This is a genomic window from Nonomuraea sp. NPDC050394 (assembly GCF_044459065.1).
In the GTDB taxonomy this organism is placed as follows: domain Bacteria; phylum Actinomycetota; class Actinomycetes; order Streptosporangiales; family Streptosporangiaceae; genus Nonomuraea.
On sequence record NZ_JBITIO010000008.1, the window covers coordinates 210,828 to 267,989 of the forward strand.

At 71.4% G+C, this 57,162-nt stretch carries 53 protein-coding genes (2 of these 53 running past the window's edge); 39 read left to right on the forward strand and 14 right to left on the reverse strand.

What is annotated here, in order from left to right; genetic code table 11:
* Window positions 1–940, reverse strand: partial view of a UDP-N-acetylglucosamine 1-carboxyvinyltransferase gene (gene murA / locus ACIBKY_RS29900; protein WP_184960780.1) — the 5' portion only. Its footprint begins 371 nt before the window's first position; only the first 940 of its 1,311 coding nucleotides appear in the window; it begins with the start codon at window positions 938–940; its stop codon lies off the left edge, out of view.
* A gap of 140 nt (window positions 941–1,080) precedes the next feature.
* Here murA and ACIBKY_RS29905 point away from each other — a divergent pair, with 140 nt between their 5' ends.
* Entirely contained in the window at window positions 1,081–1,557 is a 477-nt protein-coding gene (locus ACIBKY_RS29905) for a hypothetical protein (RefSeq protein WP_397101661.1), read from the forward strand.
* A gap of 44 nt (window positions 1,558–1,601) precedes the next feature.
* Here the strand turns inward: ACIBKY_RS29905 and ACIBKY_RS29910 are convergent, their stop codons facing one another.
* The 3 genes from ACIBKY_RS29910 to ACIBKY_RS29920 all read right to left on the reverse strand — a co-directional run bounded on the left by ACIBKY_RS29910 (window position 1,602) and on the right by ACIBKY_RS29920 (window position 4,387).
* Window positions 1,602–2,972, reverse strand: coding sequence for an amidase (locus ACIBKY_RS29910; protein WP_397101663.1), 1,371 nt, complete (start codon window positions 2,970–2,972; stop codon window positions 1,602–1,604).
* A gap of 165 nt (window positions 2,973–3,137) precedes the next feature.
* Window positions 3,138–3,638: a Cys-tRNA(Pro) deacylase gene (ybaK, locus tag ACIBKY_RS29915; RefSeq protein ID WP_397101665.1), complete on the reverse strand. Its 501-nt coding sequence runs from the start codon at window positions 3,636–3,638 to the stop codon at window positions 3,138–3,140.
* Between the two features lie 38 nt (window positions 3,639–3,676).
* Window positions 3,677–4,387: an AraC family transcriptional regulator gene (locus ACIBKY_RS29920; protein ID WP_397101667.1), complete on the reverse strand. Its 711-nt coding sequence runs from the start codon at window positions 4,385–4,387 to the stop codon at window positions 3,677–3,679.
* A gap of 104 nt (window positions 4,388–4,491) precedes the next feature.
* Between ACIBKY_RS29920 and ACIBKY_RS29925 the strand changes: the two genes are divergently transcribed.
* Complete coding sequence (locus ACIBKY_RS29925; RefSeq protein WP_397101669.1) at window positions 4,492–5,613, forward strand: MFS transporter; 1,122 nt, start codon at window positions 4,492–4,494, stop codon at window positions 5,611–5,613.
* A 19-nt stretch (window positions 5,614–5,632) separates the two neighbouring features.
* Window positions 5,633–6,505: an alpha/beta fold hydrolase gene (locus ACIBKY_RS29930; protein WP_397101671.1), complete on the forward strand. Its 873-nt coding sequence runs from the start codon at window positions 5,633–5,635 to the stop codon at window positions 6,503–6,505.
* 29 nt (window positions 6,506–6,534) lie between these two features.
* Here the strand turns inward: ACIBKY_RS29930 and ACIBKY_RS29935 are convergent, their stop codons facing one another.
* Together ACIBKY_RS29935 and ACIBKY_RS29940 are read right to left on the reverse strand one after the other, a co-directional pair.
* On the reverse strand, window positions 6,535–8,004 hold the full coding sequence (locus ACIBKY_RS29935) for an amidohydrolase family protein (protein WP_397101673.1): 1,470 nt from the start codon (window positions 8,002–8,004) through the stop codon (window positions 6,535–6,537).
* Entirely contained in the window at window positions 8,001–9,254 is a 1,254-nt protein-coding gene (locus tag ACIBKY_RS29940) for an MFS transporter (RefSeq protein ID WP_397101675.1), read from the reverse strand. The genes ACIBKY_RS29935 and ACIBKY_RS29940 overlap by 4 nt, the downstream gene beginning before the upstream one ends.
* Before the next feature lie 174 nt (window positions 9,255–9,428).
* Here ACIBKY_RS29940 and hisD point away from each other — a divergent pair, with 174 nt between their 5' ends.
* Genes hisD through ACIBKY_RS29990 form a run of 10 tightly spaced genes read left to right on the forward strand, consistent with a single transcriptional unit; the run spans window position 9,429 to window position 15,742 of the window.
* Entirely contained in the window at window positions 9,429–10,739 is a 1,311-nt protein-coding gene (hisD, locus tag ACIBKY_RS29945; RefSeq protein ID WP_397101677.1) for a histidinol dehydrogenase, read from the forward strand.
* Window positions 10,736–11,806 (forward strand): histidinol-phosphate transaminase, encoded by a 1,071-nt coding sequence (locus tag ACIBKY_RS29950; RefSeq protein ID WP_397101679.1) that lies wholly within the window; start codon window positions 10,736–10,738, stop codon window positions 11,804–11,806. The genes hisD and ACIBKY_RS29950 overlap by 4 nt, the downstream gene beginning before the upstream one ends.
* Window positions 11,803–12,396 carry an imidazoleglycerol-phosphate dehydratase HisB gene (hisB, locus tag ACIBKY_RS29955; protein ID WP_397101681.1) on the forward strand — a complete coding sequence of 198 codons (594 nt, stop codon included), beginning with the start codon at window positions 11,803–11,805 and terminating at the stop codon, window positions 12,394–12,396. Before ACIBKY_RS29950 ends, hisB begins: the two co-directional genes overlap by 4 nt.
* Window positions 12,393–12,548: a hypothetical protein gene (locus tag ACIBKY_RS29960; RefSeq protein ID WP_379624051.1), complete on the forward strand. Its 156-nt coding sequence runs from the start codon at window positions 12,393–12,395 to the stop codon at window positions 12,546–12,548. The genes hisB and ACIBKY_RS29960 overlap by 4 nt, the downstream gene beginning before the upstream one ends.
* The gene (hisH, locus tag ACIBKY_RS29965; protein WP_397101683.1) at window positions 12,545–13,174 is read left to right on the forward strand and encodes an imidazole glycerol phosphate synthase subunit HisH; all 630 of its coding nucleotides are present in this window, start codon (window positions 12,545–12,547) and stop codon (window positions 13,172–13,174) included. Before ACIBKY_RS29960 ends, hisH begins: the two co-directional genes overlap by 4 nt.
* Window positions 13,175–13,181: 7 nt before the next feature.
* A complete protein-coding gene (locus tag ACIBKY_RS29970) occupies window positions 13,182–13,511 on the forward strand; it encodes a hypothetical protein (protein WP_397101685.1) in 330 nt (109 codons plus the stop codon).
* Window positions 13,512–14,234 carry a bifunctional 1-(5-phosphoribosyl)-5-((5-phosphoribosylamino)methylideneamino)imidazole-4-carboxamide isomerase/phosphoribosylanthranilate isomerase PriA gene (priA, locus tag ACIBKY_RS29975; protein ID WP_379624057.1) on the forward strand — a complete coding sequence of 241 codons (723 nt, stop codon included), beginning with the start codon at window positions 13,512–13,514 and terminating at the stop codon, window positions 14,232–14,234.
* Window positions 14,235–14,268: 34 nt separating this feature from the next.
* Window positions 14,269–14,658, forward strand: a complete 390-nt coding sequence (locus ACIBKY_RS29980; protein ID WP_397102152.1) for a Rid family hydrolase — start codon at window positions 14,269–14,271, stop codon at window positions 14,656–14,658.
* On the forward strand, window positions 14,655–15,419 hold the full coding sequence (gene hisF, locus ACIBKY_RS29985) for an imidazole glycerol phosphate synthase subunit HisF (RefSeq protein WP_397101688.1): 765 nt from the start codon (window positions 14,655–14,657) through the stop codon (window positions 15,417–15,419). The genes ACIBKY_RS29980 and hisF overlap by 4 nt, the downstream gene beginning before the upstream one ends.
* An 8-nt stretch (window positions 15,420–15,427) precedes the next feature.
* Window positions 15,428–15,742: a nuclear transport factor 2 family protein gene (locus ACIBKY_RS29990; RefSeq protein WP_397101690.1), complete on the forward strand. Its 315-nt coding sequence runs from the start codon at window positions 15,428–15,430 to the stop codon at window positions 15,740–15,742.
* Between the two features lie 56 nt (window positions 15,743–15,798).
* Here the strand turns inward: ACIBKY_RS29990 and ACIBKY_RS29995 are convergent, their stop codons facing one another.
* Together ACIBKY_RS29995 and ACIBKY_RS30000 are read right to left on the reverse strand one after the other, a co-directional pair.
* On the reverse strand, window positions 15,799–17,157 hold the full coding sequence (locus ACIBKY_RS29995; protein ID WP_397101692.1) for a glutamine synthetase family protein: 1,359 nt from the start codon (window positions 17,155–17,157) through the stop codon (window positions 15,799–15,801).
* 61 nt (window positions 17,158–17,218) lie between these two features.
* The gene (locus ACIBKY_RS30000; RefSeq protein ID WP_184960810.1) at window positions 17,219–17,380 is read right to left on the reverse strand and encodes a hypothetical protein; all 162 of its coding nucleotides are present in this window, start codon (window positions 17,378–17,380) and stop codon (window positions 17,219–17,221) included.
* 411 nt (window positions 17,381–17,791) lie between these two features.
* Between ACIBKY_RS30000 and ACIBKY_RS30005 the strand changes: the two genes are divergently transcribed.
* Window positions 17,792–18,430 (forward strand): MerR family transcriptional regulator, encoded by a 639-nt coding sequence (locus ACIBKY_RS30005; RefSeq protein WP_397102154.1) that lies wholly within the window; start codon window positions 17,792–17,794, stop codon window positions 18,428–18,430.
* Window positions 18,431–18,499: 69 nt separating this feature from the next.
* Here the strand turns inward: ACIBKY_RS30005 and ACIBKY_RS30010 are convergent, their stop codons facing one another.
* Window positions 18,500–19,129: a TIGR03085 family metal-binding protein gene (locus tag ACIBKY_RS30010; protein ID WP_397101694.1), complete on the reverse strand. Its 630-nt coding sequence runs from the start codon at window positions 19,127–19,129 to the stop codon at window positions 18,500–18,502.
* A gap of 116 nt (window positions 19,130–19,245) precedes the next feature.
* Between ACIBKY_RS30010 and ACIBKY_RS30015 the strand changes: the two genes are divergently transcribed.
* The 21 genes from ACIBKY_RS30015 (at window position 19,246) to ACIBKY_RS30115 (ending at window position 48,669) form a co-directional block, all read left to right on the forward strand.
* Window positions 19,246–21,027: an ABC transporter ATP-binding protein gene (locus ACIBKY_RS30015; RefSeq protein WP_397102156.1), complete on the forward strand. Its 1,782-nt coding sequence runs from the start codon at window positions 19,246–19,248 to the stop codon at window positions 21,025–21,027.
* Window positions 21,027–22,796 carry an ABC transporter ATP-binding protein gene (locus ACIBKY_RS30020; RefSeq protein ID WP_397101696.1) on the forward strand — a complete coding sequence of 590 codons (1,770 nt, stop codon included), beginning with the start codon at window positions 21,027–21,029 and terminating at the stop codon, window positions 22,794–22,796. The genes ACIBKY_RS30015 and ACIBKY_RS30020 overlap by 1 nt, the downstream gene beginning before the upstream one ends.
* A gap of 74 nt (window positions 22,797–22,870) precedes the next feature.
* Window positions 22,871–23,209, forward strand: coding sequence for a phosphoribosyl-AMP cyclohydrolase (gene hisI, locus ACIBKY_RS30025; protein WP_397101698.1), 339 nt, complete (start codon window positions 22,871–22,873; stop codon window positions 23,207–23,209).
* Window positions 23,206–23,763, forward strand: a complete 558-nt coding sequence (locus ACIBKY_RS30030) for a Trp biosynthesis-associated membrane protein (RefSeq protein WP_397101700.1) — start codon at window positions 23,206–23,208, stop codon at window positions 23,761–23,763. The genes hisI and ACIBKY_RS30030 overlap by 4 nt, the downstream gene beginning before the upstream one ends.
* 90 nt (window positions 23,764–23,853) lie before the next feature.
* Window positions 23,854–24,606 carry a DUF4190 domain-containing protein gene (locus ACIBKY_RS30035; protein WP_397101702.1) on the forward strand — a complete coding sequence of 251 codons (753 nt, stop codon included), beginning with the start codon at window positions 23,854–23,856 and terminating at the stop codon, window positions 24,604–24,606.
* A gap of 123 nt (window positions 24,607–24,729) precedes the next feature.
* Window positions 24,730–25,245 (forward strand): CD225/dispanin family protein, encoded by a 516-nt coding sequence (locus ACIBKY_RS30040; RefSeq protein ID WP_379624081.1) that lies wholly within the window; start codon window positions 24,730–24,732, stop codon window positions 25,243–25,245.
* Window positions 25,246–25,262: 17 nt separating this feature from the next.
* Window positions 25,263–25,712, forward strand: a complete 450-nt coding sequence (locus tag ACIBKY_RS30045) for a DUF2752 domain-containing protein (protein WP_184960825.1) — start codon at window positions 25,263–25,265, stop codon at window positions 25,710–25,712.
* Between the two features lie 121 nt (window positions 25,713–25,833).
* Window positions 25,834–26,652 (forward strand): indole-3-glycerol phosphate synthase TrpC, encoded by an 819-nt coding sequence (gene trpC, locus ACIBKY_RS30050; protein WP_397101704.1) that lies wholly within the window; start codon window positions 25,834–25,836, stop codon window positions 26,650–26,652.
* 38 nt (window positions 26,653–26,690) lie between these two features.
* Window positions 26,691–27,896, forward strand: coding sequence for a tryptophan synthase subunit beta (gene trpB / locus ACIBKY_RS30055; RefSeq protein WP_379624113.1), 1,206 nt, complete (start codon window positions 26,691–26,693; stop codon window positions 27,894–27,896).
* Between the two features lie 11 nt (window positions 27,897–27,907).
* Window positions 27,908–28,708 carry a tryptophan synthase subunit alpha gene (gene trpA, locus ACIBKY_RS30060; protein WP_397101706.1) on the forward strand — a complete coding sequence of 267 codons (801 nt, stop codon included), beginning with the start codon at window positions 27,908–27,910 and terminating at the stop codon, window positions 28,706–28,708.
* Between the two features lie 178 nt (window positions 28,709–28,886).
* Entirely contained in the window at window positions 28,887–32,753 is a 3,867-nt protein-coding gene (locus ACIBKY_RS30065) for an endo-alpha-N-acetylgalactosaminidase family protein (protein WP_397101708.1), read from the forward strand.
* Between the two features lie 40 nt (window positions 32,754–32,793).
* Window positions 32,794–33,609 (forward strand): AraC family transcriptional regulator, encoded by an 816-nt coding sequence (locus ACIBKY_RS30070; protein ID WP_397102158.1) that lies wholly within the window; start codon window positions 32,794–32,796, stop codon window positions 33,607–33,609.
* 56 nt (window positions 33,610–33,665) lie between these two features.
* Window positions 33,666–37,514, forward strand: coding sequence for an endo-alpha-N-acetylgalactosaminidase family protein (locus tag ACIBKY_RS30075; RefSeq protein ID WP_397101710.1), 3,849 nt, complete (start codon window positions 33,666–33,668; stop codon window positions 37,512–37,514).
* Window positions 37,515–37,596: 82 nt separating this feature from the next.
* Window positions 37,597–38,127, forward strand: coding sequence for a MauE/DoxX family redox-associated membrane protein (locus ACIBKY_RS30080; RefSeq protein WP_397101712.1), 531 nt, complete (start codon window positions 37,597–37,599; stop codon window positions 38,125–38,127).
* Window positions 38,127–38,879, forward strand: coding sequence for a thioredoxin domain-containing protein (locus tag ACIBKY_RS30085; RefSeq protein WP_397101714.1), 753 nt, complete (start codon window positions 38,127–38,129; stop codon window positions 38,877–38,879). The genes ACIBKY_RS30080 and ACIBKY_RS30085 overlap by 1 nt, the downstream gene beginning before the upstream one ends.
* A 27-nt stretch (window positions 38,880–38,906) precedes the next feature.
* On the forward strand, window positions 38,907–40,181 hold the full coding sequence (gene lgt, locus ACIBKY_RS30090) for a prolipoprotein diacylglyceryl transferase (protein WP_397101716.1): 1,275 nt from the start codon (window positions 38,907–38,909) through the stop codon (window positions 40,179–40,181).
* Window positions 40,178–40,882: a VIT1/CCC1 transporter family protein gene (locus ACIBKY_RS30095; RefSeq protein ID WP_397101718.1), complete on the forward strand. Its 705-nt coding sequence runs from the start codon at window positions 40,178–40,180 to the stop codon at window positions 40,880–40,882. The genes lgt and ACIBKY_RS30095 overlap by 4 nt, the downstream gene beginning before the upstream one ends.
* Window positions 40,879–41,703: a hypothetical protein gene (locus ACIBKY_RS30100; protein WP_397101720.1), complete on the forward strand. Its 825-nt coding sequence runs from the start codon at window positions 40,879–40,881 to the stop codon at window positions 41,701–41,703. The genes ACIBKY_RS30095 and ACIBKY_RS30100 overlap by 4 nt, the downstream gene beginning before the upstream one ends.
* A gap of 25 nt (window positions 41,704–41,728) precedes the next feature.
* A complete protein-coding gene (locus ACIBKY_RS30105) occupies window positions 41,729–42,325 on the forward strand; it encodes a hypothetical protein (RefSeq protein WP_397101722.1) in 597 nt (198 codons plus the stop codon).
* A 312-nt stretch (window positions 42,326–42,637) separates the two neighbouring features.
* Window positions 42,638–47,137, forward strand: coding sequence for a glutamate synthase large subunit (gene gltB, locus ACIBKY_RS30110; RefSeq protein ID WP_397101724.1), 4,500 nt, complete (start codon window positions 42,638–42,640; stop codon window positions 47,135–47,137).
* A gap of 71 nt (window positions 47,138–47,208) precedes the next feature.
* On the forward strand, window positions 47,209–48,669 hold the full coding sequence (locus ACIBKY_RS30115; RefSeq protein ID WP_397101726.1) for a glutamate synthase subunit beta: 1,461 nt from the start codon (window positions 47,209–47,211) through the stop codon (window positions 48,667–48,669).
* 400 nt (window positions 48,670–49,069) lie between these two features.
* On the opposite strand, the gene ACIBKY_RS30120 is transcribed toward ACIBKY_RS30115, so the two are convergent.
* Entirely contained in the window at window positions 49,070–49,861 is a 792-nt protein-coding gene (locus ACIBKY_RS30120; RefSeq protein WP_397101728.1) for a neutral zinc metallopeptidase, read from the reverse strand.
* A gap of 183 nt (window positions 49,862–50,044) precedes the next feature.
* On the opposite strand from ACIBKY_RS30120, the gene ACIBKY_RS30125 reads away from it, so the two are divergent.
* From ACIBKY_RS30125 to pyk, 3 genes are all read left to right on the forward strand, one after another.
* Window positions 50,045–51,655 (forward strand): S8 family peptidase, encoded by a 1,611-nt coding sequence (locus ACIBKY_RS30125; protein ID WP_397101730.1) that lies wholly within the window; start codon window positions 50,045–50,047, stop codon window positions 51,653–51,655.
* 15 nt (window positions 51,656–51,670) lie between these two features.
* Window positions 51,671–52,021 carry a DUF2784 domain-containing protein gene (locus ACIBKY_RS30130; RefSeq protein ID WP_397101731.1) on the forward strand — a complete coding sequence of 117 codons (351 nt, stop codon included), beginning with the start codon at window positions 51,671–51,673 and terminating at the stop codon, window positions 52,019–52,021.
* An 81-nt stretch (window positions 52,022–52,102) separates the two neighbouring features.
* A complete protein-coding gene (gene pyk, locus ACIBKY_RS30135; protein ID WP_397101733.1) occupies window positions 52,103–53,533 on the forward strand; it encodes a pyruvate kinase in 1,431 nt (476 codons plus the stop codon).
* Between the two features lie 65 nt (window positions 53,534–53,598).
* Here pyk and dapD read toward each other — a convergent pair whose 3' ends face one another.
* Genes dapD through ACIBKY_RS30155 form a run of 4 tightly spaced genes read right to left on the reverse strand, consistent with a single transcriptional unit; the run spans window position 53,599 to window position 56,812 of the window.
* A complete protein-coding gene (gene dapD / locus ACIBKY_RS30140) occupies window positions 53,599–54,561 on the reverse strand; it encodes a 2,3,4,5-tetrahydropyridine-2,6-dicarboxylate N-succinyltransferase (protein WP_397101735.1) in 963 nt (320 codons plus the stop codon).
* 17 nt (window positions 54,562–54,578) lie between these two features.
* Window positions 54,579–54,998 carry a pyridoxamine 5'-phosphate oxidase family protein gene (locus ACIBKY_RS30145; protein WP_379612981.1) on the reverse strand — a complete coding sequence of 140 codons (420 nt, stop codon included), beginning with the start codon at window positions 54,996–54,998 and terminating at the stop codon, window positions 54,579–54,581.
* A 39-nt stretch (window positions 54,999–55,037) separates the two neighbouring features.
* Window positions 55,038–56,156 carry an ATP-binding protein gene (locus tag ACIBKY_RS30150; protein WP_397101738.1) on the reverse strand — a complete coding sequence of 373 codons (1,119 nt, stop codon included), beginning with the start codon at window positions 56,154–56,156 and terminating at the stop codon, window positions 55,038–55,040.
* On the reverse strand, window positions 56,153–56,812 hold the full coding sequence (locus ACIBKY_RS30155; protein ID WP_397101740.1) for a response regulator transcription factor: 660 nt from the start codon (window positions 56,810–56,812) through the stop codon (window positions 56,153–56,155). Before ACIBKY_RS30155 ends, ACIBKY_RS30150 begins: the two co-directional genes overlap by 4 nt.
* Window positions 56,813–56,900: 88 nt before the next feature.
* Between ACIBKY_RS30155 and ACIBKY_RS30160 the strand changes: the two genes are divergently transcribed.
* Window positions 56,901–57,162 carry the 5' portion of a hypothetical protein gene (locus ACIBKY_RS30160; protein ID WP_397101742.1) on the forward strand. 170 nt of this gene lie beyond the right edge of the window, so 262 of the gene's 432 nt are visible here — the first part of the coding sequence; its start codon is at window positions 56,901–56,903; the stop codon falls past the right edge of the window.

The following is a 57,162-nucleotide window of genomic DNA, read 5'->3' on the forward strand; positions in this document are numbered from 1 at the left end:
TGAGCGGCGTCTGCCAGTCGGTCATGAACCCCGGGTGGGTGTCGGTCTGCACCGCCGCCGAGCGCAGGCCCTCGGGCGGGGCGGTCGCGCACAGGTACTCGTCGTTGATCTGGAACTGGGCGCCCATCCTGGCCAGCGTGGTGATCGCGGTGACCAGGCGATCCTGCGGGCAGCCGTGCACGCGTACCTCGCCGCCGGTCACCAGCCCGGCCGCCAGGTAGGAGAAGGCCTCGATGCGGTCGCCGGCCAGCCACGTCTGGGCGCCGTGCAGGCGCTCGACGCCCTCGATGACGATCCTGCGGTCGGGCGAGAGCTCGATCCTGGCGCCCATCCGCTGCAGGAACAGCGCCAGCTCCACGACCTCCGGCTCCATGGCCGCGTTCTTCAGGACGGTCTTGCCCTCGGCCAGCACCGCCGACATCAGCACCGTCTCGGTGGCGCCGACGCTCGGGTAGGGCAGCACGAGGCGGGTGCCGTTGAGCCGCTTGGCCTTGGCGTAGACGCCGCCCTCCTGGATGTCGACCTCGGCGCCCATCTGGCGCAGCGCGTCGACGTGGAAGTCGATGGGCCGCCGGCCGATCGGGTCGCCGCCGACCAGCGGCACGAACGCCTCGCCCGCCAGGTGCAGCAGCGGGCCGAGCATCAGGATGGGGATGCGGTTGAGCCCGGTGTACTCCTCCGGCACCCTCGGCCGGATCTCCGGACCCTGCTCGATGCGGATCTCGCCGTCGTCGATCTCCACGTTGATGCCGAGGGCGCGCAGCATGGCGGCGGTGATGCCGACCTCGCCGACCTCGGGCGCGTTGCCGATCGTGCTCTCCCCGGTGCCCAGCATGGCGGCCACCATGTGCTTGGAGACGCCGTTCTTGGATCCCCTGACGACGACGTCCCCCCGCAGCGGCCCGGAGGGATCGATCAGCCAGACCTCTTCATCGCTCATCCGGACATTGTCCCGCGTTACCGGACGCGCTGGTGCGATGTCCGCCTCGGCGTGTTCGGGTAGGTCCCGGGATACCATCGAGCGGTTCGGGCATAGTTGCGAGGGAGAGTGGCGTGGTACGGCATGTGCGATCTTTCGCGGTGACCGTGCTTGTCATGGCGGTCCTGGGGGTTCTGGCCGGTCTTGCCTGGTCGTACGCGGCTCCGCGCGCGGCCATGGCGGTCACCGAGAAGGGCCCCATCCTGGCCGACCCGTCCACGCAGGCGCTCATCGCCGCCGACGGATGGTTCGCGGCGATCACCGGCGGACTCGGCCTGCTGTGCGGGGCCGTGGCGTGGTGGCGCCACCGGCGCGAGCAGCTGCCCGTGCTCGCCGGGCTCTGCGTCGGCGGCGTGCTGGCCTCCTTCCTCACGCTGTGGGTCGGCTCCGCCGTCACCATCGGCGTGGTCACCGTGGAGGCGGCGGCGCCCGGCCTGAAGGTGGTGCCGGGGTCGCTGGAGCTCACCGCGCGCGGGGTGCTGGTGGCCTGGCCGCTGCTGGCCGTGGCGTTGTTCGGCCTGCTCGAAGGCATGCACGGCTACCGTGACTCGGCGTTGCGCAAGCCGTACGGGATCTAGCCGCGCAGGCCGTACGGGATCTCGTCGCGCGGGCCGTACGGGATCTAGAGTGCGGGGTGGCGGGAGCCGTACCCGGTGGCCTGCTCGAAGGCGCGCGCCACGCGCAGGACGCGCGCGTCGGCGAAGGGGCGGCCGACGATCTGCACGCCGACCGGCAGCCCGTCCGGCGTGAAGCCCGCCGGGACGCTGGCGGCGGGCGCGTGCAGGACGCTGATCCAGTACGCCGAGCGCATCCACGACAGGTAGTCGGGCAGCCGGACCCCGTTGATCTCGCTGACGTACGGATCCTCGACCGGGAAGGGCGGCACCTGGCTGACCGGGGCGAGCAGGACGTCGTAGCGGTCCCAGAACGCGGTCATCCGGTGGTAGAGCCCGGTGCGCAGGCGTTCGGCGCGGGCCAGGTCGGCGCCGGTGAGCAGGCGGCCCTGCTCGGCGTTCCAGCGGGTGTTGGGGCCGAGGATGTCCAGGTCGGGGAAGGCCAGCGCGTAGTACCAGGCCCGGTAGACGCGGAAGGCGTCGTCGGCGTCGGACAGGTCGAGGTCGACCCGCTCGACGCGGGCGCCGAGTTCTTCCAGGACCCGCGGCGCGTTCGCGGTGACCTCGGCGGTACGCGGGTCGACGGGCAACCCGCCCAGGTCGGGGCTCCAGGCGACCCTCATGTGTTCCACGGACTCGATGGGATCGGTCCTGAACGGCTCGGTGACCGCGAACGGCGAGCCCGGGTGGAACCCGGAGACGACCTGCAGCATCAGCACGAGATCGTCGACGGTCCTGGCCATGGGGCCGGGGACGGCGAGGGTGTACCAGGCGGCCTTGTCGGAGATCGCCGGCACCCGGCCGGGCGTCGGCCGCAGCCCCACCACGTTGCAGAACGAGGCCGGATTGCGCAGCGAACCGCCCATGTCCGAGCCGTCGGCCAGCGGGACCATCCCCGCGGCCAGCGCCGCGGCCGCGCCGCCGCTGGAGCCGCCCGCCGACCTGGTCAGGTCGTAGGGGTTGCGGGTGGCGCCGAACACCTCGTTGACGGTGTGGGAGCCGGTGCCGTACTCGGGCGTGTTGGTCTTGCCGACCGTGATCGCGCCGGCCGCCTTGAGCCGCTGCACGATCAGGTCGTCCTTCTCCGGCACGTGCTCGGCGAAGGCGGGCGAGCCGTACGTGGTGCGCAGGCCCGCGGTGTCCACGAGGTCCTTGTGCGCGACGGGCAGCCCGTGCAGCGGACCGGCGGGCGCGACGGAGTCCAGCGCCCGCGCGGTGTCCATGGCCTGCTCGGCGGCGAGCGTCACGATCGCGTTGACGCGGGGATTGACCTGTTCGATGCGGTCGAGGTGGGCCTGGAGCAGCTCCACGGCGCTGATGTCGCGGGCGCGCAGCAGCCGGGACATCTCGGTGGCCGTCAGATAGTGCAGATCCGTCACAGGGCGATCCTACGAATCCTCCCCCCGGGGGAGGCGCACCCGCCCGCTGACATGGTCAAGGCGCCCTTGAAACCCCGCCTCGTCGCGCTGGCCTCGACCACCTCGTCATCCTGGGCCGGCCGGTGGTCCTCCGGATGATCAACACGCCGGGCGGGATGAGCGTGGTCAGCCGGTCTTGGCGATCGGGGCCGTCGTGGCCCGTGTCAGCCCGACGAGGTGGCCCGGCGCCGTCTCGATCTGCAGCCCGCGCCGCCCGGCCGAGAAGTAGATCGTCTCGAAGCCGAGCGCCGACTCGTCCACCACGGTCGGCAACTGCCTGCGCTGCCCGAGCGGGCTGATGCCGCCCACCACGTAGCCGGTGACCCGCTCGACCTTGGCCGCGTCGGCCATCGCCGCCCGCTTGCTCTGGAGCGCCGCCGCGAACGCCTTCAGGTCCAGCTTGCCCGCCACCGGCACCACCGCCACCGCCAGCCCGCTCTCCACCTCGGCCACGAGCGTCTTGAAGATCTGCTCGTACGGCAGGCCGAGCGCGTCGGCCGCCTCCTCGCCATAGGCCTGCGCGTTCGCGTCGTGCTCGTACGGATGGAGGGTGAAGTCCGCCCCCGCCTTGACCAGCGCCACGGTGGCCGGGGTGCCCTGACCGCCGCCTTTGCTCTTCTTGCTCACAGCACTTCATCGTACTCGGGATCTACAATGTAAAGGCGTCAGGAACGGAACGCGCGGCCTGGGGTGTGGCCGAAAGCGTGCCGGAAGGCGTCGATGAAGGCACTGGCCGACGACCAGCCGCACCGGTGGGCCACGGTGGTGACCTGGAGGCCCTCCGCCAGCAGGATCAGGGCGTGGTGCAGGCGGGCCTGGGTACGCCACTGCGGGAAGGTCATCCCGAGTTCCGCGCGGCAGAGCCTGGCCAGGGTGCGGTCGCTGGTGCCCGCCGCCGCGGCCAGTTCCGGCAGCGTACGGTCGCCGGCCGGATCGGCGCGGACCATCGCGCAGACCGCGGCCAGGCGGGGGTCGCGCGGCGCGGGCAGGTGCACCGGGTGCTCGGGGGCGGGGGAGCGGCGCAGCCGGTCGAGCAGGACGGCGCGGAGCAGCGGGTCCCCCGGCTCCTCTGAGCAGGCCACGATCAGCTCGCGCAGCAGCGGCGTCACGGCCAGGACGGCGGGTCGCTCCAGGCGCAGCGGGTTCTCGGTGAAGCCGATCAGGCGCAGGTCGGTACGCCCGTAGGCACGGTGCTCGTGGACGGTGCCCGCCGGGATCCACAGCGCCCTGTTGCCCGGCGCCACCCAGGTGCCCGCGCCGGTGCTGATGGAGATGACGCCCTCATAGGGGTAGGCGATCTGGTGGTCGTCGTGGCGGTGCGCGTCGATCTCGCCGCCGCCGGGCAGGGGGCGTGTCCCGGTGGGGGCCGCCGGCATGTGGCGCACCATCCGGCCACCTCCTCCGGCGTCTGGCGATTTTCCGGCATATGTTGGCACTTTATCGGAAGCGCGCCACACACTCCGGCGGCGACGATCGAGGGGTGCGGATCAACAGGATGGGCGTGCTGGCCGCCGGCCACGCCAGCGTCGACTTCTACCAGGGCGTCGTCCCGGCCATGGTGCCGTTCCTGGTGGCCGAGCGGCACTACGGCTACGTGGCCGCCTCCGGGATCGTGCTGGCCGCCACCCTCCTGTCCTCGGTCGTGCAGCCGGTGTTCGGCGCGATCGCCGACCGGTGGCGGCTGGGCTGGCTGATCCCGGTGAGCATGCTGGCGACCGGGCTCGGGGCGGGGCTGGCGGGTCCCGCCGGTTCGTACCCGCTGACGTGGCTGGCGATCGCCCTGTCCGGGCTGGGCGTGGCGGCCTACCATCCCGAGTCGGCGCGGCTGGCCAGGGCGGCCAGCCAGGGCAGCCATGTGGCTATGAGCTGGTTCTCGCTGGGTGGCAACCTCGGGTTCGCGGTGGCGCCGCTGATGGTCACGCCGATACTGGCCTGGGGCGGGCTGGCCGCCTCGCCGCTGCTGGTGGTGCCGGCGGTGCTGGGGTGCCTGGTCACGGTGGTGGCCATGCGGTCGGTCGGGCGGGGTGGCGGCGGGAGCCGTACCCGGGAGGGGGCGCGCGACGACTGGGCGGCCTTCGTGCGGCTGGCGCTGGTGATGGGGCTGCGTTCGGTGGGCTACATCGGGCTGAGCACGTTCGTGGCGTTGTACGCGGGCGGGGGAGCGGCGGGCGCGTTCGCGTTGTTCGTGCTGTTCGCGGGCGGTGCGGCGGGGACGATTCTGGGTGGCCGCCTGGCCACCCGCCATGGGCGGGTGCGGACGCTGCGGCTGGCCTACGCCGCCGCGGTGCCCGCCGTGGCCGGGGTGGTGCTGGTGCCGGGCCCGGCCGTGTTCCTGTTCCTGGCGGCGACGGGCCTCGCCCTGTACGTCCCGTTCTCGCTGCACGTCACGCTCGGGCAGGACTACCTGCCCCGCCACGCCGGTACGGCCAGCGGCGTCACCCTGGGCCTGGCGGTCAGCGTGGGCGGCGTCGCCAGCCCGCTGATCGGCGCTCTGGCCGAGGCCACCTCGTTGCGCCTGGCGCTGGCCACGCTCATCGCGATGCCGTTGCTGGCCTGGTTCCTGTCGCGCCCGCTGAAGGAACCGGCGATCGTCCTGCCGTGAAGGTTCGTATGCTGACGTGATGTCTTTTGTGACCATGGACGACGGTGTCCGGCTGTGGACCGGGACCACCGGGCGGGGCGCGCCCGTCGTCCTGCTGCACGGCGGTCCCGGCCTGTGGGACTATCTCGGCCCGCTGGCCCGCCTGTTCGGTGCCGGCGTCGCCGTGCACCGCTTCGACCAGCGCGGCTGCGGCCGTTCTTCGCCCTCCGCCGAGCAGCGCGTGGACCGCCTGGTCACCGATCTGGAGATCCTGCGCCGCCACTGGGGGTACGAGCGCTGGTCGGTGGCCGGCCACTCCTTCGGCGCCACGCTCGCCCTCGCCTACGCCAGGGCGCACCCGGACCGGCTCGCGTGGGTGGGCTACCTCAGCGGGACGGGGCTGGGTGACTGGCGGACGGCCTACCGGGCCGAGCGTGACCGGCGGATGACGGCCGGGCAGAGCGCGCGGCTGGCCGGACTGGGCGCGCTGCCGGTGCGGAGTCCGGAGCAGGAGCGGGAGTTCCGCACGCTGGCGTGGTTCACCGACCACGCCGACCGGGAGCGGGCCTGGGAATGGGCGGCGCAGGACGCCGCCGCGCCGTACGAGATCAACTGGGTGGCCAACCGGCGGCTGAGCGCCGAGGCGGCGGCCTGGGCGGAGGCGGACGTCCGGCGGATCGCCGTGCCGGTCTCGGTCGTCCACGGCGCGGGCGACCCGCGGCCGGTCGGTTCCGTGGCGGCGCTGGCCGGGGCGCTGCCGGAGGGCCGCCTGCGCGTGCTGGAGGGGGCCGGTCACCATCCCTGGCGGGAACGGCCCGGCGAGCTCGGCGAGGTTCTGCGGGAGGTTGGGATCCCAGCCCAGGGGAAAAGCTGGGATCCCAGGCCCCCGAGAGGTCCCAGCCCCGGAGGGTGACGGGCTGGGGCCCCGGGTTCGGCGGGGCGTCAGGCTCTGACCGGGCGGCCGGGGAAGGCCGTGGTGACGATCTCCGAGTCCCTGACCACGAAGTCGCCGGCGACGACGACGTGGACGAAGCCGGATGAGCCCCGGGCGGTGTCGGTGTAGGTGGCGCGGTCGGTGACGGTCTCCGGGTCGAAGACGGTGAGGTCGGCGTCGCAGCCCACCTGCACGCGCCCCTTGCGGCGCATCGCCGGCACACCGGAGCCGACGACGTCGGCGGGCACCAGTGTGCAACGCCTGATGGCCTCCTGCAGGCCGAGGACGGCGTTCTCGCGCACGAGGCGGCGCAGCGTGCGCCCGTAGGTGCCGGCCGTACGCGGGTGGGTGACGGCGTCGGGGGCCGGCGGCCAGGCGAGGGGGTCGGGCGTGCCCGAGCGCCACAGCAGCGGCACGGCGTCGGTGGCGACCGCTGCGTCGGGGAAGGCGAGCGCCCGCTGGATGTAGTCGAAGGCGGCCGGGTCGTCCTCGTCGAGGAGATGGACGAACGCGGCGGCTCCCGGGGTGTCGCGGCGGGCGGCGCGCAGCGCCTCCTCGTCGGCCAGGCGGCCCTCGGCGCCGAGCAGGCCGATGGAGTGGGCGGTCAGCCCGCGCCGGTGCAGGATCTCGGGGGCGAGGAAGGCGGCGCCGACGCCGGTCATGCCGGCGCCGTAGGGGTAGGCCTCGGTGGTGACGCGCGAGCCCTCGGCGCGTACCTTCTCCACGAGGCCGAGCACCCGGTCCACGTGCCGGATGGAGGTGCTGTTGACGTGGCAGTAGTGCATGTGGGCGCCGGTCTCGGCGGCGGCGCGCACCACTTCCTCGGCGCCGTCGATGGGGGTGGTGGGGTCCTGTTCGACGAGTTCGCGGGCGTGGGTGTAGGTCGGCAGGTTGTGGCGGGCGGCCAGCGCGGCCACGGCGAGGTATTCGGAGGGGTCCACGCGCGGGGCGTAGCCGACGAGGATGCCGATGCCGAGCGCGCCGTCGGCGAGGTCGCCTTCCAGCATGGCGAGGATGCGGTCCACGACGGGGCGGGCCGCCGGGCGCTGCCAGTCCTCGTGGCCGATGTAGGCGAGGAACTTCTCGATGTCGCCACCGGCCTCCAGCCCGAGGAGTACGCCCATGCGGGCGATGCCCCAGGAGGTGGCGAAGCCGTAGTTGAGCGGCCGGCCCTGCTGGGCGGCCTTGTGGTAGGCGGCGCCGACCGGGTAGGCGCCGGCTTCGAGTTCGAGCACGGTGGTGACGCCGTCGAGGGCCTGCAGGCGGTGCCCGGCGACGTCCATGGTGTGGCTGTGCAGGTCGATGAAGCCGGGGCAGACGACCAGGCCGCCGAGGTCGACGCGGGTCGTGCCGGTCAGCGGCGTCTGTGAGACGGCGCGGATGACGCCGCCGGTGATGCCGATGTCGCGCACGGCGTCGAGGCCGGTCTCGGGGTCGATGGCCCGGCCGTTGGCGAGGACGAGGTCGTACGCGGTCACATGGTCTCCTTGGTGCCAAAAGTGAACTGTTCCGGGCGTTGCGGGACGATGACGGCGATCAGCGCGGCCAGCACCGTGGTGGCGATGAGCAGGCCGAAGGCGGCGGTGTAGGAGAACTTGTCGACGAGCAGGCCCATGAGGACGGGGGCCAGCACGCCGGCGACCTGGCCGCCGACGTTGACGACGCCCATGCCGGAGCCGACGACGGCGGGCGGCAGCGCGCGGAACGGCATGCCGAGCACGCCCATGGTGGACAGGCCCGCCACGCCCAGGGCGAGGGTCTGGTAGATGGTGAAGCCGACGGCGGTCTCGGCCTGGAGCATGACCACCAGCAGGAGCGCGGTGAGCAGCAGCAGCGGGATGACGAAGAGCCGTGCGCGGTTGTGGAAGTAGCGGTCGAACAGCCAGCCGCCGACGAACGTGGTCGCGCACATGACCAGGCTGGGAACGGCGCTCATGAAGCCGGTGCTGATGAGCGAGATGCCGCGTTCCTCCAGCAGGTAGCTGGGAACCCAGGTCATCATCCCGTAGCCGAGCATGTTGGCGGCGCAGAACAGCGCGGCGAACTTCCACACCGAGGCCGAGCGCAGCACGAGGGACAGGGGCACGCCCTGCCGCTCGGCGCGGTCGGAGCCGTTGAGGTGGGGCGGCAGCGCGGGCGGCAGCATCCTCCACAGCATGAAGCCGATGATCACTCCGGCGACGGCGGTGACCCAGAACGTGTGCCGCCAGCCGAGCAGGAGGATGAGCGGCGCCACGATGAGCGGGGCCACGCCGGCGCCGAGCTGGTTGGCGGCCAGCATCGATCCGGCGGCGGTGGCGCGGGTCTGCGGGGTGGTGCGTTCGGCCATGGCCTTGAACGAGGCGCCGGGGAACAGTCCCTGGCCGACGCCGAACAACGCCCGGATGACCAGGAGCGCCGCCAGGCCCCAGGCCAGGCCGGTGAGCGCGGTGAAGATCGACCACAGCACGAGGGAGACCATGAGCTGGCGGCGGGCGCCGAACCGGTCGGCGAGGATGCCGCCGGGCACCTGGCACAGCAGGTACACCAGGGAGAAGACGGTGATGAGCCAGCCTTGCTCGGTCTTGCTGAGGTCGTATTCGGCACCGATGAACGGCAGGGCGACCGCCATCATGACGCGGTCGATGTAGTCGATCACCCACACGCCCATGAGCAGGCCGACGGTGAGCGCGGCGGTCTTGCGCACCTGCGCCGACGTCATGGTGGGGGCGGTCTCGGCGAGTCCCATGCCGTTGGTTCCTCCCGGGCTTCGAAATCGCTTTCCGTAACCCTCCGCCTCCCGCGTGCGGTTGTGCTTCGTGCTGAACCACCAAGTCATCGGCCACGCGCTGTGCTGACGTACAAACCGTCCGCATCGTGGACGATACGGGGATGGGCTGCCGGACTCCGTAGACTAGGGAGGGTGATTTCCCGTATCGACATGCGCGGTTCCCTGCCGGAGAACCTGCGCGACGTGCTGCCCCGCGCCGAGCTCGACGTCGAGGCCGCCCTGGAGAAGGTGCGGCCCATCTGCGAGGACGTGCGCCATCGTGGGGCGGCAGCCGTACGGGAGCTGACCGCCAGGTTCGACGGTGTCGAGATCGCCTCCACGCGCGTGGCGAAGGAGGAGATCGACCGGGCCCTCGCCGAGCTCGACCCGAGGGTGCGGGCGGCGCTGGAGGAGTCGATCAGGCGAGCCAGGAAGGTCCACCGCGACCAGCGGCGCACCGACACCACCACCGAGGTGGTCCCGGGTGGCACGGTCACCGAGCGCTGGGTGCCGGTCGAGCGGGTGGGGCTCTACGTGCCGGGCGGGCGGGCGGTCTATCCGTCGAGCGTGGTCATGAACGTGGTTCCCGCGCAGGAGGCCGGGGTCGCCTCGCTGGCGGTCACCAGCCCGGCGCAGCGTGACTTCGGCGGGCTGCCGCACCCGACGATCCTGGCGGCCTGCGCGCTGCTGGGCGTCGACGAGGTCTACAACGTGGGCGGCGCGCAGGCGGTGGCGATGTTCGCCTACGGCACCGAGGAGTGCGCGCCCGCGACGATGGTCACCGGTCCCGGCAACATCTGGGTGGCGGCGGCCAAGCGGCTGCTGAAGGGCCGCATCGGCATCGACTCCGAGGCGGGCCCGACCGAGATCGCGATCCTGGCCGACTCCACGGCTAATCCCGTGCACGTGGCCGCCGACCTGATCAGCCAGGCCGAGCACGACGTGATCGCCGCCGCGGTGCTGGTCACCGACAGCGTGGAACTGGCCGAGGCGGTGGAGAAGGAGCTGCCGGGCCAGGTCGGGGCGACCAAGCACAGCGAGCGCATCGCCGAGGCGCTGGGCGGCCGGCAGTCGGGCATCGTGCTGGTGTCGGACGTCGAGGCCGGGCTGAAGGTGGTCGACGCCTACGCGGCCGAGCACCTGGAGATCCACACCGCCGACGCCGCCGCGGTGGCGGCGCGGGTGCGCAACGCGGGCGCCATCTTCGTGGGCACGTACGCGCCGGTCTCGCTGGGCGACTACCTCGCCGGGTCCAACCACGTGCTGCCGACCGGCGGCTGCGCCTGTCACTCCAGTGGGCTGTCGGTGCAGTCGTTCCTGCGCGGCATCCACGTGGTCGACTACACCAGGCAGGCGCTGGCGGGCGCCGCCGCGCACGTGTCGGTGCTGGCCGACGCCGAAGACCTGCCCGCACACGGCGCGGCGGTCCGCGCCCGTTTCGACTGGGAAGTGCCTAACCCGTGAGGCTGGAAGACCTGCCGCTGCGCGACGACCTCCGGGGCAAGACGCCGTACGGCGCGCCCCAGATCGACGTCCCGATCCGGCTCAACACCAACGAGAACCCCTATCCGCCCTCCAAGGCCCTGGTCGACGACCTGGCCGAGGAGGTGCGCAGGAGCGCCTCGACCCTCAACCGCTACCCCGACCGCGACGCCGTGGAGCTGCGCGCGGAGCTGGCCGCCTACCTCGGCCACGGGCTGAGCGGCGAGCAGGTGTGGGCGGCCAACGGCTCCAACGAGGTGCTCCAGCAGATCCTGCAGGCGTTCGGCGGCCACGGCCGCAGCGCGCTGGGCTTCGAGCCGTCCTACTCGATGCACCCGATCATCACCTCGGGCACGAGCACCGAGTGGGTCGACGGGGCGCGCGAGGAGGACTTCACGCTCGATCCGGGCAAGGCGGTGGCCGCGATCGAGGAGCACCGGCCGGACATCGTGTTCCTGACCTCGCCGAACAACCCGACGGGCACCTCGCTGCCGCTGGCGACGATCCGGGCGGTGCTGGAGGCGGCGCCGGGCATGGTGGTCGTGGACGAGGCCTACGCCGAGTTCGCCCGCGAGGGCACGGCGTCGGCGCTGACGCTGCTGCCGGAGTTTCCCCGGCTGATCGTGACGCGGACGATGTCGAAGGCGTTCGCGATGGCCGGGACGCGGGTCGGGTATCTGGCCGCGCATCCGGTGGTGGTGCAGGCGTTGCTGCTGGTCCGCCTGCCGTACCATCTGTCGACGCTGACGCAGGCCGCGGCGCGTACGGCGCTGCGCCACCGCGAGGAGTTGCTCGGCGGGGTGGCGGCGCTGCGGCGCGAGCGTGATGCCACGGTGGCATGGCTGCGCGGTCAGGGGTTGACGGTCGCCGATTCGGACGCCAATTTCGTGTTGTTCGGACGGTTCGCAAATCGTGAGGCGGTGTGGCGGGGGCTCCTGGAGCGGGGAGTGCTCATCCGCGAGGTCGGGCCACCGCAGTGGCTGCGGGTCTCGATCGGCACCGGCGAGGAGATGGCGGCGTTCCGCGCCGCTCTGGAGGGAGTTCTGTGAGCCGTATCGGCCGTGTGGAGAGGGCCACCAAGGAGACGACGGTGCTGGTCGAGGTGGACCTCGACGGCACGGGTCAGGTCGAGGTGTCCACCGGGGTGGGCTTCTACGACCACATGCTCAACCAGCTGGGCAAGCACGGGTTGTTCGACCTGACCGTCAAGACCGAGGGTGACCTCCACATCGACTCCCACCACACGATGGAGGACACGGCGCTGGCTTTGGGCGCGGCGTTCCGGCAGGCGTTGGGCGACAAGTCGGGCATCCGGCGGTTCGGCAGTGCGTCGTGTCCGCTGGACGAGGCGCTGGCCAACGTCACGGTCGACCTGTCCGGCCGGCCGTACCTGGTGCACTCCGAGCCGGAGGGCATGGCGCCGATGATCGGCCCCGCGTACGACACGACGATGACCCGGCACATCCTGGAGTCGTTCGTGGCACAGGCGGCGATCTGCCTGCACGTGCACGTCCCCTACGGCCGCAACGCCCACCACATCGTGGAGGCGCAGTTCAAGGCGCTGGCCCGCGCGCTGCGCGCGGCGAGCGAGCGCGACCCGCGCGCCAGCGGGGTGCCGTCCACCAAGGGTGTCCTATGAGCGAGAACATGATCGCTTATGCGATGGTGTTCATCGGGCTGTTCCTGTTCGGCGGGGTGTTCTCGCTGGTCAAGCAGGGGCTGAAGCTCGGTGCGGTGTTCTGCGCCCTCGGCGGCGTCATGGCGATCACGGCGGGGGTGTTGTGGTGGTGAGCAGGAACGTCGTGGTGCTCGACTACGGCTCCGGCAACCTGCGCTCCGCCGAGCGCGCGCTGGCCAGGACCGGCGCCCGGGTGACGGTGACCGCCGACTACGACGCGGCGCTGAACGCCGAAGGGCTGGTCGTGCCCGGTGTGGGCGCGTTCGCGGCGTGCATGGCCGGGCTCAAGGGCGTGCGCGGCGACGAGATCGTCGGGCGCAGGCTCGCCGGCGGCCGTCCGGTGCTGGGCATCTGCGTCGGCATGCAGGTGCTGTTCGCGCGGGGCGTCGAGCACGGCGTGGAGACCGAGGGCTGCGGCGAGTGGCCGGGCACGGTCGAGCGGCTGGAGGCGCCGGTTCTGCCGCACATGGGCTGGAACACCGTCAAGGTGCCCGACGGCAGCGTGCTGTTCGCCGGGATCGAGGAGGAGCGCTTCTACTTCGTGCACTCCTACGGCGTACGCGAGTGGGAACTCGTGCCCGGCGACGGCTTCGGCCACCCGCTGGTCACCTGGGCCGAGCACGGCGTGCCGTTCGTGGCCGCCGTGGAGAACGGGCCGCTCATGGCCGCCCAGTTCCATCCGGAGAAGTCCGGGGACGCGGGAGCCGCCCTGCTGAAGAACTGGGTCGGCACCCTGTGAACACGCGGTGAGCAAGGAACGTGCGCGGCGGCGCGCCGTGCGCGAGGCCGAGCGCGCACAGGCGATGCGGCGCAACGAGGAACGGCAGGCGCGTGCGGCGCGCCGCCGTGCCCGCCTCGGCCGGCTGGTTCCCCGGCCGGTGCGCTTCGCCCGCCAGGGCGGGCTGCTGGCCCGCCGCCACCGCGTCCAGAACGCCGTCGTGGTCGGCGTCTTCCTGCTCGTGCAGCTGCTGGTGTGGCTGATCTGGCGGGCGCCGGCGGTGAGTTTCGGGGTGCTCGTCTTCTCGGTGTTGTTCGTCCCTGTCTTCGTGACCCTTGCCTTCAACCGGAGGATCTGAATGTCGCTTGTGCTGCTCCCGGCCGTGGACGTGGTGGACGGCCAGGCCGTACGCCTGGTCCAGGGTGAGGCGGGAACCGAAACCGGCTACGGCGACCCGCTCGCCGCCGCGCTGGCCTGGCAGGAGGCGGGCGCGGAGTGGATCCACCTGGTGGATCTCGACGCCGCCTTCGGCCGGGGCAGCAACCACGCGCAGATCGCCGAGGTCATCGCCCGGCTGGAGGTGAACGTGGAGTTGTCCGGCGGCATCCGCGACGACGACTCGCTGACGGCGGCGCTGGCCACCGGTTGCCGCCGGGTCAACATCGGCACCGCCGCGCTGGAGAACCCGGAGTGGTGCCGGAAGATCATCGCCGAGCACGGCGACAAGATCGCGGTCGGCCTCGACGTGCGCGGCACCACGATCGCCACCCGGGGCTGGACGCAGGAGGCGGGTGACCTGTGGCAGACGCTCGAACGGCTGGAGGCCGACGGCTGCCCGCGGTACGTGGTCACCGACGTGACCAAGGACGGCACGCTGCGCGGCCCGAACCTGGAGCTGCTGCGCGAGTTCTGCTCGCGCACCGAGCGGCCGGTCGTGGCCAGCGGCGGCGTCTCCAGCCTCGATGACCTGGTGGCGTTGTCCGGCCTGGTGGCGCAGGGGCTGGAGGGCGCCATCGTGGGCAGGGCGCTCTACGCTCGGGCGTTCACGCTGGAGAACGCGCTGGATGCGGTCCGCGTTTAGTTCGTTGGGAGGGGGCGTGATGGGCAGCGTGAGCATGGAAAGAACCGGGACGAGGGTGTTCTCGGGCGGAGTCTGGGAGGAGCGCTACGGCTACGCGAGAGCCGTCGTCGTCGGCGACCGGGTGGTCGTCTCCGGCTGCACGGCCACCGTCGACGGCGAGGTCCAGCACGTCGGCGATCCCTACTGGCAGAGCATGACGGCGATGAGCATCGCCCTGGAGGCGGTCGAGGCGGGTGGGCTGACCCGCGACGACGTCGTCATGGTCCGGTACTACGTCGTCGAGCACCGTCACTTCGACCAGGTCGGATCCGCGATCGCCGAGGTGTTCGGCCGGGTGCGGCCGGCGTGCACGGGCGTGCGGGTGGCCGGTCTGGTCGACCCTCGGATGCTGGTCGAGATCGAGATCGAGGCGCAGAGAGCATGACGGTCGCGGTACGAGTCATCCCGTGTCTGGACGTGGACGCGGGACGCGTGGTCAAGGGCGTCAACTTCGAGAACCTGCGCGACGCGGGCGACCCTGTCGAGCTGGCGCGGCGCTATGACGCCGAGGGCGCCGACGAACTCACCTTCCTCGACATCACCGCCTCGTCGGGCGAGCGGGAGACGATGCTCGACGTGGTCCGCAGGACCGCCGAGCAGGTGTTCATCCCGCTGACCGTGGGTGGCGGCATCCGCGCGGTCGAGGACGTCAACCGGCTGCTGCGGGCGGGCGCGGACAAGGTGTCGCTGAACACCGCCGCCATCGCCCGTCCCGAGCTGCTGACGGAGTGCTCGCGCCGCTTCGGCGCGCAGTGCGTGGTGCTGTCGGTGGACGCGCGGCGTGCTCCCGGTACGGCCAGCGGCTTCGAGGTCACCACCCACGGCGGCCGCAAGGGCACCGGGATCGACGCCGTCGAGTGGGCGGCCCGCGGCGAGGAGCTGGGCGTGGGCGAGATCCTGCTCAACTCGATGGACGGCGACGGCACCCTGGACGGCTACGACCTGGAGATGATCCGGGCCGTGCGAGCCGCGGTCCGGGTCCCGGTGATCGCCAGCGGCGGCGCGGGCCGGCTGGAGCACTTCCCTCCGGCGATCGCGGAGGGCGCCGACGCGGTGCTGGCGGCCTCGGTGTTCCACTTCGGCACGCTGAAGATCTCCGAGGTCAAGGACACTCTGCGGACGGCGGGATACCCCGTCCGGGGATAACTGGCGGTATGACCGCTAACAATCCGGTGGTGGCGGCGTTCGTCGCCGCCATCAACGAAGGCGACAAGGCGGCGTTCGAGGCACTTCTGGCCCCGGACGCCACCATGTCCGACGACGGCTCCGACCGCGACCTGGGCCAGTGGACCGAGCGGGAGATCTTCTCGGCCGGCGGCCGTTTCGCCGTGGAGTCGCAGGAGCCGGACGGGCTGTCGATGCTCGCCCGGTTCCGCAACGACACGTGGGGCGAGATGAAGACCCGCTGGCGCTTCGTCCTCACCCCGGACGGTTCGAAGATCCAGCGCTTCGAGACCGGTCAGGCCTAGAGAGCGCGTGCGGGTTTCGAGGCCCGTGTGTGGCTCGGCTGCAGGCGCGTGCGGGCCTAGAAGGCCCGCATGTGGTTGTAGAGCTCGAAGGCGGCGTCCTGTTCGCTGAACGCCGCCGCCTCCGAGCGCTTGACCGCCAGGTACGCGCGGGCGCGCAGTTCACCCAGGGCGGCCATCAGCACCTCGTCGGCCTCCAGCGCGTCCAGCGCCTCGGTCAGCGAGGCGGGCAGGCGCGGATACCGGCCCGGCTCGGTGTCGGGATCCACGGTGACCGGCTCGCCCGGGTCGAGCTCACGGCGGATGCCGTCCAGCCCGGCGTGGATGACCGCGCCCAGCGACAGGTACGGATTGGCCGAGGAGTCCGAGGGCTTGAGCTCCAGGTTGATCTCGCCGCCGGAGCCCAGCGGGGAGCACACGCGGACCGCCGCCTCGCGGTTGTCCGGGCCGTGGACGGCGTAGCCGCTGGACCACATGCGCGGGCCCAGGCGGCGGAAGCTGTTGACGCTGCCGCACGTGAGCGCGGTCAGGGCGGGCAAGTGGGCGAGCAGGCCGCCGACGAACCAGCCGCGCACGTCGTCGTCGGCGAAGAGGTTGCGGCCCTCGCGCCACAGCGACAGGTGCAGGTGGGCGCCGTTTCCGGCTTGTTCGGCCAGGGGTTTGGGGGCCAGCGAGGCCCACATGCCCATGCGGACGGCCACGCCCCGCACGGTCTCGCGGTAGATGACGTGGTTGTCGGCCGCGCGAAGGGCGGGAGCGTGGCGTATAGACAGCTCCTGCTGGCCGGGGCCGAGTTCCGGGTGGTAGTGCTCGACCTGGAGCCCCTGCTTCTCGAGGGCGTGGACCAGGGTCATCGTGTAGTCGTGGGCGGTGTCGAAGCCGGTGGCGGCGTAGCAGAGCGTGTCGTCGAGGGGGACGAGCCGGTCGGGTTCGCCGCTGGGGCCGGGCCGGCGGTGGCCGAGCGTGAACTCCGGCTCGAAGGCGGCCACCAGCGTGTAGCCCGCGCGGCCGAGGGTGGCCACGGCGTCCTTGAGAAAGGTGCGCGGGCAGGCGTCCCACGGACTGCCGTCGGACTGGCGCAGGTCCGCCATCATCGCGGCGGCGCCGGGCGCGTAAGGGAGCGGCACGAAGGTCGCGGGGTCAGGCACGAGCCTGACCTCGCCGACGGGTCCCAGCTGCTCGACCTCCTGGAGCTGGTCGAGCATGTTCATCGCCATCATGGCCACCGTGTGCCCGATCCCCGTCTCCAGCCGTTCGGCCAGCAGTGACCGCGACGCCGCCTTGCCACGAATGACACCGCCGTGGTCGGCGTAGAGGAACCGGATCAGCTCGATCCCATCGATCTCCGCGCGTTCCAGGATGCGGTTGACGGCGGGATCAGGCTGATGGACCCTGGTGACGCTCTGACGATCTTCCATCCTGTCTGCGTAGCACGAACCGGCAGCTCAAGGAAGCGACTTCCGCAGACGAAGACGTTCCTCAGTTCAGAACGTTGGTAAAGAACACGGCCAGTTGGTTCGCTCCATTGACGATTCCGTCGAACACGCCGTTCACGGCGGCGGCGGCTTGGGCCGGCCGGGTGAACAAGTAGAAGATCACGAACGCCACCGCGACGTATGTGACCACCTTCTTGACCTGCATGGGGGGCCTCCTGCAGTCCATTCCCAGCCGTATATACCCGGATCTGGGCGATCACTGGCATCTTCTGTGAAGATGTTCTTGATCATAACCGGGGGGCGTCTTTCCTACGTCATGGTACGGGCTTTGTCGCCCCGGGGTGCGCCTGCCACGCCGTAATTCCGAGTCGTGAGACGGAGTCCCAGGTAGAGGGACAGGGCGATGGGGAGACGATCAGGCCGGCGCCGATCGCCCGGGCGAGCGGCCGGTCGGCGAGGCGGCCGAGCAGGACGGCGACGGCGGCGAGGTTGGCCGGCAGGAGTACGGCGATGGTGACCCACAGGGTGGGTGCAGACAGTGAATGGATAGTAGCAATCTCCACTATCTATAGCTAAGCTATCCAACACTGGCAAGAGTGAGGATTGAGACGTGCGGATGGCAGAGCTGAGCGAGACGACCGGGGTTTCCGTGCCGACGATCAAGTACTACCTGCGGGAGGGGCTGCTGGAGCCCGGTCGCCCGATCGGCCGCAACCAGGCCGAGTACGGGCCGGCGCACGTGAAGCGGCTACGCCTGGTGCGCGCGCTCGTCGAGTACGGTGGCCTCGGCATCGCCGCCATCCGCGACCTCACCGGCCACCTCGACAACCCGCGCGTCGCCCTGTTCGAGCTGATGGGGGAGGCACAGAAGACCGTCACCACCCACGACAGCCCCCGGCCGGGACCGCACCGCGAAAAGGCGGAGCGGGTCGTGACCGAGTTGCTGGAGCGCAAGGGGTGGCAGGACGCCGGCCGCAATCCCGCCATCGGCACCCTGGTCGGCGTGCTGGCCGCGCTGGACGAACTCGGCCGCCGGGAGATGGTGACCGCGCTCGGCGACTACGCCGACGCCGCCGAGCGCATCGCCGAGGTGGACATGCGGGTGATGGGCGACGTCGAGGACCGCGAGCAGGCGGTCGAGATCGTCGCACTCGGCACCCGCCTGGGCGACGCCATCGTGGGCGCCCTGCGCAGAGTGGCCCAGGAGCACATGTCGTCCAAGCGCGCCCCGGACTCCCAGACGCCGGATTCCTAGACGCCGGATTCCCAGACGCCGCACTCCCAGACGCCGGACTCGCAGGCGCTGGACTCAGGCGCCGGACTCCTAGACGCCGAGTGAGGCGTTGAGGAGGCGGGCCACGGCGTCCTCGTCGCCGGTGAGGTCAACGCGGGCGTGCTGCTGGCGGCCGAAGCAGAACAGCAGCAGATCGCCCGCCCGGCCGGTCACCTCGACCTTGGGCCCTTCCTGCGCGCCGCCCAGCGCGACGCCTCCGCCCAGCCGGTGCAGGACCACGCCCACGGGCGACTTGCGCAGCATGAGGCGGGCCCCCACGGCCAGCCGCTTCCAGATCAGCCGCTCGAAGTCGTCGGGCAGCGGGCGCGGCTCCCACCCGGGCCGGGCCCGCCTGATGTCCTCGTGGTGGACGAAGAACTCCAGCGTGTTGACCGTCTCGTCCAGAAACGGCAGCAGCCCGTAGAAGCCGCCGGGCTTGCGGACCATCCCGACCAGTTCGGGGAAGGGATGCTTGGCCTTCAGCCCGTTCTGCACCGAGGCCGTGTATCCGGCCAGCGGCCTGAGCGCGATGCCGGCCGCCGCGTCCGGGCGGCGTTCCCGCAGAACCAGGTGCGCGGCCAGGTCGTAGGTCGTCCACCCGGTGCACAGGGTGGGCGCGTCAGGGCCGGTCTGGTCGAGCAGATCGCAGATCGCGGAGCGTTCGGCACGGGCGTGAGTCACGAGGCCCAGCCTACCTGTGGGAATAACGGGGTGATCAGCCGTGATAGTCACTATGTAGAAATATCCCCGTTGGGAAGGAATCCCCCCGAGTGGCGAGCAAGGTCACCTCGGCCGTGATGCGTCAAGGACTGGGCGTCCTTGGGGTGGCCGTCCGCACGGAGAAGGCGGTGTTCGCGATCGCCGTCCTGGCCAGCGGCCTGTACGGCGGCATGACCGTGGCCTCGGCGTGGGCCCTGGGCTGGGCGACGGAGAACGCCGTCCTGCCCGCCTTCGAGCAGGGCGACATCACCGCGGGGGTGCTCTGGTCGGCCACCCTGCTGATCATGGGCACCGCGTTGCTCAAGGCGATCGGCGTGGCGGGCCGGCGCATCTTCGCCGGTGTCGTCCAGTACCGCATGCAGGCGCGCTCGCGCCGCGACGTCACCAAGCAGTACCTGCGGCTGCCGCTGTCCTGGCACCACCAGCACCCCACCGGCCAGCTGCTGTCGAACGCCAGCGCCGACGCCGAGGCGGCCTGGGCGCCGCTGGCCCCGCTGCCGATGGCGGTGGGCGTGATCGTCATGCTGTTCACGGCCGCGATCGCCATGGTGTTCACCGACCCGGCCCTGGCGCTGGTCGGATTCCTGATTTTTCCGGCGATAGCCGTACTGAATCTGATTTATCAGCGCAAGCTCAGCCCGCTCGCCACCCGCGCCCAGCAACTGCGCGCCGAGGTCAGCGAGATCGCGCACGAGAGCTTCGACGGCGCGCTCGTCGTCAAGACGCTCGGCCGCGAGGCGCTGGAGACCGAGCGCTTCCAGCGGCGCGCGCACGAACTGCGCGACGCCAACATCGCGGTCGGGCGGGTGCGCGGCCTGTTCGACCCCATGCTGGAGGCGCTGCCCACCCTCGGCGTGCTCGCCGTGCTGGCCGTGGGCGCCATGCGGCTGTCGTCCGGCTCGATCAACTCGGGTGAGCTGGTGCAGGTGGCCTACCTGTTCACGCTGCTGTCCTTCCCGATCAGGGCGCTCGGCTGGGTGCTGGCGGAACTGCCCCGCAGCGTGGTCGGCTGGACGCGGGTGCAGGCCGTGCTCGACGCGAGCGGCTCCATGGAGTACGGCTCCGCCGAACCCACCGGCACGCGGCCCGCCTCCCTCCAGGTCGACGACGTCTCCTATGCCTACGGCGACAGCGAGGTGCTGCACGGGGTGAGCTTCGACGTGGCGGCCGGCCGTACCGTGGCACTGGTGGGACCCACCGGGTCGGGCAAGTCCACGCTCACCCAGCTCCTGGTGCGGCTGGTGGACCCGCGCGACGGCGCGGTCAGGCTCGACGGCGAGGACCTGCGCGAGCTCGCGTACGGCGCGATCGCCCGCTCGGCGGCGCTGGTGCCGCAGCAGACGTTCCTGTTCGACGACACCGTGCGCGGCAACGTCGCGCTCGGCCTGGAGGTCACCGACGAGGAGGTGTGGGCGGCGCTGCGGCTGGCGCAGGCGGACGGCTTCGTCGCGCGGCTGGCCGACGGCCTGGACACCCGCGTCGGCGAGCGCGGCACCACCCTTTCCGGCGGCCAGCGCCAGCGGATCGCGCTGGCCCGCGCGATCGTGCGCGGGCCGCGCCTGCTGATACTCGACGACGCGACCTCCAGCGTGGACCCGCAGGTCGAGGCCAAGATCCTGTACGGCCTGCGCGATTCCGCCGAATCCTCCACCACCGTCGTGGTCGCCTACCGGATGGCCACGATCGCCCTGGCCGACGAGGTGGTCTTCCTGGAGCGCGGCCGTGTCGGGGACCGGGGCACCCATGAGGAGCTCCTGGCCCGCAGCGAGGGATACCGCAACCTCGTGACCGCCTACGAGCGCGAGGAGTCCGAGCGTGCGGCGATCGAGGCCGGCGAACAAGAAGGGGTGAGCGCCTGATGGCTCTGCGGGGAGTGGAGCGCTCGGCGCTGGCCACGGTACGGCGGGGTCTGTCGCTGACCCCCGAGTTCCGCAACGGCCTGATCGGCACGATGGCCCTGGCCGTCGTCGCCACCGTCGGCAAGATCATCGTGCCGATCGCGGTGCAGCAGACGATCGACACCGGCCTCAAGGGCGGCAAGCCCGACCTGTCGTACATCTTCGGGGCGGTGGCGCTCTGCGCCGTCGCGGTCATCCTGACGGCCCTGGCCGGATACCTGATGAACGTCCGGCTCTACAAGTCCACCGAGTCCTCCCTGGCGACGCTGCGCGTACGCGGGTTCCGGCACGTGCACGACCTGTCGGTTCTCACCCAGAACACCGAACGCCGCGGCGCCCTGGTCTCCCGCGTCACCAACGACGTCGACCAGATCAGCACCTTCATGCAATGGGGCGGCCTGATGATCATCGTGGCGCTCGGGCAGCTGCTCGTGGCCACGGTGCTCATGTTCATCTACTCCTGGCAGCTCACCCTCCTGGTGTGGATCTGCTTCATCCCGCTGATGATCGCCCTGCCGCGGTTCCAGCGGCTGCTGTCGCGCGCGTACACCGTGGTGCGCGAACGCACCGGCGACATGCTCGCCGCCGTCAGCGAGTCCGTGGTCGGCGCCGCCGTGATCCGCGCCCACGCCGCCGAGAACCGCACCGCCGAACGCGTCGACACCAGCGTGGACGCCAACCGCTCCGCCCAGATCAGGGCCCAGACGATCGTCGGCTTCGTCTTCCCGCTGACGGAGATCGTCGCCGCCCTGGCCATCGCCGGGATCGTCCTGCTCGGCGTCCAGCTCGGCCTGTCCGGCGGCATCTCGGCCGGCAAGCTCGTCGCCTTCCTGTTCCTCGTCACCCTGTTCGTCTCACCGCTCCAGATCGCCACCGAAGTGCTCAACGAGGCCCAGAACGCCGTCGCCGGCTGGCGGCGCATCCTCGGCGTCCTCGACACCCCGCCCGACGTGGCCGACCCGGGCGACAAGGGCGCCGAACTGCCCCGCGGCCCCATCTCCGTCAGGTTCGAGGACGTGCACTTCGCCTACCCCGGCGGCGAGCCCGTCCTGCGAGAGGTCACCGTCGAGATCCCGCCGCGCTCGCGCGTGGCGATCGTGGGGGAGACCGGCTCGGGCAAGACGACGTTCGCCAAACTCCTGACCCGCCTCATGGACCCCGCCGCGGGCCGCGTCACCATCGACGGGCACGACCTGCGCGACATCCGCTTCTCGTCGCTGCGCGAGCGCATCGTGATGGTGCCGCAGGACGGCTTCCTGTTCGACGGCACCCTCGCCGACAACATCCGGTACGGCCGGCCGTCCGCGACCGACGCCGAGATCTCCCTCGCGCTGACCGAGCTCGGCCTGGCCGACTGGGTGGACGGCCTGCCCGCCGCCCTCGACACCCCCGTCGGGCAGCGCGGCGAGTCGCTGTCGGCAGGCGAACGCCAGCTCGTCGCCCTCGCCCGCGCCTATCTCGCCGACCCCGACCTCCTCCTGCTCGACGAGGCCACCTCCGCCGTCGACCCCGCCACCGAGGTACGGCTGGCCCGCGCCCTGGAAGGCGTCACCAGGGGCCGCACGGCCATCTCCATCGCCCACCGGCTGTCCACGGCGGAGAACGCGGACGAGGTGCTGGTGTTCGACGGTGGCCGGCTGGTGCAGAGGGGGGCGCACGACGACCTGGTGCGGGAGGAGGGCGTGTACGCCGGACTCCACGCCTCCTGGATCTCCGCCGCCCACTCCTGACCCGGGGCCACGGCCCGGCGCGGGAGGTGGGGAGCGGGGGAAGAAGCAGGAGGCGGGGCTGGTTGAATGGCGGCATGTCCCTGGAACCCGACATCGCCGCGCGGCTCAAGCGCGGCCCCGACGGGCTGGTGCCCGCGATCGTCCAGCAGTACGACTCCGGCGAGGTGCTCATGCTCGCCTGGATGGACGACGAGGCGCTGCATCGCACGCTCACCACCGGCCGCGCCACCTACTGGTCGCGCAGCCGCAAGGAGTACTGGGTGAAGGGGAACACCTCCGGCCACGTCCAGCACGTGAAGGCGGTGGCGCTCGACTGCGACGGTGACACGGTCCTGCTCAAGGTGGACCAGGTGGGCGCCGCCTGCCACACGGGCGACCGTACCTGCTTCGACGCGGACGCGCTGCTGCCGTGAACAGGGAGACGTGGGTCTGGGCGGCGGCCACCGCGGCGGGCTGCCTGCTGGTGCTGCTGGCGGCGGGCCGCGTCTGGGTGCGCGCCACGGGAACGGCCACGGGAACGGGCGGGGTCACCGCCGCCGGGACGGGCGGCGACCTGAGCGGCGGCCTGACCGCGGTGGGGCTGGCGGCGCTGGCCGGTGTGGTGGCGGTGCTGGCGACCAAGGGTGTGACGCGCCGCGTGGTGGGCGCGCTGCTGGCGTTGTGCGGCGCGGGCCTCGGATGGATCACGTTCTCGGCGCTGTCGCCGGGGTCGGTCGCCGGATGGGCCAGGAATGTCCCGGCGCTTCACGGGGTGACGGATCCGGCGTACACGACCGAGATGCCCTGGCCGGTGGTGGCGGGCGTCGGCGCGGCGCTGGTGCTGGTGGGGGGCGTGATGGCGGTGGTACGCGGCGGGCGCTGGACGGCCATGCCGGCCCGCTACGACCGCCGGCCGGCGGGGGAGCGGCCTGCGGACGACCGTTCGATGTGGGACGCTCTGGACAGAGGCGACGATCCCACGAGCTGAGTCCCGAAATATCGGTGGCTTTCGGTGTTGATCGAGGTTCCTGACCTACGCTTCCGTGCAAGGGGCCACGATGACGAAGGGCGCGGCAGCATGACCTACGGCAACCAGGACGGCAGCGGCGGTTACGGCGCGCAGCCGCCCGGCGGGGGATACGGCCAGCAGCCGGGAAACGGCGGCGGCTACGAGCAGCAGCCCGGCAGCGGTGGCGGTTACGGCCAGCAGCCCGGTAGCGGCGGTGGCTACGGCCAGCAGCCGGGCAGCGGCGGTGGCTACGGCCAGCAGCCGGGCAGCGGTGGCGGCTACGAGCAGCAGCCGGGCAGTGGCGGCGGGTACGGCCAGCAGCCCGGCAGCGGTGGCGGTTACGGCCAGCAGCCCGGCAGTGGGGGTGGTTACGGCCAGCCCCAGCCAGGCAGCGGCGGTTACGGCCAGCCGGATCCCTACGCGCAGCAACAGCCCGGCTACGGCTACGGCCAGTCCTCCGGCGGCTACGGCCAGGCCCAGGAGGCCTACGCCCAGCAGCCCGTCTACGCGCAGCCCGCCTACGGCCAGCCCGCCGCCTACGCCAAGCCTCCGGCCCAGACGAACGCCATGGCCATCACCTCGCTGATCCTCGGCATCGTCGGCCTGTTCCTGTGCGGCCTGACCAGCATCCCGGGCGCGATCTGCGGCCACGTCGCGCTGGCCCAGGTGAAGCGCAACGGCGGTGAGGGGCACGGTCTGGCGGTGGCCGGACTGATCACCTCCTACCTGACGATCGTGGCGTGGGTGATCGGCTGGCTGGTGTTCGGCGGCTTCATCCTGGCGATGTTCGGGCTGGCGAGCGCGGCCGGCACGGGCTACTGACACCCTCCTTGCGGTCAGGTCACAAATCATCCTTATGACGGATAATTCCCCATGTGGGGCGTGGTAGGTCGCTATGCTGCGGCGGGCAACTCGCCACAAGCACCACACGAGGAGTCTCCAGTCATGAGCTACGGAAACCAGGGCGGCAGCGGCGGTTACGGTGCCCAGCCCCCCGGTGGGGGATACGGCCAGCAGCCGCCGAGCGGCGGCGGCTATGGCCAGCAGCCTCCCGGCGGAGGCTACGGCGCGCAGCCTCCGAGCGGCGGGGGCTACGGCGAGCAGCCGCCCGGCGGCGGAGGTTATGGCCAGCAACCCCCGAGCGGCGGCGGCTACGGCCAGCCCGGCGGCTACGGCGGTGGCCAGACGCCGCCGGACAACCACCTGGTGGCCGCGATCCTGACCACGATCTTCTGCTGCCTTCCTCTGGGCATCGTCTCGATCGTGAAGTCGTCGCAGGTCAACTCCAAGTGGCAGGCGGGTGACTACCAGGGCGCGATGCTGGCCTCCGAGGAGGCGAAGACCTGGTGGAAGCGCTCGCTGATCGGCGGCATCATCTACTACGTGCTGCTCATCATCGGCCTGATCATCTACTTCGTGATCATCGCGGCCGCCGTGTCCAGCAGCTACTCGTCGTACTAAAGGCGATACTTGACCTCATGAGCGTTGCGAACCTCGAGCGGCGGGCCGCGGACCGTTGGAAGGCCGTGCTCCCGCCGCTCGGCGTCGCCGCGGGCACGGCGGCGGTCTTCGCCTTCGTCGGCGCGGTCGACCCGAACGAGCCGGGGCACTATCCGACCTGCCCGTTCCTGTGGCTGACGGAGCAGGCGTTCGGCACGGGGCTGTTCTGTCCCGGCTGCGGGACGCTGCGGACCATCCACGCGCTGGCCCACCTCGACCCGGTGGCCGCGCTGGGGCTCAACCCGCTCGCCGTCGCGGTCGTGCCGTTCCTGCTGTTCTGGTGGGGCCGGTGGCTGGTGCGGTCGTGGAAGGGCTCACCCCGGCGGACGACCCTCGCCCATCCCGGCTACATCTGGGCCTTCCTCGCGGTCGTGATCGTGTATTGGGTCGTGCGAAATCTTCCGTTTGGGGCATTTTTGGCTCCGTAGTCGGGCCCCGATGGTGAGGTGAGCGCGACCGGGCCGATACCATCGCAAGAGCAGGCCGGGAGCGGACGCGAAGCGAACTCTCAGCCGCCCCCAACACTGCCGACCGGAGGGACCCCAGCGCGTGAGTGTGCTCGACGACATCCTCGACGGGGTGCGAGCGGACCTGGCCACACGACAGCAGGCCGTGTCGCTTGACGAGCTCAAGGAACGGGCAGGGCGGGCTCCCACCCCCAGAGACGCCCATGCGGCACTGGGTGGCGACCGGGTGTCGGTGATCGCCGAGGTCAAGCGGTCAAGCCCGTCCAAGGGCGCGCTGGCCGCGATCGCCGACCCGGCCGCGCTCGCCGCCGACTACGAAGCGGGCGGCGCGCACGTCATCAGCGTGCTGACCGAGCAGCGCCGCTTCGGCGGCAGCCTCGACGACCTGGCCGCCGTGCGCGCCCGGGTCGACATCCCGATCCTGCGCAAAGACTTCATCCTCACCGCCTACCAGCTGTGGGAGGCCAGGGCCTACGGCGCCGACCTGGCGCTGCTCATGGTCGTCTCCCTGGAGCAGGAGGCGCTGGTGTCGCTGATCGAGCGGGCGGAGTCGATCGGGCTCGCGCCGCTGGTCGAGGTCCACACCGTGGAGGAGACCGAGCGCGCGATCGCGGCCGGGGCCAAGATCATCGGGATCAACGCCCGCGACCTGAAGACGCTGGAGGTCGACCGCGACGTCTTCAGCAAGATCGCGCCGATGATCCCCGACGACATCATCAAGATCGCCGAATCCGGGGTACGCGGCCCGCACGACCTGCTCGCCTACGCGCGCGGCGGCGCCGATGCCGTCCTCGTGGGTGAGAGCCTGGTCACCGGCAAGGACCCGCGCAAGGCCGTGGAGGCGCTCGTGACCGCCGGCGCCCACCCAGCGACGCGCCCCGACCACGGATCAGAGGGATAGCAGTGGCACAAGACGGCTCCATCCTCACGGCCGCCGACCTGGCCGGCAACGGCGCCTACGGCGACGACCCCGACGTGCACGGCAAGTTCGGCATCTTCGGCGGCCGCTACGTGCCCGAGGCGCTCATCCCGGCGCTCGACGAGGTGGCCTCGGTCTACGAGACGGCCAAGAACGACGTGGGGTTCCTGCGCGAGTTCGACCACCTGCTGCGCACGTACGCGGGCCGCCCCACCACGCTGACCGAGGTCCCGCGCTTCGGAGAGCAGGCCGGCGGCGCCCGGATCATCCTCAAGCGCGAGGACCTGACCCACACCGGCGCCCACAAGATCAACAACGTGCTGGGCCAGGCGCTGCTCACCAAGCGCCTGGGCAAGAAGCGGGTCATCGCCGAGACCGGAGCGGGTCAGCACGGCGTGGCCACCGCCACCGCCGCGGCCCTGCTCGGCCTGGAGTGCGTCATCTACATGGGCGCCGTCGACTGCGAGCGCCAGGCGCTCAACGTGGCCAGGATGAAGCTGCTCGGCGCCACCGTGATCCCGGTGACCAACGGCTCGCAGACGCTGAAGGACGCCATCAACGAGGCCTTCCGCGACTGGGTCACGAACGTCGACACCACCCACTACCTCTTCGGCACCGTCGCGGGCCCGCACCCCTTCCCCGAGATCGTGCGCGACTTCGCCCGCATCATCGGCGTGGAGGCGCGCCGCCAGATGCTGGAGCTGACCGGCGCGCTGCCGGACGCCGTCTGCGCCGCCGTCGGCGGCGGCAGCAACGCCATCGGCATCTTCCACGCCTTCATCGGCGACAAGGACGTCGCGCTGCACGGCTACGAGGCGGGCGGCCACGGCCTGGCCAGCGGCGAGCACGCGCTCACCCTGACCGCCGGCTCGGTCGGCGTCCTGCACGGCTCGCGCACCTACGTGCTGCAGGACGACGAGGGCCAGACGATCGAGTCCCACTCGATCTCCGCCGGTCTCGACTACCCGGGTGTCGGCCCGGAGCACGCCTGGCTGAAGGACAGCGGCCGCGCCACCTACCACGGCATCACCGACGCCGAGGCCATGGAGGCGTTCTCGCTGCTGGCCAGGACCGAGGGCATCATCCCGGCGATCGAGTCCTCCCACGCGCTCGCCGGAGCGCTCAAGCTCGGCCGTGAGCTGGGCCCGGAGGCGACCATCCTGGTCAACCTCTCCGGGCGCGGCGACAAGGACATGGGCACCGCCATGAAGTACTTCAACCTCTAGGGTTCACGATCATGACCACTCTTCAGACGGTGTTCGCCAAGGCCAAGGCGGACAACCGGGCGGCGCTCGTCGGCTATCTGCCCGCGGGGTTCCCGTCCAAGGACGGCGCCATCGCCGCCGCCGCGGCCCTGGTCGAGGCGGGATGCGACGTCATCGAGATCGGCCTGCCGTACTCCGACCCGCTCATGGACGGTCCCACCATCCAGGACGCGGTGCACCGCTCGCTGACCAACGGCACCCGCATCGCCGACGTGTTCCGCACGGTCGAGGGGGTGGCCGCCACCGGCGCCGCCACGCTCGTCATGACCTACTGGAACCCGATCGACCGCTACGGCGCCGAGCGTTTCGCCCGCGACCTGGCCGGTGCGGGCGGGGTGGGCACGATCACGCCCGACCTCACGCCCGAGGAGTCCGGGCCGTGGCGCGAGGCCTCCGCGGCGGCGGGCATCGACACCGTCTTCCTGGTGGCGCCCAGTTCCACGGAGGAGCGCATCAAGGCCGTGGTCGAGTGCTGCACCGGCTTCGTCTACGCCGCCTCGCTCATGGGCGTCACAGGCGCCCGCGAGAGCGTGAACGTGGCCGCGGAAGGCCTGGTCGAGCGCACCCGCGCGCACACCGACCTGCCCGTCTGCGTGGGCCTGGGCGTCGGCACCGGCGCGCAGGCGGCCGAGGTGGCCGCCTACGCCGACGGCGTCATCGTCGGCTCCGCCTTCATCCGCCGCCTGCTCGACGCGCCCGACGAGGCCGCGGGCCGCGCCGCCTGCGCCGAACTGGCCCGCGACATGGCCGCGGGGGTCCGCTCCCACGCCTGATCTCCGGTACGGCGAAGCGCGGCCACCCAGGGTTTCCCTGGAGCCGCGCTTTTCGTTTGTGCGTGCATTCATCGGAGCAAGGACGCAAAAGTGCAACAAGGCGCATGGTTTGTCCATAGAAGCGGTCCGGTGATCGCGCCAGGGTGGCGGCACGGACCCTTCGCACGAAAGGACGCACATGCGCCGACGATCCGCCGCGTTAGCCGGGCTCCTCGCGCTCGCCACCCTCACCACCACCCCCGCCCAGGCCACCCCGACGCACCCGTCGGCGGAGACCGCCGCACCACCGGACGTCCGCCTGCCGCCCACGACGCCGCCCATCACGCCGCCCGCGACCTCGTCCACATCCGAGGCGCCGTCCGGCCCCGTGGTGCCGATCGAAGAGGCGGCGGCCGTCGCGGATCCGGTGACGATCTCCTCGCGGGAGCTGTCGGTCTCCCTGGACCCGGCCTTCCCCCGGGTGCTCGGCTACACCGATCGGGCTGGCGGGGCCACCCTGGGCGGCAGCACCACCGCCCCGGTCGTGGTCCTGAACGGCACGCCGTACCCCGTGACAGGGACGCTCACCGGCACGGACGGGAAGAGCGCCCGCTACCGGCTGACCTTCGCCGCGCTGGGCGGCGTGGCGCTGGAGGCGTCGGTGGGGGTGCGGGGGCGGACCACGACGTTCAGGATCGACAAGGTGACCGACACGGCCGCCTTCCGGGTCGGGACGATCGACCTGCCCGGCCACGACCTGGTGTCGGTGGCCAGTGACCAGGCGGGTGCGGCGACGGCGTTCACCCGGCTGGATCCGAACGCGACGCGGACCGCCGACGTGTTCGCGAAGGTGACGGCGCAGACGGCGGCCGAGGCGCAGCCGGTCGGGGCGACCTACGGGATCGTCAACACCGACCGGCTGGCCGCGGCGATCGAGTCGAACTCCACCTACGACCGCCCCTCCGGCCCCACGGACGTGGACCGCGCCCGCTTCTGGCACCAGGCGCGCAAGGGCGCCGACGGCGTGGTACGGGTGGGTGTGTGGAGTGGCCAGTGGACTTACCGGGCGGCGGGCGCGCCGTTCACGGAGGAACTGCCGTGGGCGAAGGTGGTCGTGACGCCGGACGCCAACGGTGACGGCACGCTCGACTGGCAGGACGGCGCGATCGCCTTCCGCGACATCGGCGTCAAGGCGCGGGGCGCCGACCAGACCAAGGACCGGGTGGCGATCCACATCCCGTTCAACTTCGCCAGCCAGGCGACGCACCCGTTCCTGCGCACGCTGGACGACGTCAAGCGGATCGCGCTGGCCACCGACGGACTGGGCCAGCTGGCGATCCTGAAGGGCTACCAGTCCGAGGGCCACGACTCGGCGCACCCGGACTACGGCGGCAACTACAACAAGCGCGCGGGCGGCCTCAAGAACCTGAACACGCTGCTGAAGACCGGCAGGCGGTGGAACGCCGACTTCGGCGTGCACGTCAACGCCACGGAGGCCTACCCGGTGGCGAAGACGTTCAGCGAGACGCTGGTGAACAAGGACGCCAAGGGCTGGAACTGGCTCGACCAGTCGTACTACATCGACCAGCGCACCGACCTGACCACCGGCGACCTCGCCGAACGGTTCAGGCGACTGCGCGAGGAGACCGGCCGCGACCTCGCGCTGCTCTACGTCGACGTGTACTACAGCCACGGCTGGACCGCCGACCGCACGCTGGCCGAACTGCGCCGCCAGGGCTGGCAGGTGACCACGGAGTGGTCGGACAAGCTGGAGCGCGCCTCGCTGTGGTCGCACTGGGCCACGGACATGAGCTACGGCGGCGCCACCAACAAGGGCCTCAACTCCCAGATCATCCGCTTCATCCGCAACCACGAGAAGGACGTCTGGAACGCCCACCCGATCCTCGGCAACGCCAGGATCGAGGAGTTCGAGGGCTGGACCGGCGAGGCCGACTGGAACGCCTTCACCCGCAACATCTGGGAGCACAACCTTCCGGCCAAGTTCCTGCAGCACTACCCGATCCTCGACTGGAACGCCGACCAGATCGTCTTCGGCCGGGGCGTGACCGGAACGGCCGCGAACGGCAGGCGTGAGCTGTTCCTCGGCGACCGCAAGATCCTGGACGGCACCACCTACCTGCTGCCCTGGGAGGGCAGGTCCTACCACTACAACCCCGCGGGCGGCCCGACCACCTGGGACGCCGACCGGCCGATGCGCCTGTACAAGCTGACCGACCAGGGCCGCGTCCCCGCGGGCACGCTCACCCCGTCCGGCGGCAAGATCACGATCACCGCCGAGCCCGGCGTGCCGTACGTGCTGTATCCCGGCAAGGCGCCCCAGCAGGACACACCCGAGTGGGGCGAGCGCTCCGGCGTCGCCGACCCCGGCTTCAACGACGACACCCTGCGCGCGTGGGAGCGCACCGGCCAGGTCTCGATCGAGAAGAACGCCAAGGGGCAGCGGGTCGCGCTGCTGGCCGCCGGTCAGCCCGCCGCGATCGGGCAGAACCTCAGGGGCCTCACCCCCGGCCGCACCTACAGCGCCTCGGCCTGGATCGAGGTCGAACCGGGCAAGACCCGCGAGACCACCCTGGAGATCGGCGGGCAGAAGGTCCGGCTGGACAGGTCCACGGCCAGGAACAACGTCGCGGCCGACGAGAAGCACGGCACCTACTTCCAGCGCGTCAGGGTCGTCTTCACCGCGACCGGGAGCCACGCCAAGCTCCGCCTCGGCGCGGGCGGTGGTGACGGCGCGGTCCGCGTGGACGACGTCCGCCTGGTCACGACCGCCAAGCCCGGCCCGGTCGAGGACTTCGAGAACGTCGACCAGGGCTGGGGACCGTTCGTGAAGGGCGACGCGGGTGGCAGCACCGACCCCCGCACCCACATCGCCCAGAAGCACGCCCCGTTCACGCAGGCCGGATGGAACGGCAAGACCGTGGACGACGTGATCGGCGGCGAAGAGTCGCTGAAGGTGCACGAGGAACGGCAGGGCCTGGTCTACCGGACGGTCCCGCAGACCGCCCGGTTCGTGAACGGCCACGCCTACGAGGTCTCCTTCGCCTACCAGAACGCCCAGCCGGGCACGTACGCGTGGGTGACCGGCTACGACAAGGGCGGCAGAAGCGTCGAGACCCGGCGCACCCCGATCCCCGAGCAGCGCTCGACCACCCGCTTCACCGAACGGGTGGTGGCCGGGTGCGGCGAGGTCTGGGCCGGCCTGCGGTCACTGCGGCCCGAGCAGGCAGGGGCCGACTTCATCCTCGACGACTTCGCGGTCAAGGACCTCGGACCCGTCGCCGAGCCCGCCGCCTGCGCCTCGCTGGAGGTCCGGCCCGGTACGGCCACGCTGGAGCCGGGGGTGGCCAACGACGTGACGACCGTCTTCACCAACCTTGAGGACGTACCGGCCGGGGTGAGCGTGACGCTGGCCGTACCGGATGGGTGGCAGGTCGCCGGGCAGGGAACCGGGACCGTGCAGCCCGGCGCCGCGCTCACCACGACGTGGAAGGTGACGCCGCCGGTCGACGCCCCCTACCGGGCCTACGACCTCAGGGCGAGCGCCGTCTACGGCGGCAAGCGGGTCGAGGCGGCCGTCAGCGTGCGGACGCTGCCACCGCCGCCTTCAGGGACGGCGTGGGCCAGTGACCACGACTGGGTCAGCGCCGACAACGGCTGGGGCCCGGCCGAGCGGGACCAGTCCAACGGAGAGCAGGGCGAGGGCGACGGCCGGCCACTGACCATCGGCGGCGTCGCCTACGCCAAGGGCCTGGGCGTCCACGCGCCCAGCAGAATCCGCTACTACCTGGGCGGACGCTGCACCGGCTTCACCGCCGCCGCGGGCGTGGACGACGCGCAGCCCACGCGGGGGTCGGTGCGGTTCACCGTGCTGGCCGACGGGGCGGTCAAGGCGCAGAGCCCGGTGCTGCGCGCCGCCGACGCCGCCCACGAACTGCGCGCCGACCTGGCCGGGGCCCGGTACGTGGACCTGGTCGTGGACGACGGCGGCGACGGCAACGGCAATGACCACGGCGACTGGGGAGGGGCCCAGTTCACCTGCGGGTGAACCGCTAGGATCCCCTCCCGGCGTGGAGGAGGGCGTGAGGATGGCGCAGCCGTACCGGCAGTGGATGCACTACCTCACGCCCGGCCCGGCCCATCGCGGGCTCGGCCTGGTCTGCCTGGGCGTCGGTCACCAGGACGGCGCGCTGCCGACCGTGGGCCCGCGCACCATGCAGAACCACGTGGCGGTCGTGGTGACCGAGGGCGGCGGCTGGTTCGCCGAGGCGGGCGGCGCGCCCGTGGAGGTGGCCGCGCCCGCCGTGCTGTGGCTGCGTCCCGGCGTCCGGCACCACTACGCGCCGCATCCGCCCGGCTGGACCGAGTGGTTCGTCGACTTCACCGGCTCCGCGGTGGCCACCTACACCGAGCTGGGGTTCCTGGGCGACGGGCGGCCGGTGACGCCGCTGACCACGTCCGAGCCGGCCGCCCGCGCCATCGGGCGCATCGTCCAGGCCTGCCGGCGCGGCAGCCCGTACCTGGAGGTGGAGACGTCGGCGGTGGTGCACGAGGTGCTGGTGGCGCTGCGGCACGCCCGCGTGGACGAGGGGCCGGACGGCGTGCTGGAGACGCTCGCGAGGGACGCCTGCCTGCCGATCCCGGTGGCCGAGCACGCCAGGCGGCTGGGGCTGCCGCTGGCCGAGCTGCGGCGGCGGGTACGGCGGCTGACCGGGTGCAGTCCCAAGGACTACGTGCTGACGGTCCGGCTCAACCAGGCCAAGGATCTGCTGGCCGGGACCGACCTGCCGGTGGCGGCGGTCGCGCGGCGGGTGGGGTATGACGATCCGGCGTACTTCACCCGGTTGTTCACCCGCCGGACGGGGATGCCGCCGAGCGAATTTCGCGCCCAACGTTTCGGTTAAGTCAGGACTTTTTGTCAAATCAGAGGACAATAGGGGTTCCAGGAGGAGGAGATCCCTTGCGTCGCTGGTTATCAGGGCCGCTCGCCGCCGTGCTGTCCCTCGCCATGGCCGCCCCGGCCCACTCCGCTCCGTCCGACCCGCCCACGACCCCGCTCGCCCCGGCCCCCGAATCGCCGCCCGCCCCACCGAGCCATGAGCTGCCCTCGCCGGAGGAGCCCGCGACCGGCGCGCCGCAGCCGGACGTTCAGCGCATCCCGCCCAGCCCCGTACAGGTCGCACGGCCCCTGACGCTCTCCTCCGGCGAGCTCGCCGTCGAGGTCGATCCGGGCTTTCCGCGCGTGCTCGGCTATGTCGACCGCGCGAGCGGGGCACGGCTGGGCGGCGGTACGGCTCGGCCCGCCGTCGTCCTGAACGGCCGGCCGTACCCGGTCACGGTGGCCCTCACCGGCACGGACGGGAAGTCCGCCCGCTACCGGCTGACCTTCGCCGGCCTGGGCGGCGTCGAGCTCGACGCGGCGATCAGCGTGAAACGGCGCGTGGCGACCTTCGCCGTCGAGGCCGTGCGCGACACCCCGGCCTTCCGCGTGGGCACGATCGACCTGCCCGGCCACGACCTGGTGTCGGTGGCCAGTGACCAGGCGGGTGCGGCGACGGCGTTCACCCGGCTGGATCCGAACGCGACGCGGACCGCCGACGTGTTCGCGAAGGTCACGGAGCCGGAGGCGGAACCGGTCGGGGCGACCTACGGGATCGTCAACACCGACCGGCTGGCCGCCGCCGTCGAGACCAACTCCGTCCACGACCAGCCCGCCGGCGCCACCGACAAGGACGCCGCCCGCCTGTGGCACCAGGCGCGCGAGGGTGCCGACGGAGTGGTCCGGGTGGGTGTGTGGAGCGGTCAGTGGACCTATCGGGCGGCGGGCGCGCCGTTCACGGAGGAACTGCCGTGGGCGAAGGTGGTCGTGACGCCGGACGCCAACGGTGACGGCACGCTCGACTGGCAGGACGGCGCGATCGCCTTCCGCGAGATCGCCGTCACCCCGCCCGGCGCCGGCGAGACGAGCGGACGCGTGGTGACCCACATCCCGTTCAACTTCGGCAGCCAGGCGACCCACCCGTTCCTGCGCACGCTGGACGACGTCAAACGCATCGCGCTGGCCACCGACGGACTGGGCCAGCTCGCCCTCCTGAAGGGCTACCAGTCGGAGGGCCACGACTCCGCCCACCCGGACTACGGCGGCAACTACAACACCCGCGCCGGCGGCCTCAAGGACCTCAACACCCTGCTGAAGTCAGGCAGGCGATGGAACGCCGACTTCGGCGTCCACGTCAACGCCACCGAGTCCTATCCGGAGGCGATGACGTTCAGCGAGACGCTGGTGGACAAGAACGTCAAAGGCTGGAACTGGCTCGACCAGTCCTACCGCATCGACCAGCGCCGCGACCTGACCGCGGGCACCCTCGCCGAGCGCTTCAGGCGGCTGCGCGAGGAGACCGGCCGCAACCTGTCGGTCCTGTACGTGGACGTCTTCCGGCCGTTCGGCTGGGTCGCCGACCGCACGCTGGCCGAACTGCGCCGCCAGGGCTGGCAGGTGACCACGGAGTGGTCGGACAAGCTGGAACGCTCGTCCCTGTGGGCCCACTGGGCCAACGACCTCAACTACGGCGGCGTCACCAACAAAGGCCTGAACTCCCAGATCATCCGCTTCATCCGCAACCACCAGAAGGACGTCTGGAACGCCCACCCCATCCTCGGCAACGCCCGCATCGTCGAGTTCGAGGGCTGGACGGCCGAGAACAACTGGAACGCCTTCTACCGCAACATCTGGGAGCACAACCTGCCGGTCAAGTTCCTGCAGCGGCAGCCGATCACGAAGTGGGCGGACGGGGAGATCCTCTTCGAGAACGGCGTCCGCGGCACCCTCACCAACGGCAGGCGCGAACTGTTCGCCGGCGACCGCAAGGTCCTCGACGGAACCGCCTACCTGCTGCCGTGGGAGGGCAGGTCCTACCACTACAACCCGGCCGGCGGCCCGACCACCTGGGCGGCCGACCGGCCGATGAAGATCTACCGGCTCACCCCGCGGGGCCGGGTCGCCGAGGGCACGCTCACCCCGTCCGGCGGCAGGATCACGATCACCGCCGAGCCCGGCGTGCCGTACGTGCTGTATCCCGGCGATCCGCCCGGACAGCCCGAACCCGGGTGGGGCGAGGGCAGCGGACTGCGCGACCCGGGCTTCAACGGCGAGCGCGCCTGGACCACGACGGGCCCGGTGAGCCTGCGCGTCAACGACCTCGGCCAGCGCCACGCCCACCTCGGCGGCGGCGCGCCGGCCGCGCTGGAGCAGCGCGTCACCGGCCTGCGTCCCGGCCGCCGCTACGCCGCCGAGGCGTTCGTGGAGATCGAACCGGGCCGCACCCGCGCCGTCACCCTGGAGATCGGCGGGCAGAAGGTCCGGCTGGACAGGTCTACGGCCAAGAACCACATCGCCTCCGACGAGAAGCACGGCACCTACTTCCAGCGCGTGCGCGTGCGCTTCACCGCCCCCGCCGGTCCGGTCACGCTGAGGATCGCGGCGGCGGACGGGGAAGGGGCCGTACGGGTGGACGACGCCCGCGTGGTCGCGACCACGGGGCAGGACGGCTTCGAGGCGCCGGAGGCGGGCTGGGGGCCGTTCGTCAAGGGCGACGCGGGCGGCTCCTTCGACGCCCGCACCCACCTGGCGCAGCGGCGCGAGCCGTACACGCAGAAGGGGTGGAACGGCAAGGCGGTCGACGACGTGCTGGCCGGAGACTGGTCGCTGAAGGTGCACGAGGAACGGCAGGGCCTGGTCTACCGGACGGTCCCGCAGACCGCCCGGTTCGTGAACGGCCACGCCTACGAGGTCTCCTTCGCCTATCAGAACGCCCTGGCCGACGCCTACACCTGGGTGACCGGCTATGACAAGGGCGGCAGAAGCGTCGAGACCCGGCATACCGCGATCCCCGAGCAGCGCTCCACCACCCGCTTCACCGAACGGGTGGTCGCCGGATGCGGCGACGCCTGGGTCGGCCTGCGGTCACTGCGGGCCGAGCAGCCGGGCGCCGACTTCATCCTCGACGACTTCGCCGTCAGGGACCTCGGACCCGTCGCCGGGCCCGCCGCCTGCGCCACGCTGGAGGTCAGGCCGGCCTCACCGAGCGTGGAGCAGGGCGTCGCCAACGAGGTCACCACCGTCTTCACCAACCTGGAGGACGCGGCCGCCCGCGGCGTCGAGGTACGCCTCACCGCGCCGCCCGGCTGGAAGGTCGAAGGGGAGGGGCGCGGCGACGTCGAGCCGGGCGCGGCGCTCACCACTGTGTGGAAGGTCACCCCGCCCGCCGGCGCCGCCCACGACAGCTACGAGCTGAAGGCGGTCGCCGCGTACGCGGGCAAGAGCGTGGCGGGCCTCGCGGTCGTCAGGACGCTCCCGCCGCCGCCCACGGCCGACGTCCACGCCAGTGACCTGGAGTGGGTGGCTGCCGACAACGGCTGGGGGCCGGTCGAGCGTGACCAGTCCAACGGCGACAGGGCCCAGGGCGACGGCTCGCCGCTCACCGTCGGCGGCCGGGTCTTCGCCAAGGGTCTCGGGACGCACGCGCCCGCGAAGATCCGCTACTACCTGGGCGGGCGGTGCGCCACCTTCACCGCCGTCGTCGGCGTGGACGACTCGCAGGCCGCCCCGCGCGGCTCGGTGAGCTACACCGTGCTGGCCGACGGGGTGGTCAAGGCCGGGACGCCGGTCCTGCGCGGGCCGGATCCGGCCCACGAGCTGAGCGCCGACGTGCGTGGCGCGCGGTTCGTGGAACTCGTCGCCGGCGACGGCGGCGACGGGATCGGCAACGACCACGCGGACTGGGGCGATGCCCTGTTCCGGTGCGGATGAGGAAGGATTTTGCCTTAGCCGACGCTTATCCAGCCCGTGATCGGATGTCCTGCGAGTACTGTGCGCTGTCGCAGGCGAAGACATGAAGGAGATCACCGTGGCCGCGTCGTCACCGTCACGCAACGTCAGATCGGCGATACCCTGGGTCACGACCGTCGCCCGGTTGGTCCTGGGCGTGGTGCTGATCGTGGCCGGGGGGCTGAAGATCGGCAACCCGTCCGACTCGGTGGTGGCGGTCAAGGCGTACCAGCTGCTACCCGAGTCGCTGGCCACCATCGTGGGCTACGCGCTGCCGATCGTGGAGATCATCATCGGCATCCTGCTCGTGATCGGCCTGATGACCAGGGTGGTGGCGGTGGTCGGGGCATTGCTCATGCTCGCCTTCGTCTTCGGCATCGCCTGGGCGTGGGCGAAGGGCTACAAGATCGATTGCGGCTGCTTCGGGGGTGGCGGCGAGCTCAAGAAGGGCCAGGAGCCGACGTACCTGATCGACATCCTGCGGGATTTCGGGCTGGTGGTGCTCGGCGTCTGGACCGCGCGTTTCCCGCCGGGGCGTTTCGCCCTCGACGGGGCCCTCGGACTGCACACGCTGGATGACAAGGAGAACGACTGATGGGCAAGGGCGACCGCGAGAAGTCGGCGCGCGACAGGATCAAGGAGCAGCAGGCCGCCGATCGCAAGCGGGAGCAGCGCCGGCGGATCATCACCTACACCACGGCGGGCGTCGTTGCGGTGGCCGCGCTGGGTGCGGGGATCCTCTGGAACATGAACCGCTCCAAGTCGGAGGAGGCGGGTGCCAACCTCGCGCCGATCGCCGTCCAGGCCGCCGCGGGCGTCACGATGGGCAACGCCGGGGTCGACAAGCCGGTGATCGACATCTACGAGGACTTCCAGTGCCCGGCCTGCAAGGAGCTGGAGCGGGTCAGCGGGTCCACGTTCAAGAACCTCGCCGCCGAAGGCAAGGCCAAGGTGGTCTACCACCCCATCACGATCTTCAGCGAGGAGCCGACGCGCGGCAACTCCATCCGCGCCGGGGCCGCGGCCCGCTGCGTGAAGGACGGCAAGCAGTGGATGGCCTTCCACGACACCCTCTTCGAGAAGCAGCCGAGCGAGACCGTCGAGGGCTTCAAGATCGACCAGCTCGTCGGGTGGGGCAAGGACGTCGGCATCACCGCGGCCGACTTCGAGCCCTGCGTGACCAAGCAGCAGTACGCCGGTGTCCAGCAGAGCTACAGCGACAAGGTCAACAAGGAGCAAAACTTGACCGGCACGCCCACCGTCAAGCTCAACGGCGTCGAGATGGACAACGAGGTCCTCTTCCGCCCGTCGGAGCTGCGCGAGGCCGTCCTCAACGCAGCCAAGTAGCCCGCCGGTCCGCTACCCTCACCTGACATGCCCCTTGTTGCCTCGATTCCCAGCCCTCCCCAAGGGGTCTGGTATCTCGGCCCGATTCCGATCCGGGCCTACGCACTCTGCATCGTGCTCGGCGTCATCGTCGCCGTCTGGATGAGCGAGCGCCGCTGGCGCGCCCGTGGCGGCGCGCCCGGCACCATGATCGACATCGCCGTGCCCGCGGTGATCTTCGGTCTCATCGGTGGCCGGCTCTACCACGTCATCACCGACTGGCGGCTCTACTTCGGACCCGAAGCCCCCAACGAGCCGTATGAGGCGCTGTTCATCTGGAACGGCGGGCTGGGGATCTGGGGCGCGGTCGCGCTGGGCGCGGTCGGCGTCTGGCTGACCTGCCGCAAACGCGGCATCTCACTGTCGGCCGTGGCCGACACGGTCGCGCCGGGCATCGCCATCGGCCAGGCGATCGGCCGCTGGGGCAACTGGTTCAACCAGGAGCTCTACGGCGGGCCGACCGATCTCCCGTGGGGGCTGGAGATCGACATCAACAAGGACGGCATCGTCGACGGGCTCTACCACCCGACCTTCCTGTACGAGTCCCTCTGGAACCTCGTGCTCGCCTTCGTGCTCATCTGGGCGGGTAAACGCTTCACCCTGCGGCACGGGCGGCTGTTCGCGCTCTACGTGGCCGGCTACACCCTCGGGCGCTTCTGGATCGAGGGGCTGCGCATCGACCCCGTCGGCGGCGTGGACCACGCGGTGACGTTCCTGAGCCTGCGCATCAACCAGTGGACCGCGATCGTGCTGTTCGTCGCGGCGCTCGCCTTCTTCTTCGCGACGCGCGGCAAGGACACCGTGGAGTACGTGCTGCCGCGCGACGGCTCGGGGCCGCCGGGTGAGGGCACGTTGGCCGATCCGGCACACACGGCCGACCAGGCCGATGGTGCCGAGACCGTCCGGGACGCGGACGCCGCGCGGAAGCCGGCGGACGACGCGGAGAAGGCGGAGGACGGCGAACCCGCCAAGGCGGACGCCTCCGCCACCGGCGACGGACCCGCCGCCGATGCCGCTTCCGGCGAGCCCGCGAAGACCGACGAGCCCGCCGAGTCCGTGAAGACTGACGAGCCCGCCGAGTCCGCGAAGACCGACGAGCCCGCCGAGCCCGTGAAGACCGACGAGGCGCTCGTCGTGAAGACCGACGAGCCGGTCAAGGACGACGCCGCCAAGGTCGATGCCACCAAGGTCGATGCCGCCAAGGACGGCGGGGTCAGGGACGACGCGGAAGCCGTACGGGAAGAGGAAAAGAACCCGCGATGAAGGGTCGCGCGGAGCAGCACCACCAGCATCGCGATGTCACCGGCGGCTGGCTTCGGCCGTCGGTGTTCGGGGCGATGGACGGGCTGGTGTCGAACTTCGCGCTCATCGCCGGTGTCGCGGGCGGTACCGACGACACCAAGGTCATCGCCCTGGCCGGGGTCGCGGGCCTGGCGGCCGGGGCGTTCTCGATGGCCGGCGGGGAGTACGTGTCGGTGGCCAGCCAGCGTGAGCTGGCTCTCGCCGAGATCGCCGTCGAGCGGCGCGAACTCGACCGCCACCCCGCCGCCGAGCAGCAGGAACTCGCCGACGACTTCGTCTCCAAGGGCGTCGCGCCCGACCTGGCCGCCGAAGTGGCCAGGCAGATCTCGGCCAACCCCGAGCGCGCCCTGGAAGTGCACGCCCAGAACGAACTGGGCATCGGGCCCAAGGACCTGCCCTCGCCCAAGGTGGCGGCGCTGTCGTCGTTCGCCTCGTTCTCGGTGGGGGCGGCGCTGCCGCTGCTGCCGTACCTGCTCGGGGTGACCAGCCTGACGCTGTCGGCGCTCCTGTCCTGCGTGGCGCTGTTCGGGGCGGGCGCGCTCGTCTCGGCCGTGACCGCCCGCAGCTGGTGGTACTCGGGCCTGCGCCAGCTCGTCGTGGGCGCGGTGGCGGCGGGACTGACCTTCGCGCTCGGCAACCTGATCGGAGGAACGGGGCTGTGAGGAGCAGCAGCAGGAAGCGGCGGCGTACCCGGAGTACCCCGGCGTCGGACTGGCAGCTGCCGCTGCTCAGCGACATGGGCCTGCGGCCCGAGCAGCAGCGCCTGCTCGTGATCATCGGCTCGGCGCTCGGCGTCGTGGTCCTGGCCGTGGGGCTGGTGGCCGTCATCGGCTCGCTGGGCACCGGCTACCTGCCCGACCGCGCGGCCACCGCCGCGGCCGGCGGGCCCGGCACCGCCCGGCCGGACTCCTTCCACGGCTGGAGCTCGCCCAAGCTGTTCGAGCCGATCAGCGAGCGGGCCAAGGACGCCAAGCCGCTGACCGAGAAGGAGCTGTTCGCCGGAAAGACGCTGGCCGACGAGAAGAAACTCACGCTCAAGCTGGTCGCGCACGAGCTCGGCGCCGACTGCGCGGCCGTGCTGTGGGGTCCCACCCTGGTCGAGAAGGCCGCCGACGGCGAGTGCACGCAGGCCGCCCGCGCCCTCTACACCAGCTCCGACGGCCGCTACGTCGCCCAGTACACCCTGCTCAACCTGCGCGACGCCAAGGCCGCCGACGAGCTGGTCGCCGAGCTCAAGGCGGGCTACCGGGGCGGCTGGACCCACGCCCTGCAGAGCGAGAAGGCCTCCTTCCCCGGCGGCGGCCACACCGAGGGCGGCGCCTACGCGCTCGGCCACTACCTGGGTGTGGTCTGGATCGGCCGCGCCGACGGCGCCGAGCCGACGCCCAAGGACGACTTCGTCTCGGCCACCCTCACCCTGCGCGGAGCGGAGAAGGCCGTCTACCGCCGCGTCGTCGCGATCACCGGGCAGCAGCCCTCGTGACCCACCGTCCCGCCGGAGCCCGCCGATGATTCCCGCTCGCGTGGCGGTGCCCGTGGCCGTGCTGATCGTGCTCGCCGCCGCCCTGGCCGCCTGGTTCCTCACCCGCGGCGGTCCGGTCCGGCCCGCGACCTTCCGCGGCGAGCCCACCTCGGCCATGTACGCCGCCATCGACTCCCGCCAGAGCGACGCCGCCCCGCTCACCACCGAGGAGGTCTTCACCCCGGCCACCGCGAAGCTGGGCGAGCTGACCAGGGGCGCGGCCGAGCAGTTCGACGACTGCGCCGAGGCCCTGGCCGGTCCCGAGGCCACCGGCTGCTCGCAGGCCCTGCGCGCCACCTACACCGGCCCGGCGGTCAACGGCCAGTTCGTCATCTTCAACCTGCCCGACGGTCACGCCGCCGACGCCCTGGTCTCGGCGCTGGGCAAGGAGGGCTTCCTGGAGCAGGCGGTCGCCTTCGACACCGCCCGCAGCTGGGCGCAGGCACGGGCGCTTGGCCACTACGTGACCGTCAGCTGGGTGGGCCCGGCCGCCGAGGGCGCCAGGGTGGACCTCACCCAGTCACAGGTGGCCCTGGACACCCTCGCGCGCGTCGTGCAGTCCAGGGTCCTCAAGGCCGTCTGACCCGGCGGGCGGGGCGGTCACCGTGCCGGGGCAGGGCCCGCGGGCGGTGGAGCGAGGCCACCGGCCCGGCCTCTTCGAGCAGGCGTTCGACCCCTTTCGTGCTCCGTGGGGACCGCTTATCGGTCCTGAAATTCCGGGGTTTGGGACACCGGCGTCCGTATATCGGAACAGGTGCGATGTTCGCGATGTGGACCTGGTGGGCACCATTCGGGCAACGTGTTGTAACCTCTAACGCACAACTGCAGCAGGGCCAACGTCGTCCCTCGCCTTTGAAGCACCAAGAGCAAGCGAAGAGACGACGGGAGGGATTCAATGCCTGCTGCCCACCTCGGGTTCCCCGAGCCCCAGGGCCTCTACCACCCCGCCAACGAGCATGACGCCTGCGGAGTGGCCATGGTGGCCGACGTCGCAGGGCGACGTGGTCACGGCATCGTGGAGAAGGCCTTGGAGGCGTTGTGCAACCTTGATCACCGGGGGGCCAAGGGTAGCGAGCCGGACACCGGCGACGGAGCCGGGATCCTGACGCAGATCCCCGATGCATTCCTGCGCGCGAACGTGCCGTTCGCGCTGCCCTCGGCCGGCGAGTACGCCGTGGGCACCGCCTTCCTGGCCAGCGACTCCGAGGCGCGCGAGATCGGCGTGCGCATGATCGAGGAGATCGCCGCCGAGGAGGGCCTGACCGTGCTCGGCTGGCGTGACGTGCCGGTCGACCGGGCTCTTCCCGGGCCGAGCGCCCGGGCCGTCATGCCGTTCTTCAAGCAGCTGTTCGTGGCCGGGCCCGATGGGGAGTCCGGGCTGGAGCTGGACCGGCTGGCGTACTGCCTGCGCAAGCGGGCCGAGCACGAGGTGGACGTCTACTTCCCCTCGCTGAGCGCGCGCACGATCGTCTACAAGGGCATGCTCACCCCGGACCAGGTCGAGCCGTTCTTCCCCGACCTGACCGACGAGCGCTTCGAGAGCGCGATCGCGCTGGTGCACTCGCGCTTCTCGACCAACACCTTCCCGAGCTGGCCGCTGGCCCACCCGTACCGGTACGTGGCGCACAACGGCGAGATCAACACGGTCAAGGGCAACCGCAACTGGATGCGGGCGCGCGAGGCGATGCTGGAGTCCGCGCACATCCCAGGCGATATTTCGCGACTTTTCCCCATCTGTGACCCGGATGGCTCCGACACCGCCTCCTTCGACGAGGCCCTGGAACTCCTCCACATCGGCGGCCGCTCGCTCCCGCACGCGGTCCTCATGATGATCCCGGAGGCGTGGGAGAACCACACCGGGATGGACCCCGCCCGGCGCGCCTTCTACGAGTTCCACTCCTCGATGATGGAGGCCTGGGACGGCCCCGCCTCGATCACCTTCACCGACGGCACCCTGGCCGGAGCCGTCCTCGACCGCAACGGCCTGCGCCCCGGCCGGTTCTGGGTGACCGCCGACGGGCTCGTCGTGCTCGCCTCCGAGGCGGGCGTGCTGGACTTCAAGCCCGAGGAGGTCGTCCGCAAGGGCCGCCTGCAGCCGGGCCGGATGTTCCTCATCGACACCGCGCGTGGCAAGATCATCGAGGATGACGAGATCAAGGCGGAGCTCGCGGCGGCGCTGCCGTACGAGGAGTGGCTGCACGCCGGGCTCGTCCGCTTCGAGGAACTGCGCGCCCGCCAGCGCGAGATCCCCACGCACGAGGCGCTGGTCAAGCGGCAGCAGACCTTCGGCTACACCGAGGAAGAGCTGCGGATCATCCTGTCGCCGATGGCCAGGAACGGCGCCGAGCCGATCGGGTCGATGGGCACCGACACGCCCGTGGCGGTCCTGAGCGAGAAGCCCCGGCTGTTGTTCGACTACTTCACGCAGCTGTTCGCGCAGGTCACCAACCCGCCGCTGGACGCCATCCGGGAAGAGGTCGTCACCTCGATGGCCAGCGTGCTCGGCCCCGAGGGCAACCTCCTCGACCCCGGGCCGACGAGCTGCCGCCAGCTCGTGCTGCCCTATCCGGTGATCGACAACGACGAGCTCGCGAAGATCATCCACATCAACGACGAGGGCGACCTGCCCGGCTTCCACCCGCACACCATCTCGGGCCTGTACCCGGTGGCGGGTGGCGGCGAGGCGCTGCTCAGGCGGCTGGAGGAGATCCGCGCCGAGGCCTCCCGCGCCATCGAGCAGGGCGCGCGCATCCTCGTGCTCTCCGACCGGGGCTCCTCGGCCGAGATGGCGCCGATCCCGTCGCTGATGCTGACCGGCGCGGTACACCACCACCTCATCCAGGAGAAGACCCGCACCAAGATCGGCCTGGTGGTCGAGACCGGCGAGGCCCGCGAGTGCCACCACATGGCCCTGCTCGTGGGCTACGGCGCCGGCGTCATCAACCCCTACCTGGCCATCGAGACCGTCGAGGACCTGGTCGACACCGGTGTGCTTGCCCTGGACAAGCACAAGGCCGTGCGCAACCTCATCAAGGCGTACGGCAAGGGCGTCATCAAGGTCATGTCCAAGATGGGCGTGTCCACGGTCGCCTCCTACACCGGTGCGCAGATCTTCGAGGCGCTCGGCCTGGGCGCCGAGGTCGTCGACGCCTGCTTCACCGGGACCACCTCGCGGCTCGGCGGCATCGGCTTCGCCGTACTGGCCGAAGAGGTCGCGCAGCGGCACAAGCGGGCCTACCCGCGCGCCGAGAACGCGCACCGGCGCCTGGAGGTCGGCGGCGAGTACCAGTGGCGGCGCGAGGGCGAGCCGCACCTGTTCAACCCCGAGACGGTCTTCAAGCTGCAGCACGCCACGCGCACGCGGCAGTACGAGATCTTCAAGGAGTACACGAACCTCGTCGACTCGCAGGCCGAGAAGCTGATGACGCTGCGGGGCCTGTTCCGGCTCAAGCCCGGCAACCCGATCCCGATCGAGGAGGTCGAGCCGGTCAGCGAGATCGTCAAGCGGTTCTCCACCGGCGCGATGTCCTACGGTTCCATCTCGCGCGAGGCCCACGAGACGCTCGCGATCGCGATGAACCAGCTCGGCGGCAAGTCCAACACCGGCGAGGGCGGCGAGGAGCCGGACCGGCTCTACGACATCTCCCGCCGCTCGGCGATCAAGCAGGTGGCCTCCGGCCGCTTCGGCGTGACCTCCGAGTACCTGGTCAACGCCGACGACCTGCAGATCAAGATGGCCCAGGGCGCCAAGCCCGGCGAGGGCGGCCAGCTGCCCGGTCACAAGGTCTACCCGTGGATCGCCAAGACCCGCCACTCCACCCCGGGCGTCGGCCTCATCTCGCCGCCGCCGCACCACGACATCTACTCCATCGAGGACCTGGCCCAGCTCATCCACGACCTGAAGAACGCCAACCCGGTCTCCCGGGTGCACGTGAAGCTGGTCGCGGAGGTCGGCGTCGGCACCGTCGCCGCGGGTGTGTCCAAGGCGCACGCCGACGTGGTGCTCATCTCCGGCCACGACGGCGGCACCGGCGCCTCGCCGCTCACCTCGCTGAAGCACGCGGGCGCGCCCTGGGAGCTCGGCCTCGCCGAGACCCAGCAGACCCTTCTGCTGAACGGCCTGCGCGACCGGATCGTGGTGCAGGTCGACGGCCAGCTCAAGACCGGCCGCGACGTGGTCATCGCCGCGCTGCTCGGCGCCGAGGAGTACGGCTTCGCCACCGCGCCGCTGGTCGTGTCCGGCTGCGTGATGATGCGGGTCTGCCACCTCGACACCTGCCCGGTGGGCGTGGCCACGCAGAACCCGGAGCTGCGCAAGCGCTTCACCGGCAAGCCCGAGTTCGTGGTCAGCTTCTTCGAGTTCATCGCGCAGGAGATCCGCGAATACCTGGCCGAGCTGGGCTTCCGCTCGCTCGACGAGGCGATCGGGCAGGTCGGCCTGCTCGACGTCACGGCCGCCGAGGACCACTGGAAGGCCAACGGCCTCGACCTCGCCCCGATCCTGCACCAGGTCGACGTCCCCGCGGGCGCCGACCGGCGCCGGACCAAGTACCAGGACCACGGTCTCGAGCACGCGCTCGACAACACCCTCATCCAGCTGGCCGAGGGTGCCATCGAGTACGGCGAGCCGGTCAAGCTCGACCTGCCGATCCGCAACGTCAACCGGACCGTCGGCACCATGCTCGGCCACCACGTCACCAAGAAGTGGGGCGGCGACGGCCTGCCCGACGACACGATCGACGTGTCGTTCACCGGCTCCGCCGGGAACTCCTTCGGCGCGTTCATCCCGAGCGGCATCACGCTGCGCCTGACCGGCGACGCCAACGACTACCTGGGCAAGGGCCTGTCGGGCGGCCGCATCACGGTCCGGCCGCACGACGCGGCGCCGCTGGACGGCCACATCATTTCCGGAAATGTCGCCCTTTACGGCGCCACTTCGGGTGAGGCGTTCATCCGGGGCGTCGTGGGCGAGCGGTTCTGCGTACGCAACTCCGGCGCCACCGCGGTCGTCGAAGGCGTCGGCGACCACGGCTGCGAGTACATGACCGGCGGCCGCGCCGTCATCCTCGGCCCCACCGGACGCAACTTCGCGGCGGGCATGTCCGGCGGCATCGCGTACCTGCTCGACCTCGACCTGAACCGGGTCAACCGGGAGATGGTCGCGATCGAGGAGCCCACCGCCGACGACGTGGAGTTCCTGCGCGAGACGGTCGAGCGGCACTTCGCCGAGACCGGCTCGTCGGTGGCCGCGGCGCTGCTGGCCACCTGGGATCCGGGACGGTTCAGCAAGATCATGCCGACCGACTACAAGCGGGTCCTGCAGGCCGCGGAGGCCGCCCGCATCGAAGGCCGGGACATCGACGAGGCGGTCATGGCCGCCGCGGTGCAGTCATGACCCGCCGTCACGAGCCGGGACATGACCGGCCGGCCGCATCGACCAGCAGCGTTCAGGGATAGGGGGCTTCCATGGCTGACCCGAAGGGTTTCCTCACACACGACAGGGAGCTGCCCGTGCGCCGTCCCGTGGACGTGCGCATCCAGGACTGGAAGGAGGTCTACCACGACTTCCCCGCCGCCAAGCTGAACCAGCAGGCCGCCCGCTGCATGGACTGCGGCATCCCGTTCTGCCACAACGGCTGCCCGCTGGGCAACCTCATCCCCGAATGGAACGACCTCGTCTACCGCGAGGACTTCCAGGAGGCGATCGAGCGCCTGCACGCCACGAACAACTTCCCGGAGTTCACCGGCCGCCTGTGCCCCGCCCCGTGCGAGGCCGCCTGCGTGCTCGGCATCAATTCCGACCCCGTGGCGATCAAGCGGGTCGAGGTCGAGATCATCGACCGGGCCTTCGCCGAGGGCTGGGTCCGCCCCGAGCCCCCGGCGGTGAAGACCGGCAGGCGCGTGGCCGTGGTCGGATCGGGCCCGGCCGGGCTGGCCGCCGCCCAGCAGCTCACCCGCGCCGGGCACGACGTCGTCGTGTTCGAGCGGGCCGACGCCATCGGCGGGCTGCTGCGTTACGGCATCCCGGAGTTCAAGATGGAGAAGCGCCACATCGACCGGCGCCTGGAGCAGATGCGGGCCGAGGGCACCGAGTTCCGTACGTCGGTCAACGCCGGCGTCGACATCACCGCCGCGCGGTTGCGCGCCGAGTTCGACGCCGTCGTCCTGGCCGGCGGCGCCACCCAGTGGCGTGACCTGCCCGTCGAGGGACGCGAGCTGCGCGGCGTCTACCAGGCGATGGAGTACCTGCCTCCGGCCAACCGCGCGGCATCCGCCGGGGCAGACTCCGAGATCAACGCCCGCGGCAAGCACGTCGTGGTCATCGGCGGCGGCGACACCGGCGCGGACTGCATCGGCACCGCCATCCGCCAGGGCGCCGCGTCGGTGACCCAGTTGGAGATCATGCCCCGCCCGCCCGCGTCCAGGGCGGGTTCGCAGCCGTGGCCCACGTTCCCGACGCTGTTCAAGATGGAGAGCGCCCACGAGGAGCTGGCCGACGGCGGCGGCGACCGCGTCTACGCCGTCTCCACCCTGGGCTTCGCCGGCGACGCGGAGGGCAACGTCCGCGCGCTGCGGCTGGTCGAGGTCGAGGGCCCGCAGAACGGCTTCAAGCCGATCCCGGGCACCGAGCGGGAGATCCCCGCCGACCTCGTCACGCTGTCCATGGGCTTCACCGGGCCCGAGAAGAGCGTGCTGCTGCAGGAACTGGGCGTCGCCTACGACAAGCGCGGGAACATGGCGCGTGACGCCTCGTACATGACCTCGGTGGAGGGCGTGTTCTCGGCCGGGGACATCGGGCGGGGACAGTCGCTCATCGTCTGGGCCATCGCCGAGGGCCGCGCCGCCGCCTCCCGGGTGGACGCGTTCCTGACGGGGGAGACGGCGCTGCCGTACCCGATCCTCCCGACGGCCCGCTCGCTCGTCTAACCCCTTCACGGTGTACGGCGGGGCGGCCCCAACCGCCCCGCCAAAGCCATCTCAGCCCCAATTGAGGCTCACCCACTCAGGCTCACCCACCTTGGGCCCACCCACCTTGGGCCCACCCACCTTGGGCCCACCCACCTTGGGCCCACCCACTCACGCCCCAGCCGGTCCCCCAGGCGGTCCCCTCAGGCGGTCCCGCGGCCCTGACGGCCCGGCGCGTCCCACGCCTTCGGCCGGGCGCTCGCGGCCCACTCGGGTGACATCGGCGCTCACCACCGCTCACCACCGCTTTCCGCGTCGCTGCCCGCCCGGCACCCGGCGCGGACCCATCCCGTCCCTGCCGGTCCACCCGGTTCCCGGGACGTTCTGGGCTGTCTCGCCCACCCATCTGGCCGGTCCGGGGTCAGGCGACCGTGGCCGGGGCGGCGGTCCAGGTGTTGCAGGCCGACGGGGTCTCGGCGGCGAACCCCTTGTTGAACCAGCGGGCCCGGTTGGCGCGGCTGCCGTGGTCGTTGGTCTTGCTGCCCTTCTCGCCGCCCAGCGACCACGCGATGGCGATCAGCGCGCCCCACTCGGGGACCGAGCGCTTCTGGGCGTCCCACACGCTGCCGATGTAGACACCGGCCAGGCAGTCGGCCTGCAGCTCGTAACGCCGCTGGGCTTCCAGGACGTGGGCCTTGGAGGTGTACTTCTCCCGGGAGGCCCCCTGCAGCACGCCGGTCAGCCGCTGGACGTGGTGACCGTACTCGTGCGCCATGACCAGCAGGAAGCCCACCTCGGGCGCGTACTCCCTGACCGGTTCCGGCAGGTAGACGCCGATGACGCCGGTGGGGTTGCAGTAGGCGCCGGGCATGATGTCGGCGGCCTTGCCCTGGCAGAAGGGCGCGTTCGCGCTGGTCATGTAGGTGAACGCCGGCTTGGCCGAGGCCAGGCCGTGCGCCCGCAGGTGCTTGCCCCAGGCGGTGTTCAGGCAGGCGTAGGTCGTGTTCAGGTACGCCCGCACGGCCGCGTGCCCGCGGTCGGCCGGGGCCGGGAGCCGGCAGGCGGAGGCCGGGAACTGGCCGGTCCCGTAGAGGGCGTTGTGGGTGAGGCGGCGGTCCTTGATCGGGTACGAGCCGGCCATCGCCGGGCTCGGCGCGAGGGCGGCCAGGACCGCGGCGGTGAGCGCGGTGGCGGCGACGGCGGAGAGTCTCATGCCGTTCACGGTGGCCGGAGCCTCTTGAAAGCCGGTTGCCGCTCACCTGAAAGCCACCGCATCTACCAATAGATAGCGAAATATCGGGATGAAGTTGACCGATTCGACGAGTGTCGGAAAGATGCGTTTTCTGGCTGGAACAAAGGGGGAGCAATGCGGCGGATCGCCTCAATCTTGGCGGGGTTGGCCGTCGTCACCTCACTCACCGCCTGCGCCCAGGCCGCGCAGCGCCCCGGCGTTTCCCAGGCGAGCGCCGACTTCCTGGTCTTCTACGCCGACGGCAAACGGGGCGAAGCGCTCGGCGCGATCGGGCGGGCGGGCGGCTCCGCCGTACGGACTGAGGAACGGCTTGGATACGTGCTGGCCAGAGGCGCGGGGGAGAGGTTCGCCGCCGCGCTCGACGACGACCCGGCCGTCGTGGGCGTCTCCGCCGACCGCCAGATCGGGTACGCCTCGGCGAACCCCGCACACCCCGGTACGGCAAGCGCCGTCCCGGACGCCTCGGCCCGCGAGGGCGCGGTCAAGGGCCGCGAGCCGCTGGCCACGCGGCAGTGGGACATGCGGATGATCGGCGCGGACAAGGCCAACGCCACCCTGCCCGGCAGCAAGAAGGTGCTGGTCGGCGTCATCGACACCGGCATCGACGGCAACCACCCCGACATCGCCCCGAACTTCGAGCGCGCACTGTCGCGCAACTTCGTCACCGACCGCCCCAACGACAAACACGGCGAAACGCTGGACGGCCCCTGCGAGGCCGCCGGCTGCAAGGACCCGGTCGACCGCGACGACGACGGCCACGGCACCCACGTGGCCAGCACGATCGCCTCCCCGCTGAACGGCGTCGGCATCGCCGGCGTCGCCCCCGGCGTCCGGCTGGTCAACATCCGCGCCGGCCAGGACTCCGGCTTCTTCTTCCTCAAGCCGAGCCTCGACGCCCTCACCTACGCCGCCGACATCGGCGTCGACGTCGTCAACATGAGCTACTACGTGGACCCGTGGCTGTTCAACTGCACCGCCAACAAGGACGACAGCGCCCGCGAGCGGTCCGAGCAGCGGGCCGTCATCACCGGCATGCAGCGCGCCCTCGACTACGCCAGGGGCAAGGGCGTCACGCTCATCTCCGCCCTCGGCAACGGCGCCACCGACCTGGGCCGGCCGAAGGTGGACAAGGACAGCCCCGGCTACCCGCGCGGCGACGAGCGCGTACGCCGTGTCGACAACTCGTGCCTGAACGTGCCGGCCGAGTCGAAGGGCGTCATCTCGATCTCGGCGGTCGGCCCGTCCGGCCGCAAGTCGATCTACAGCGACTACGGCGTCGAGCAGACCGACCTGGCCGCGCCCGGCGGCGACGCGCTCGACGGCAAGGGCGCCTCGCCCACCCGCTCCATCCTCGCCGCCGCGCCCGAGTCCGCCCTGCGCGCCGGCAACAAGATCGACAAGAACGGCAGGCCGAAGACGAACGAAGTGGTCCGCGACTGCGCCAAGGGCACGTGCTCCTACTACCAGTACATGGACGGCACCTCCATGGCCGCCCCGCACGCCACCGGCGTCGCCGCCCTGCTGATCAGCCGCTTCGGCAAGCCCGGCAAGGGCGGCCTCACGCTGTCCCCGGCGACGGTGGAGAAACTGCTCTACAAGAGCGCCACACCCAAGGCCTGCCCGTCGCCGCGCGCGTACGTCTACCAGGTGTACGGCGAGGAGGACACGCACACCTGCGAGGGCGGCACGGCCAGGAACGGCTTCTACGGCCGCGGCATCGTCAACGCCCTGAACGCCACCACCGTCAAGCGCTGAATGTAGGGTCGGGGCATGGGGTACCGCCTCATCGCAGAAGCCGCGATGCTGGTGCACTTCGCCTTCCTCGTCTACATGGCCGTCGGCGGGTTCCTGGCCTGGCGCTGGCCGCGTACCATCTGGATCCACCTGGGCGTGGTCGCCTGGGGTGTACTGTCGGTGACGACAGGTGTGGAGTGCCCGCTGACCCTGGTCGAAGACTGGGGCCGTGAGCGGGCCGGGCAGGCGGGGCTGCCGGACTCCGGGTTCATCGACCACTACATCGAGGGCGTGATCTACCCGGAGGAATACACACTCTTGGCACGCTGGGGTGTGGCCGTTCTCGTGCTGTTCTCCTATATCGGCTACGTTCTCCGACGTCGATGACGGGGTCCTCACGGTGATGGCAGCGACCGAGGATGCTCGCTTCGCTCCATCAAGTGGTCTGTACCAATTAAGGTGGGACTCGTGACTCGTCGCGCGAAAATCGTCTGCACACTTGGCCCCGCCACATCCTCTCCCGAACGACTGCGCGAGCTGATCGCCGCCGGGATGGATGTCGCCCGCTTCAACCTCTCGCATGGCAACCATGAGATGCACAAAGAGGTATTCGACCGGGTGAGGGAGGTGGCGGCCGACCTCGGCCGCGGCGTAGGCGTGCTCGCCGACCTGCAGGGCCCCAAGATCCGCGTGGGAACCTTCGAGGAGGGCCCGGTCCGGCTCGGGTTCGGCGACGTCTTCACCGTCACCACCGAGGACGTGCCCGGCGACCGCGAGCAGGTCTCCACCACCTACAAGGGCCTGCCCGGCGACGTGCGCTCCGGCGACACGATCCTGGTCGACGACGGCCGCCTGGTGCTGGAGGTGACCCGCGTCGACGGCCGGCGCGTGACCACCCGCGTCGTCATCGGCGGGATGATCTCCGACAACAAGGGCCTCAACCTGCCGGGCGTCAACGTCAGCGCCCCCGCCCTCACCGACAAGGACGAGGCCGACCTGCGCTGGGCGCTGCGCACCGGCTTCGACATGATCGCGCTGTCGTTCGTGCGCCGTCCTTCGGACGCCGATGTCGTCCGCAACATCATGGAGCAGGAGGCGGTACGCCTGCCGCTGCTGGCCAAGATCGAGAAGCCGCAGGCCGTCGAACGCCTCCCGGAGATCGTCGAGGCCTTCGACGGCATCATGGTGGCCCGCGGCGACCTGGGCGTCGAGCTCCCGCTCGAAGAGGTGCCGATCGTCCAGCGGCGCATCATCGAGCTGTGCCGCGAGAAGGCCAGGCCGGTCATCGTCGCCACCCAGATGCTCGACTCGATGATGAACGCCCCGCGCCCCACCAGGGCCGAGACCTCCGACGTGGCCTACGCCGTCATGGACGGCGCCGACGCCGTCATGCTGTCCGGCGAGACCTCGGTCGGCAACTACCCCATCGAGGCCGTCTCCACGATGGACCGCATCGCCTGCGCCGCCGAGAAGGCCTCCCTGACGGCCACGCACAGCCTCGACCGGCTGCCGGAGACCACCGGCGGTGCCATCGCCCGTGCCGCCGCCGAAGTCGGCGCCATCGTGGGCGCCAAGGCCCTGGTCGCCTTCACGATGTCCGGCGAGACCGCGCGGCGCCTGGCCCGCTACCGCTCGCCGATCCCGCTGCTGGCCTTCACCTCGGCGCCGCACGTACGGGGGCAGCTGTCGCTGACGTGGGGCGTGGAGACCTTCCACGTGCCGTTCGTCCACCACACCGACGACATGGTCCGCCAGGTGGAGGCGTCGCTGCTGTCGCTGGGCCGGCTGGAGAAGGGCGACAAGGTCGTCATCGTGGCCGGATCGCCTCCCGGCACCCCGGGCTCCACGAACGCGCTGCGCGTGCACACCATCGGCTCCGCCGTGTCGCACGCCCACTAGCCCTTTGCGCCGAAACCCCGCGAGCGCCGCCTACCCGGTCTCGCGGGGTTTCCTGCCGTCCGGACTCAGTTGGCGTGCAGGGTGGCGTTCAGCTCGATGCGCTGACCGGTGCGGGCGACCGCCTCGACCGCGCCCGACTGGGAGTTACGGCGGAACAGCAGGCCGCTGGAGCCCGACAGCTCCTTGCCCTTGACCACGCGGCCGTCCGGCAGCGCGATCTTGGTGCCGGAGGTGACGTACAGGCCCGCCTCCACCACGCAGTCGTCGCCCAGCGAGATCCCCACACCGGCGTTGGCGCCCAGCAGGCAGCGCTCGCCGATCGCGATGACCTCCTTGCCGCCGCCCGACAGCGTGCCCATGATCGACGCGCCGCCGCCCACGTCGGAGCCGTCGCCGACGACCACGCCGGCCGAGATGCGGCCCTCGACCATCGAGGCGCCCAGCGTGCCGGCGTTGAAGTTGACGAAGCCCTCGTGCATCACGGTCGTGCCGGCGGCCAGGTGGGCGCCGAGCCGTACCCGGTCGGCGTCGGCCACGCGGACACCGGAGGGCAGCACGTAGTCGACCATCCTCGGGAACTTGTCCACGCCGTAGACCGTCACCGCCCCCGTGGCGCGCAGGCGCAACCGGGTCCGCTCGAACCCGTCCACCGCGCACGGCCCACGGTCGGTCCACACGACGTTGGCCAGCAGCCCGAACAACCCGTCCAGGCTCAGCCCATGCGGCCGTACCAGGCGCGACGACAGCAGATGCAGACGCAGGTACGCGTCGTGCGCGTCGGCCGGGGCCTCCGACAGCTTGGCGATGCCGGTGCGGACGGCGACGACCTCGACGCCGCGCGCCGGGTCGGGGCCGGTCAGGGCGGCCAGCTCACCCGCCTCGTCGGCGTTGAGCCGTTCGGTGCCGGCGAAGGCCGGCTCGCCCAGCTCGGGCGCGGGGAACCAGGTGTCGAGCACGGTGCCGTCGGCGGCGATGGTGGCCAGGCCGGTGCCGTGGGCGCCGGTGGTGGTGGGATCGATAGCAGTCACGGGCCCAAAATACCGGGTCAGATGGTGCCGAGGTCGGCCGACAGCCACCGCTCGGGCCGCATGTGGAAGGTGACGAGGACGGCGAGGTTCGACTGCCCGACGTAGCCGGCCACCGCGTCGTCGGGCAGGTAGCGGGCCACGATCCTGGTCATCTCATCCAGCGTGGTGGGATTCTTCGCGACCACCGGGCCTTCGGCGGACACGTAGCGGTAGGTGGGATGGCTGCGCTGGGCGAGCATCGACACCCGGCCCGCCTTGCCGATCAGCTGTGCCTTGACCGAATCGCCGTCGGTGAGGAACGACACCATGCCGCCCGGCTCGTAGTCGTACCAGATCGGCACGTTCAGCGGCGCCCGGCCCTCGCCCGCCTCCACCGCGACCGCCCCGATGTGCGGCTCGGCCAGGAACGCCTCCCGATCAGCAGCGCTCAGCGCCACGGCAACCCCCCGAAGATCGTCGTACTCCTTTGGCCGACCTTAACCCAGCGAAGCCCCGCCGAACGTGACGCGGACCGTCAGCCCGCCACCCGGGTTCGCCTCGGCCGCGACGACGGCGTCATGGGCACGGGCCACGGCCGCCACGATCGACAACCCGAGCCCCGCTCCCTCGCCGGGCGTGTGCCGGCGCTCGTGCAGCCGCCGGAACGGCTCGAACAGCAGCGGCACCACCTCCGCCGGAACCACCGGCCCCGTGTTCGTCACCGCGAGCTCCCCGGGCCCGGTGACGATCTCCACCCTGCCGTCGGGCCGGTTGTAGCGGACCGCGTTGGCCACCAGATTCCCCACCAGCCGCTCCAGCAGCACCGGATCGCCCTTCACCACCAGCGGCCCGCCCCGGACGAGCGCTCCGGCGTCATCGCCCAGCGCCGCCGCGATGTGGTGGACCGCGACCGGCTCCCGCCGTTCCAGTCCCTGCTCCGACACCGACAGCAGCAGCAGTCCCTCGATCAGCCGCTCGTTGCCGTCGGCGAGGTCGATCAGCTTCTCCCGCATCCGCGACACCCGCGCCGCGTCCGGCTCGCCCGCCAGCCCGATCTCCGCCGCCGCCCGCTGCATCGCCAGCTGCGTACGCAGCTCGTGCGCGGCGTTGGCGGCGAAGCGCTGCTGCGCGCCGACCAGCCGCTCGATCCGGTCCAGCATGGCGTCGAAGGTGTCGGCCAGCTGCTTGAGCTCGCCCGGCGGCGCGTCCAGGGCGATGCGCTCGTGCAGGTTCGACCCCGACAGCCGCCGGGCGGTCCGTGTGATCACCGACACCGGCCGCAGCATCCGTCCCGCCATCCACCACGCGAGCACCACCGACGCCAGCGCGAACCCCGCCGCCGCCGCGATCGAGACGAGCAGCAGCCGATCCAGCGCCGTCTCCTCGACGAAGCCGAGCAGCTGCACCGTGGTGGCGAAGTCACCGCCGGACGGCGCGGCGGCGCTCACCCTGACACCCGGTAGCGGCACCGGCGAGCCCGGCTGCCTGGCCGCCGCCGAACTGATCGTGCTCACCAGGCTGTCCCGGAGCAGGAAGTAGATGAGCGCGACCAGCCCGCCGCCCGCCAGCAGCAGCAGCCCGCCGAACGACGCCGTCAGCCGGGTCCGCTCGTTCATGCGCCGATCCGGTAGCCGGCCCGGGGCACCGTCTCCACCACCGGAGGGTCGCCGAGCTTGGCCCGCAGCTTGCTCAGCGTCACCCGCACGGCGTTCGTGAGATAGCTGGTGTCCTCCTCCCACACCTGGTCGATGAGGTCCTCGTTGCTGACGACCGCGCCCTCGGCGCGCATCAGCGCCTCCAGCACCGCGAACTCCTTGCGCGACAGGTGCAGCGGGCGGCCGTCGCGGCCGGCCGTACGGCAGGCGGTGTCGAGCACCACCCCGCCTCGCTCGATGACCGGAGGCAGCGCCGGACGCGCGCGCCGCCCGAGGGCCAGCACCCGCGCCAGCAGCTCGTCATAGACGAACGGCTTGGGAAGATAGTCATCGGCGCCCAGCCGCAGCCCGTCCACGCGCTCACGCACACTGCCCGCGGCGGTCAGCATGAGCACCCGGGTCATCAGCCGGTAGGCCACCACCCGGCGGCACACCTCGTCGCCGTGCACGCCGGGCAGGTCGCGGTCGAGCACCATCACGTCGTACTCGCCGGCCTCCAGCTTGCGCAGCGCCTCCCGGCCGTCATGGGCCACGTCCACGGCGAGCGCCTCCCGGCGCAGCCCCTCGGCGATCATCTCCGCCAGGAACGCCTCATCCTCTACCACCAGCACACGCATGCCCCCTCTCTACCTGAGGTGCGCATTTCCTTGCCATAAAGGCGACCGTTAGAGCGGCGAAACGCGGCCTCGGGCCAGCCTGAGCCGCATGAAGACCACCATCGCCCTGGCCGCGCTCGCCCTGAGCCTGGCCGCCTGCGGCAACACCGCGCCCGAGAAGAACACGACCGTCAACTCCGGCGACCAGCGCCTCAAGACCGCCGAGTGCCTGCGCTCCAAGGGCGTCAAGGTCAGCGACCCCGGCGGCCCCGGGGAGAGCCAGACGATCGACAGCGGCGGCATGGACCAGAAGGAGTTCGAGAAGCTGCTCAAGGAGTGCGGCGCGATCGGCGGCACCGGCAAGCAGATCA

Coding starts and splice junctions, on each gene's coding strand:
- hisI (WP_397101698.1), top strand. CDS start 22,871: ATGTCCCTGGAACCCGACATCGCCGCGCGGCTCAAGCGCGGCCCCGAC.
- ACIBKY_RS30085 (WP_397101714.1), top strand. CDS start 38,127: ATGGGCAAGGGCGACCGCGAGAAGTCGGCGCGCGACAGGATCAAGGAG.
- ACIBKY_RS30155 (WP_397101740.1), bottom strand. CDS start 56,812: ATGCGTGTGCTGGTGGTAGAGGATGAGGCGTTCCTGGCGGAGATGATC.
- ACIBKY_RS30095 (WP_397101718.1), top strand. CDS start 40,178: ATGAAGGGTCGCGCGGAGCAGCACCACCAGCATCGCGATGTCACCGGC.
- ACIBKY_RS30130 (WP_397101731.1), top strand. CDS start 51,671: ATGGGGTACCGCCTCATCGCAGAAGCCGCGATGCTGGTGCACTTCGCC.
- ACIBKY_RS30080 (WP_397101712.1), top strand. CDS start 37,597: ATGAAGGAGATCACCGTGGCCGCGTCGTCACCGTCACGCAACGTCAGA.
- ACIBKY_RS29995 (WP_397101692.1), bottom strand. CDS start 17,157: ATGGAAGATCGTCAGAGCGTCACCAGGGTCCATCAGCCTGATCCCGCC.
- ACIBKY_RS29930 (WP_397101671.1), top strand. CDS start 5,633: ATGTCTTTTGTGACCATGGACGACGGTGTCCGGCTGTGGACCGGGACC.
- ACIBKY_RS30035 (WP_397101702.1), top strand. CDS start 23,854: ATGACCTACGGCAACCAGGACGGCAGCGGCGGTTACGGCGCGCAGCCG.
- gltB (WP_397101724.1), top strand. CDS start 42,638: ATGCCTGCTGCCCACCTCGGGTTCCCCGAGCCCCAGGGCCTCTACCAC.
- ACIBKY_RS30020 (WP_397101696.1), top strand. CDS start 21,027: ATGGCTCTGCGGGGAGTGGAGCGCTCGGCGCTGGCCACGGTACGGCGG.
- ACIBKY_RS29940 (WP_397101675.1), bottom strand. CDS start 9,254: ATGGGACTCGCCGAGACCGCCCCCACCATGACGTCGGCGCAGGTGCGC.
- ACIBKY_RS30150 (WP_397101738.1), bottom strand. CDS start 56,156: ATGAACGAGCGGACCCGGCTGACGGCGTCGTTCGGCGGGCTGCTGCTG.
- priA (WP_379624057.1), top strand. CDS start 13,512: ATGTCGCTTGTGCTGCTCCCGGCCGTGGACGTGGTGGACGGCCAGGCC.
- ACIBKY_RS30115 (WP_397101726.1), top strand. CDS start 47,209: ATGGCTGACCCGAAGGGTTTCCTCACACACGACAGGGAGCTGCCCGTG.
- trpA (WP_397101706.1), top strand. CDS start 27,908: ATGACCACTCTTCAGACGGTGTTCGCCAAGGCCAAGGCGGACAACCGG.
- ACIBKY_RS30015 (WP_397102156.1), top strand. CDS start 19,246: ATGCGTCAAGGACTGGGCGTCCTTGGGGTGGCCGTCCGCACGGAGAAG.
- ACIBKY_RS29980 (WP_397102152.1), top strand. CDS start 14,269: ATGGAAAGAACCGGGACGAGGGTGTTCTCGGGCGGAGTCTGGGAGGAG.
- ACIBKY_RS29920 (WP_397101667.1), bottom strand. CDS start 4,387: ATGCCGGCGGCCCCCACCGGGACACGCCCCCTGCCCGGCGGCGGCGAG.
- ACIBKY_RS30120 (WP_397101728.1), bottom strand. CDS start 49,861: ATGAGACTCTCCGCCGTCGCCGCCACCGCGCTCACCGCCGCGGTCCTG.
- ACIBKY_RS30005 (WP_397102154.1), top strand. CDS start 17,792: ATGGCAGAGCTGAGCGAGACGACCGGGGTTTCCGTGCCGACGATCAAG.
- ACIBKY_RS30040 (WP_379624081.1), top strand. CDS start 24,730: ATGAGCTACGGAAACCAGGGCGGCAGCGGCGGTTACGGTGCCCAGCCC.
- ACIBKY_RS30065 (WP_397101708.1), top strand. CDS start 28,887: ATGCGCCGACGATCCGCCGCGTTAGCCGGGCTCCTCGCGCTCGCCACC.
- ACIBKY_RS30045 (WP_184960825.1), top strand. CDS start 25,263: ATGAGCGTTGCGAACCTCGAGCGGCGGGCCGCGGACCGTTGGAAGGCC.
- ACIBKY_RS29960 (WP_379624051.1), top strand. CDS start 12,393: ATGAGCGAGAACATGATCGCTTATGCGATGGTGTTCATCGGGCTGTTC.
- hisF (WP_397101688.1), top strand. CDS start 14,655: ATGACGGTCGCGGTACGAGTCATCCCGTGTCTGGACGTGGACGCGGGA.
- ACIBKY_RS30070 (WP_397102158.1), top strand. CDS start 32,794: ATGGCGCAGCCGTACCGGCAGTGGATGCACTACCTCACGCCCGGCCCG.
- ACIBKY_RS29990 (WP_397101690.1), top strand. CDS start 15,428: ATGACCGCTAACAATCCGGTGGTGGCGGCGTTCGTCGCCGCCATCAAC.
- ACIBKY_RS30000 (WP_184960810.1), bottom strand. CDS start 17,380: ATGCAGGTCAAGAAGGTGGTCACATACGTCGCGGTGGCGTTCGTGATC.
- lgt (WP_397101716.1), top strand. CDS start 38,907: ATGCCCCTTGTTGCCTCGATTCCCAGCCCTCCCCAAGGGGTCTGGTAT.
- ACIBKY_RS30105 (WP_397101722.1), top strand. CDS start 41,729: ATGATTCCCGCTCGCGTGGCGGTGCCCGTGGCCGTGCTGATCGTGCTC.